General features: G+C 70.2%; 56 protein-coding genes and 1 tRNA gene (2 of these 57 running past the window's edge). 29 read left to right on the forward strand and 28 right to left on the reverse strand.

The window, feature by feature from the left end; genetic code table 11:
• On the forward strand, positions 1-433 hold the 3' portion of the coding sequence (locus tag DDV73_RS07700; RefSeq protein WP_109506668.1) for a class IV adenylate cyclase. It extends 104 nt beyond the left edge of the window; 433 of the gene's 537 nt are visible here — the last part of the coding sequence; the start codon falls outside the window, past its left edge; its stop codon occupies positions 431-433.
• Here the strand turns inward: DDV73_RS07700 and DDV73_RS07705 are convergent, their stop codons facing one another.
• Both DDV73_RS07705 and DDV73_RS07710 read right to left on the reverse strand, forming a co-directional pair.
• Positions 434-1,153 carry a peptidylprolyl isomerase gene (locus DDV73_RS07705; RefSeq protein ID WP_109506669.1) on the reverse strand — a complete coding sequence of 240 codons (720 nt, stop codon included), beginning with the start codon at positions 1,151-1,153 and terminating at the stop codon, positions 434-436. It abuts the gene before it with no gap.
• 12 nt (positions 1,154-1,165) lie between these two features.
• Positions 1,166-1,624: a MarR family winged helix-turn-helix transcriptional regulator gene (locus DDV73_RS07710; RefSeq protein WP_109506670.1), complete on the reverse strand. Its 459-nt coding sequence runs from the start codon at positions 1,622-1,624 to the stop codon at positions 1,166-1,168.
• A 94-nt stretch (positions 1,625-1,718) separates the two neighbouring features.
• On the opposite strand from DDV73_RS07710, the gene DDV73_RS07715 reads away from it, so the two are divergent.
• Positions 1,719-2,126, forward strand: a complete 408-nt coding sequence (locus DDV73_RS07715; protein WP_109506671.1) for a nuclear transport factor 2 family protein — start codon at positions 1,719-1,721, stop codon at positions 2,124-2,126.
• A 4-nt stretch (positions 2,127-2,130) separates the two neighbouring features.
• Here DDV73_RS07715 and DDV73_RS07720 read toward each other — a convergent pair whose 3' ends face one another.
• Positions 2,131-3,642: a sulfatase family protein gene (locus DDV73_RS07720; RefSeq protein ID WP_109506672.1), complete on the reverse strand. Its 1,512-nt coding sequence runs from the start codon at positions 3,640-3,642 to the stop codon at positions 2,131-2,133.
• Positions 3,643-3,945: 303 nt separating this feature from the next.
• Between DDV73_RS07720 and DDV73_RS07725 the strand changes: the two genes are divergently transcribed.
• The 7 genes from DDV73_RS07725 to DDV73_RS27810 all read left to right on the forward strand — a co-directional run bounded on the left by DDV73_RS07725 (position 3,946) and on the right by DDV73_RS27810 (position 10,853).
• Complete coding sequence (locus DDV73_RS07725; RefSeq protein WP_109506673.1) at positions 3,946-6,753, forward strand: (Fe-S)-binding protein; 2,808 nt, start codon at positions 3,946-3,948, stop codon at positions 6,751-6,753.
• Positions 6,754-6,845: 92 nt separating this feature from the next.
• Positions 6,846-7,199 carry a hypothetical protein gene (locus DDV73_RS07730; protein WP_206050766.1) on the forward strand — a complete coding sequence of 118 codons (354 nt, stop codon included), beginning with the start codon at positions 6,846-6,848 and terminating at the stop codon, positions 7,197-7,199.
• A gap of 69 nt (positions 7,200-7,268) precedes the next feature.
• Complete coding sequence (locus DDV73_RS07735) at positions 7,269-7,757, forward strand: SigE family RNA polymerase sigma factor (RefSeq protein WP_109506674.1); 489 nt, start codon at positions 7,269-7,271, stop codon at positions 7,755-7,757.
• Positions 7,757-9,142, forward strand: coding sequence for a PASTA domain-containing protein (locus tag DDV73_RS07740; RefSeq protein WP_109506675.1), 1,386 nt, complete (start codon positions 7,757-7,759; stop codon positions 9,140-9,142). Before DDV73_RS07735 ends, DDV73_RS07740 begins: the two co-directional genes overlap by 1 nt.
• Positions 9,143-9,212: 70 nt before the next feature.
• Complete coding sequence (locus tag DDV73_RS07745; protein WP_109506676.1) at positions 9,213-9,776, forward strand: pilus assembly protein HicB; 564 nt, start codon at positions 9,213-9,215, stop codon at positions 9,774-9,776.
• Positions 9,777-9,850: 74 nt separating this feature from the next.
• Entirely contained in the window at positions 9,851-10,669 is an 819-nt protein-coding gene (locus DDV73_RS07750) for a DUF4097 family beta strand repeat-containing protein (RefSeq protein ID WP_109506677.1), read from the forward strand.
• A gap of 25 nt (positions 10,670-10,694) precedes the next feature.
• Positions 10,695-10,853, forward strand: a complete 159-nt coding sequence (locus tag DDV73_RS27810) for a hypothetical protein (protein WP_154402655.1) — start codon at positions 10,695-10,697, stop codon at positions 10,851-10,853.
• A 95-nt stretch (positions 10,854-10,948) separates the two neighbouring features.
• Here DDV73_RS27810 and DDV73_RS07755 read toward each other — a convergent pair whose 3' ends face one another.
• The 9 genes from DDV73_RS07755 to DDV73_RS28640 form a co-directional block, all read right to left on the reverse strand.
• Entirely contained in the window at positions 10,949-11,929 is a 981-nt protein-coding gene (locus DDV73_RS07755) for a siderophore-interacting protein (RefSeq protein WP_109506678.1), read from the reverse strand.
• The gene (locus DDV73_RS07760; RefSeq protein ID WP_109506679.1) at positions 11,926-12,798 is read right to left on the reverse strand and encodes an ABC transporter ATP-binding protein; all 873 of its coding nucleotides are present in this window, start codon (positions 12,796-12,798) and stop codon (positions 11,926-11,928) included. Before DDV73_RS07760 ends, DDV73_RS07755 begins: the two co-directional genes overlap by 4 nt.
• Positions 12,795-13,835: a FecCD family ABC transporter permease gene (locus DDV73_RS07765; protein WP_240617177.1), complete on the reverse strand. Its 1,041-nt coding sequence runs from the start codon at positions 13,833-13,835 to the stop codon at positions 12,795-12,797. The genes DDV73_RS07760 and DDV73_RS07765 overlap by 4 nt, the downstream gene beginning before the upstream one ends.
• Positions 13,832-14,833, reverse strand: coding sequence for a FecCD family ABC transporter permease (locus tag DDV73_RS07770; protein WP_240617178.1), 1,002 nt, complete (start codon positions 14,831-14,833; stop codon positions 13,832-13,834). Before DDV73_RS07770 ends, DDV73_RS07765 begins: the two co-directional genes overlap by 4 nt.
• A gap of 17 nt (positions 14,834-14,850) precedes the next feature.
• A complete protein-coding gene (locus DDV73_RS07775; RefSeq protein ID WP_109506680.1) occupies positions 14,851-15,897 on the reverse strand; it encodes an iron-siderophore ABC transporter substrate-binding protein in 1,047 nt (348 codons plus the stop codon).
• Positions 15,898-15,949: 52 nt separating this feature from the next.
• The gene (locus DDV73_RS07780) at positions 15,950-17,005 is read right to left on the reverse strand and encodes an iron-siderophore ABC transporter substrate-binding protein (protein WP_109506681.1); all 1,056 of its coding nucleotides are present in this window, start codon (positions 17,003-17,005) and stop codon (positions 15,950-15,952) included.
• Positions 17,006-17,245: 240 nt separating this feature from the next.
• Positions 17,246-17,821 (reverse strand): dCTP deaminase, encoded by a 576-nt coding sequence (dcd, locus tag DDV73_RS07785; protein WP_109506682.1) that lies wholly within the window; start codon positions 17,819-17,821, stop codon positions 17,246-17,248.
• A 35-nt stretch (positions 17,822-17,856) separates the two neighbouring features.
• The gene (locus tag DDV73_RS07790; RefSeq protein ID WP_109506683.1) at positions 17,857-18,105 is read right to left on the reverse strand and encodes a type II toxin-antitoxin system RelE family toxin; all 249 of its coding nucleotides are present in this window, start codon (positions 18,103-18,105) and stop codon (positions 17,857-17,859) included.
• On the reverse strand, positions 18,102-18,353 hold the full coding sequence (locus DDV73_RS28640; protein WP_154402656.1) for a ribbon-helix-helix protein, CopG family: 252 nt from the start codon (positions 18,351-18,353) through the stop codon (positions 18,102-18,104). Before DDV73_RS28640 ends, DDV73_RS07790 begins: the two co-directional genes overlap by 4 nt.
• Positions 18,354-18,430: 77 nt before the next feature.
• Here DDV73_RS28640 and DDV73_RS07800 point away from each other — a divergent pair, with 77 nt between their 5' ends.
• Positions 18,431-19,198, forward strand: a complete 768-nt coding sequence (locus tag DDV73_RS07800) for an SGNH/GDSL hydrolase family protein (RefSeq protein ID WP_109506684.1) — start codon at positions 18,431-18,433, stop codon at positions 19,196-19,198.
• A gap of 21 nt (positions 19,199-19,219) precedes the next feature.
• On the opposite strand, the gene DDV73_RS27820 is transcribed toward DDV73_RS07800, so the two are convergent.
• A complete protein-coding gene (locus tag DDV73_RS27820; RefSeq protein ID WP_154402657.1) occupies positions 19,220-20,071 on the reverse strand; it encodes an SGNH/GDSL hydrolase family protein in 852 nt (283 codons plus the stop codon).
• A 111-nt stretch (positions 20,072-20,182) separates the two neighbouring features.
• Between DDV73_RS27820 and DDV73_RS27825 the strand changes: the two genes are divergently transcribed.
• From DDV73_RS27825 to DDV73_RS07825, 4 genes are all read left to right on the forward strand, one after another.
• Positions 20,183-21,406 carry a PucR family transcriptional regulator gene (locus tag DDV73_RS27825; protein ID WP_154402658.1) on the forward strand — a complete coding sequence of 408 codons (1,224 nt, stop codon included), beginning with the start codon at positions 20,183-20,185 and terminating at the stop codon, positions 21,404-21,406.
• Positions 21,407-21,479: 73 nt separating this feature from the next.
• Positions 21,480-21,555 (forward strand) — tRNA-Gly (locus DDV73_RS07815).
• Positions 21,556-21,788: 233 nt separating this feature from the next.
• Positions 21,789-22,988, forward strand: coding sequence for a C39 family peptidase (locus DDV73_RS07820; RefSeq protein ID WP_109506687.1), 1,200 nt, complete (start codon positions 21,789-21,791; stop codon positions 22,986-22,988).
• Positions 22,985-24,082: a hypothetical protein gene (locus DDV73_RS07825; protein WP_154402659.1), complete on the forward strand. Its 1,098-nt coding sequence runs from the start codon at positions 22,985-22,987 to the stop codon at positions 24,080-24,082. Before DDV73_RS07820 ends, DDV73_RS07825 begins: the two co-directional genes overlap by 4 nt.
• Here DDV73_RS07825 and DDV73_RS07830 read toward each other — a convergent pair.
• Positions 24,063-24,902, reverse strand: coding sequence for an alpha/beta hydrolase (locus DDV73_RS07830; protein WP_109506689.1), 840 nt, complete (start codon positions 24,900-24,902; stop codon positions 24,063-24,065). The two genes, DDV73_RS07825 and DDV73_RS07830, sit on opposite strands and share 20 nt — an antisense overlap.
• Positions 24,903-24,961: 59 nt before the next feature.
• Here DDV73_RS07830 and DDV73_RS07835 point away from each other — a divergent pair, with 59 nt between their 5' ends.
• Both DDV73_RS07835 and DDV73_RS27830 read left to right on the forward strand, forming a co-directional pair.
• Positions 24,962-25,516 (forward strand): PadR family transcriptional regulator, encoded by a 555-nt coding sequence (locus DDV73_RS07835; protein WP_154402660.1) that lies wholly within the window; start codon positions 24,962-24,964, stop codon positions 25,514-25,516.
• Positions 25,517-25,520: 4 nt separating this feature from the next.
• The gene (locus DDV73_RS27830) at positions 25,521-26,153 is read left to right on the forward strand and encodes a DUF2461 domain-containing protein (RefSeq protein ID WP_276310100.1); all 633 of its coding nucleotides are present in this window, start codon (positions 25,521-25,523) and stop codon (positions 26,151-26,153) included.
• Positions 26,154-26,184: 31 nt separating this feature from the next.
• On the opposite strand, the gene DDV73_RS28645 is transcribed toward DDV73_RS27830, so the two are convergent.
• A complete protein-coding gene (locus DDV73_RS28645; protein ID WP_206050767.1) occupies positions 26,185-26,538 on the reverse strand; it encodes a hypothetical protein in 354 nt (117 codons plus the stop codon).
• Positions 26,539-27,317: 779 nt separating this feature from the next.
• Positions 27,318-27,770: a nuclear transport factor 2 family protein gene (locus tag DDV73_RS07850; protein ID WP_109506692.1), complete on the reverse strand. Its 453-nt coding sequence runs from the start codon at positions 27,768-27,770 to the stop codon at positions 27,318-27,320.
• A gap of 111 nt (positions 27,771-27,881) precedes the next feature.
• On the opposite strand from DDV73_RS07850, the gene DDV73_RS07855 reads away from it, so the two are divergent.
• Entirely contained in the window at positions 27,882-29,039 is a 1,158-nt protein-coding gene (locus DDV73_RS07855; protein ID WP_109506693.1) for a hypothetical protein, read from the forward strand.
• Here DDV73_RS07855 and DDV73_RS07860 read toward each other — a convergent pair.
• The gene (locus DDV73_RS07860) at positions 29,036-29,494 is read right to left on the reverse strand and encodes an RrF2 family transcriptional regulator (protein ID WP_109506694.1); all 459 of its coding nucleotides are present in this window, start codon (positions 29,492-29,494) and stop codon (positions 29,036-29,038) included. The genes DDV73_RS07855 and DDV73_RS07860 overlap by 4 nt on opposite strands.
• A gap of 461 nt (positions 29,495-29,955) precedes the next feature.
• On the opposite strand from DDV73_RS07860, the gene DDV73_RS07865 reads away from it, so the two are divergent.
• On the forward strand, positions 29,956-31,827 hold the full coding sequence (locus DDV73_RS07865; RefSeq protein WP_109506695.1) for an acyl-CoA dehydrogenase: 1,872 nt from the start codon (positions 29,956-29,958) through the stop codon (positions 31,825-31,827).
• A 326-nt stretch (positions 31,828-32,153) separates the two neighbouring features.
• Here DDV73_RS07865 and DDV73_RS07870 read toward each other — a convergent pair whose 3' ends face one another.
• Positions 32,154-32,459: a hypothetical protein gene (locus tag DDV73_RS07870; protein ID WP_206050768.1), complete on the reverse strand. Its 306-nt coding sequence runs from the start codon at positions 32,457-32,459 to the stop codon at positions 32,154-32,156.
• A 4-nt stretch (positions 32,460-32,463) separates the two neighbouring features.
• A complete protein-coding gene (locus tag DDV73_RS07875) occupies positions 32,464-32,727 on the reverse strand; it encodes a hypothetical protein (RefSeq protein ID WP_109506696.1) in 264 nt (87 codons plus the stop codon).
• Between the two features lie 172 nt (positions 32,728-32,899).
• On the opposite strand from DDV73_RS07875, the gene DDV73_RS07880 reads away from it, so the two are divergent.
• The 8 genes from DDV73_RS07880 (at position 32,900) to DDV73_RS07915 (ending at position 40,879) form a co-directional block, all read left to right on the forward strand.
• Complete coding sequence (locus tag DDV73_RS07880) at positions 32,900-34,165, forward strand: helix-turn-helix domain-containing protein (protein ID WP_206050769.1); 1,266 nt, start codon at positions 32,900-32,902, stop codon at positions 34,163-34,165.
• A 62-nt stretch (positions 34,166-34,227) separates the two neighbouring features.
• A complete protein-coding gene (locus DDV73_RS07885; RefSeq protein ID WP_109506698.1) occupies positions 34,228-35,538 on the forward strand; it encodes a hypothetical protein in 1,311 nt (436 codons plus the stop codon).
• Between the two features lie 52 nt (positions 35,539-35,590).
• Entirely contained in the window at positions 35,591-36,577 is a 987-nt protein-coding gene (locus DDV73_RS07890) for an endonuclease/exonuclease/phosphatase family protein (RefSeq protein WP_109506699.1), read from the forward strand.
• A 49-nt stretch (positions 36,578-36,626) separates the two neighbouring features.
• Positions 36,627-36,833: a hypothetical protein gene (locus tag DDV73_RS07895; RefSeq protein ID WP_109506700.1), complete on the forward strand. Its 207-nt coding sequence runs from the start codon at positions 36,627-36,629 to the stop codon at positions 36,831-36,833.
• Entirely contained in the window at positions 36,830-38,113 is a 1,284-nt protein-coding gene (locus DDV73_RS07900; RefSeq protein WP_109506701.1) for a hypothetical protein, read from the forward strand. The genes DDV73_RS07895 and DDV73_RS07900 overlap by 4 nt, the downstream gene beginning before the upstream one ends.
• A 54-nt stretch (positions 38,114-38,167) precedes the next feature.
• Positions 38,168-38,992 carry a maleylpyruvate isomerase family mycothiol-dependent enzyme gene (locus tag DDV73_RS07905; RefSeq protein ID WP_109506702.1) on the forward strand — a complete coding sequence of 275 codons (825 nt, stop codon included), beginning with the start codon at positions 38,168-38,170 and terminating at the stop codon, positions 38,990-38,992.
• Positions 38,989-39,957, forward strand: a complete 969-nt coding sequence (locus DDV73_RS07910) for an oxidoreductase (RefSeq protein WP_109506703.1) — start codon at positions 38,989-38,991, stop codon at positions 39,955-39,957. Before DDV73_RS07905 ends, DDV73_RS07910 begins: the two co-directional genes overlap by 4 nt.
• Before the next feature lie 82 nt (positions 39,958-40,039).
• Positions 40,040-40,879, forward strand: coding sequence for a hypothetical protein (locus DDV73_RS07915; RefSeq protein WP_154402661.1), 840 nt, complete (start codon positions 40,040-40,042; stop codon positions 40,877-40,879).
• Between the two features lie 57 nt (positions 40,880-40,936).
• Here DDV73_RS07915 and DDV73_RS07920 read toward each other — a convergent pair whose 3' ends face one another.
• The 6 genes from DDV73_RS07920 to DDV73_RS07945 form a co-directional block, all read right to left on the reverse strand.
• Positions 40,937-41,731, reverse strand: a complete 795-nt coding sequence (locus DDV73_RS07920; RefSeq protein WP_109506705.1) for a crotonase/enoyl-CoA hydratase family protein — start codon at positions 41,729-41,731, stop codon at positions 40,937-40,939.
• Positions 41,732-41,742: 11 nt separating this feature from the next.
• On the reverse strand, positions 41,743-43,191 hold the full coding sequence (locus tag DDV73_RS07925) for a flavin-containing monooxygenase (protein ID WP_109506706.1): 1,449 nt from the start codon (positions 43,189-43,191) through the stop codon (positions 41,743-41,745).
• Positions 43,192-43,329: 138 nt separating this feature from the next.
• Positions 43,330-44,832 (reverse strand): S8 family peptidase, encoded by a 1,503-nt coding sequence (locus tag DDV73_RS07930; RefSeq protein ID WP_109506707.1) that lies wholly within the window; start codon positions 44,830-44,832, stop codon positions 43,330-43,332.
• A gap of 163 nt (positions 44,833-44,995) precedes the next feature.
• On the reverse strand, positions 44,996-45,847 hold the full coding sequence (locus DDV73_RS07935) for a hypothetical protein (protein ID WP_109506708.1): 852 nt from the start codon (positions 45,845-45,847) through the stop codon (positions 44,996-44,998).
• Positions 45,844-46,473, reverse strand: a complete 630-nt coding sequence (locus DDV73_RS07940; RefSeq protein WP_240617179.1) for an RNA polymerase sigma factor — start codon at positions 46,471-46,473, stop codon at positions 45,844-45,846. Before DDV73_RS07940 ends, DDV73_RS07935 begins: the two co-directional genes overlap by 4 nt.
• 124 nt (positions 46,474-46,597) lie before the next feature.
• Entirely contained in the window at positions 46,598-47,788 is a 1,191-nt protein-coding gene (locus DDV73_RS07945) for an alginate lyase family protein (protein ID WP_109506710.1), read from the reverse strand.
• Between the two features lie 233 nt (positions 47,789-48,021).
• Here DDV73_RS07945 and DDV73_RS07950 point away from each other — a divergent pair, with 233 nt between their 5' ends.
• Positions 48,022-48,462, forward strand: coding sequence for a CHRD domain-containing protein (locus tag DDV73_RS07950; protein WP_109506711.1), 441 nt, complete (start codon positions 48,022-48,024; stop codon positions 48,460-48,462).
• An 88-nt stretch (positions 48,463-48,550) separates the two neighbouring features.
• Here the strand turns inward: DDV73_RS07950 and DDV73_RS07955 are convergent, their stop codons facing one another.
• Together DDV73_RS07955 and DDV73_RS07960 are read right to left on the reverse strand one after the other, a co-directional pair.
• Positions 48,551-49,780, reverse strand: a complete 1,230-nt coding sequence (locus DDV73_RS07955; RefSeq protein WP_109506712.1) for a fatty acid desaturase family protein — start codon at positions 49,778-49,780, stop codon at positions 48,551-48,553.
• 9 nt (positions 49,781-49,789) lie between these two features.
• A complete protein-coding gene (locus DDV73_RS07960) occupies positions 49,790-50,932 on the reverse strand; it encodes a ferredoxin reductase (RefSeq protein ID WP_109506713.1) in 1,143 nt (380 codons plus the stop codon).
• A gap of 93 nt (positions 50,933-51,025) precedes the next feature.
• Here DDV73_RS07960 and DDV73_RS07965 point away from each other — a divergent pair, with 93 nt between their 5' ends.
• Together DDV73_RS07965 and DDV73_RS07970 are read left to right on the forward strand one after the other, a co-directional pair.
• Entirely contained in the window at positions 51,026-52,243 is a 1,218-nt protein-coding gene (locus DDV73_RS07965) for a PucR family transcriptional regulator (protein ID WP_109506714.1), read from the forward strand.
• Positions 52,244-52,253: 10 nt separating this feature from the next.
• Complete coding sequence (locus tag DDV73_RS07970) at positions 52,254-54,005, forward strand: serine/threonine-protein kinase (protein ID WP_109506715.1); 1,752 nt, start codon at positions 52,254-52,256, stop codon at positions 54,003-54,005.
• On the opposite strand, the gene DDV73_RS07975 is transcribed toward DDV73_RS07970, so the two are convergent.
• Positions 54,002-55,474 carry the 3' portion of an amidohydrolase gene (locus DDV73_RS07975; protein ID WP_109506716.1) on the reverse strand. 18 nt of this gene lie beyond the right edge of the window, so 1,473 of the gene's 1,491 nt are visible here — the last part of the coding sequence; its start codon lies beyond the right edge, outside the window; the stop codon is at positions 54,002-54,004. The two genes, DDV73_RS07970 and DDV73_RS07975, sit on opposite strands and share 4 nt — an antisense overlap.

Genomic DNA, 55,474 nt, shown 5'->3' on the forward strand with positions numbered 1-55,474 from the left:
GCGCCGCTACGTCTACGACATCGTGCCCGGCGACGAGTCCAGGTGGATCCGGCTGCGCGACACCGGGCGCGAGGTGACGCTCGCGACCAAGGAGATCGCGCACGACGGGATCGACGGAACGCACGAGACCGAGGTTGTCGTCGGAGACTTCGAGACCGCCAACGAACTGCTTGGCCGCCTCGGCTTCGTGCCGAAGTCCTACCAGGAGAACCGCCGCACCAGCTTCACCCTCTACCGCGCGGAGCTGGCGATCGACGCGTGGCCGCTGATCCCGCCGTACCTCGAAATCGAAGGCCAGAGCCGCGACCATGTTGTCGAGGTCGCGGGCCGGCTCGGTATCGACCAAGCCGACCTCACTGGCGAGAACACGACCAAGGTCTACGCCCGCTACGGCATCGACCTCGCGGCGTACCCGGACCTCAGATTCCCGTGATCACAGCCCCGGACGGACCCGGTCCACCTCGACGTCGATCGCCGGCAGGCCGTCGAGCGGCGCGCCCGGGTCGGCCGGGTCCACCCCGCCGGCGGCGATCCGGTCGAGCACCCTCATGCCCTCGGGCGTGATCCGGCCGAAGACGTTGTAGTGCGGGCGGAGCCGGGAGTCCTTGTAGACCAGGAAGAACTGGCTGCCGTTGGTGTCCGGCCCGGCGTTGGCCATCGCGAGGGTGCCGCGCGGGTAGATCTTCCGCTCACCGGTCGGGTCGTCCGGCCACGGGTCCAGCCAGGTCGGCAGCTCGTCGTGGTAGCTGTAGCCGGGGTCGCCCCAGCCGGTGCCGAGCGGGTCGCCGCACTGCAGCACGCTGAGCGTCGGGTAGGTCGTCAGCCGGTGACAGATCGTGTCGTCGTAGAAGCTCTGCTTGGCCAGGTGCTGGAAGCTCTGCACCGTGCACGGCGCCATCGACCGCTCGAGCACCATCGGGATGTCACCCTGGCTGGTCTTGATCACGACCCGGACCTTGCCGCGGTCCGGCGTGTGGTGCGGGTCGCGCGGCAGCGGCACGATCTTGGAGTACGTCGTGTCCTCCAGCGGCGTGTACGCGCAGGGACCCTTCGTGGGCTCGGTCGGCGGGGTGGGCGGCGAGGCGGCGGTAGCGGCGCCGGCCACGACCAAGGTGACGGCGGTTGCAGCCAACATGAGTCTCAGCGATCGCATGTGCTCCTCCTGCTAATGCTTGCGGTGGTGGTGGTCGTTGAGCCGGGTGAGCAGGCGGACCAACTCGCGCCGTTCACCGGCGGTGAGCGGGGCGGTCAGGGTGCGCTGGACGCCGTCGAGGGCCTTCTCCAGCTTGCGCAGCTGACGGGTGCCGGAGCGGGTGATGGTGATGACGTTGCGGCGCCGGTCCTCGGGATCCGGCTCGCGCTGGACGTGGCCGAGCTGGGCCAGCTCGTTGATCTGCGCCACGACGTCGCTCGGGTCGATCCCGTTGCGGCGGCCGAGCACCGCCTGGCTGGCCGGGCCGAACTCCTCGAGGGTGGCCAGCAGCCGGTAGTGGTAGCCGCTGGAGTCCACCGCAGCGAACCCCTCCCGCAGCAGCCGGGTGCACAGCAGCGCGGCCTGGCCGAGCTGCCAGGAAGCTGTCTCGCGCACCCGAGTCGGCGGCTGCTCGTCGGGGCCCGAAATCATGGACGGAGTCTAACAACCGTTGGCACACCCCACGATTTCCGCTATCGTTGGCCGTACCTACATTGGTCCGACCAACGGTTACGAGGAGAGATTCATGCACAGTACGACGACCCAGTCACCCGCATTCAGCCACCTGGTCAGCAGGCTCGGCCACGCGCTCGACAGCGGCAGCTACGACAACTTCCGCGAGGTCTTCACCGCGGAGGCCTCGATCCGCACGCCCGGCGGCGAGCAGCAAGGGATCGAGCGGATCATTGGGCAGGCGGCGGCCAGCCACGACGACTACGACGTCACCCAGCACCTGTTCGGCGACGTACACACCGAGGTCGACGGCGACCGCGCGACGGTCACCGCGAACGCGATCGTGACGCTGGTCCCGGACGCCGAGCAGCCCGAGATGCACCGCATGCTCGGCGCCCGCTACGGCTTCGACGCGGTCCACACCGACGCCGGCTGGCGATTCGACCGGATGGCGATCACCCCGCTGTGGAGCCGCGAGTGATGGCCTAGCGCTTGAGCGGTGCCGGCGGCGGACCGAAGCGGCGGTTGCAGCCGGCACCGCGGCAGCTGCGAAGGAGCTGGGCTCGCCGCTCCAGCTCGCGGACCACCCGTGCGTACCGCCGCTGGTTGGCGACGTTACGGATCTCGTACCTGTCGAACTTGTGGTCGTAGAGCACCTTGGCGCCGGTCTGCATGTCCTTGGCGTAGACGTACCGCGCCGTGCGGACGCCGCGGAACGCCCAGCCCGGGTGCTTGCCACGGACCCGAGACGACCCGGTCTGGATCAGCTGGGTGTCGCGCCACCCGGTCGACCGCCCGGACTTGAGGACGCCGAGGAACGACCTGCCGTCCGCGGTCAGCTTGGGTCGGACGTTGGCGATGTCGGCGATGGTCACCGGAATGTCGACCAACGAGACCGGCACACTGCTCTTGGAGCCGTTGGGCACGCCCGGTCCGCTCACCACCAGCGGGACGCCGGTGATCTCCTCGTTGAGGAAGTTCTTGCCGAAGTAGCGGTGCTCGCCCAGCGCGTAGCCGTTGTCGGAGGTGAAGAAGATCCAGGTGTTGTCGAGCTCGCCGGCCCGGTCCAGGCTCCGCACCAGGGAGGCGACGGACTCGTCGACCGCCTGCAGCGAGCGGATCCGGGACCGGAACCAGGTCTTGACCTTGTTCTTCGGGCGCTTGCGCCGGTCGCGCATCTGCCGCGGCTGGTCGCTCATGTCAGCCTCGTTGAAGTTGGGCTTGGACAGCGACGGCGGCGTGGTCGTCGCGAACAGGCCGGCGTGCCGCTCGGCCGGCGCCGGGCGCTCGAACTGCATCTCGTCGCCGTTGTTGCGCTCGGCGCTCCTGGCGTGCGGAGCGACGTGGCTGGTCCAGATGAAGAACGGCGCCCGGCCGCGGGAGAACTTCCGCACGCTCGACTCGGTACGCCGGGCCAGCACGTCGGTCACGTAGGAGTCCTGGTACTTCGCGGCCCGCGCCATGTTGTTGTTATAGAGCGTGAAGTTCCGGTAGTTGTAGATGCCGCCCACCAGCGGGTCCCAGATCTCCCAGCCCGGCTGCCGGACGTCGCGGCCGCTGTACTGGTTGAGGTACTTGCCGTGGAAGGCGGTCCGGTAGCCGGAGGCCCACAGCCAGGTGGCCAGCGTGGACTGCTCCCGGAACCGCGGGTACCCGCCGTACTTGCCGATGTTGTGCTGGACCTTGTTGTTCTGGGCGTACTGCCCGGTCAGCAGCTCCGCGCGCGCCGGGCAGCACAGCGGGTGCGGTGAGATCGCTCGAGTGAAGGTGCGGCCGCTGCCGCCGAGCGCCTGGCGGGTGAGCGGCATCCAGCGGAGGTCGTACGTCGTCTGGTCGTCGGTGGTGATCAGCACGATGTTCGGCCGGTTGTCCACCTGTGGATCGGCGGCAACAGGGGTGGCGGACGTGGACGGGGTGCTGGCAGAGAAGTCGGCGCCGATGCCACCCAGGGTCAGGGTGAGTACGACGACGACGTGCAGCAGGCCAGGTCGCGGCATGCGGTTCCCTCCATATACGCGAAAGTCGAGTAACTTACTCTAAATAACCAAGCCTCGACCCACAAACGACAGCCCATATCTTGGGCGACGCGGGCAGTGGCGGTCACATCGCCTGGGGCCCCTGGGGCAGCCGAAGGCCCGACCCGCGCCGTACTCGTGAGTAGCTAGGACACTCCTCACACCGCCCAGAGCCTGACACGGCGTGTCAAGTCGCCGTAGGCTCGCCATCGTCCACATAAAGGCACGAGGTCGGCGCGCTCCTTCGGGCAAGCGGCGCCGGCAGGTTTGGGAAGTGAGCAACGGATGGCCCCCACGTTGATTCTGGGGCTGGGCATGACCGCGGTCACGCTGGTCCTCGCCGGCCAGCGAGTTCGGTTCTTGTTCCGGCTGATCTCCAGCGGACAGCCCGCACCCGACCGCATCGAGGGCGTCACCAAGCGCACCGGCACGGCCATCAAGAGCCAGCTGGTCGAGGTGCTCGGCCAGAAGAAGCTGCTCAACTGGTCCATCCCCGGCCTGGCGCACGCGTTCGTCATGTACGCCTTCCTGATCCTCGCCTCGGTGTACCTCGAGGCATACGGCGCGCTGTTCGACCCGAAGTTCGCGATCCCGCTGATCGGCCACTGGGCGATCGTCGGCTTCGCGCAGGACCTGATCGGCGTGCTGTGCCTGGTAGGCCTGATCACGTTCGCGATCATCCGGCTGAAGAACTCGCCGGCGAAGCTCGGCCGCCAGTCCCGGTTCAAGGGCTCGCACCTGGGCGGCGCCTGGCTGGTGCTGTTCATGATCACCAACGTCCTGTGGACGATGTTCCTGTTCCGCGCCGCCGCGTCGGCCGCCGGCAACCTGCCCTACAAGAGCGGTGCGTTCGTCTCGATCGGCATCGGCAAGCTGTTCGACGGCATGTCCCACGACACCCTCGAGCTGCTCGAGCACGTCGGCCTGCTGCTGCACATCGGCGTGATGCTGGTCTTCCTGATCCTGGTGCTGCACTCCAAGCACCTGCACATCTTCATCGCGCCGCTCAACATCATGTTCGGCCGGCGTCCGGTCGCGCTCGGTGAGGTCAAGCCGCTGATCTCGACCGGCAAGCCGGTCACCCTCGACGACATCGATGACCTCGATGAGGACGCCAAGCTCGGCGTCGGCTCTATCGAGGACTTCTCGTGGAAGGGCCTGCTCGACATGGCCAGCTGCACCGAGTGCGGCCGCTGCCAGTCCCAGTGCCCGGCCTGGAACACCGAGAAGCCGCTGTCGCCGAAGATGCTGATCATGAACCTCCGCGACCACGCGTTCGCGGCGGCGCCGTACAACCTGGCGGCCGAGGGCGCCCGCGGCGGGCTGTCCGACGAGGTGAAGGCCGAGGCGGCGCGGCCGCTGGTCGGCGAGACCGAGGGCGAGGCCTGGCACCCCACGGGCGGCGGCATCATCGACCCCGACGTCCTGTGGTCCTGCGTCACCTGCGGCGCGTGCGTGCAGCAGTGCCCGGTCGACATCGAGCACGTCGACCACATCGTCGACATGCGCCGCTACCAGGTGCTGGTCGAGTCGAACTTCCCGGCCGAGCTCAACCAGCTCTTCAAGGGCATGGAGAACAACGGCAACCCGTGGAACATGTCGCCTAAGGCGCGGATGGACTGGGCCAAGGACCTGCCGTTCGACGTACAGGTGGTTGGCGAGGACCTGGAGTCGCTGGAGTCGGTCGACTGGCTGTTCTGGGTCGGCTGCGCCGGCGCCTACGAGGACCGGGCGAAGAAGACCACACGGGCCGTGGCCGAACTGCTGAACATGGCCGGGGTGAGCTTCGGCGTACTCGGCAACGGCGAAACCTGCACCGGCGACTCCGCTCGCCGCGCCGGTAACGAGTTCGTGTTCCAGGGCCTGGCCCAGCAGAACATCGAGACGTTCAAGGAGTTCAAGGTCAAGAAGGTCGTCTCGACCTGTGCGCACTGCTTCAACACGCTCAAGAACGAGTACAAGGAGTTCGGGATCGAGCTCGAGGTCGTGCACCACACCCAGCTGCTGAACCGGCTGGTGCGCGAGGGCAAGCTGACCCCGGTGCGTGACGGCGCCGGCGCCGCGAAGCGGACGATCACCTACCACGACCCGTGCTACATCGGTCGCCACAACAAGGTCTACGAGCCGCCGCGCGAGCTGCTGCAGGTGCTCCCCGGCGCCGAGTTCGTGGAGATGGAGCGCAACTCCGAGCGGTCCTTCTGCTGTGGCGCCGGCGGCGCCCGGATGTGGATGGAAGAGACCATCGGCTCGCGCATCAACAGCAACCGGACCAAGGAGGCCGTCGGCACCGGCGCCGACCAGATCGCCGTCGGCTGCCCGTTCTGCCGGGTGATGCTGGCCGACGGTCTGCTGGAGGAGCAGGCGTCCGGCGCCGCACGCGAGGAGGTCGAGGTCCTCGACGTCGCCCAGATGCTGCTGGCCTCGGTCAAGGGCGAGGTCGCCACCCGCACCCGGCCGGCCGCCAAGGCCGGTGCCGCTGCTGCCGGCGGCGAGGCTGCTGGTGCCGCTGGTGGTACGGCGACCGCCACGATCGAAGCACCCGAGGAGCCGGCCGCGCCCGAGGCCAAGTCCGGCGGCTCGCTCTTCGACACCCCCGCACCGGAGACCCCTGCCGCACCGGCGCCAACCGGTGGGTCGCTCTTCGACACTCCGGCTCCGACTCCGGCTCCGGCCGAGCCGGCCGCGTCGGGCGGCTCGCTCTTCGACACCCCGGCTCCCGAGGCCCCGGCCGCGCCTGCGTCCTCCAGCGGCTCGCTGTTCGACGTCGCACCGACCGAGGAGCCCGTCGCCGAGAAGCCGAGCAGCGGTGGGTCACTGTTCGACATTGCGACGCCAGCAGAGCCCGAGCCTGAGGCCGCGGCGCCGACGGTCGACCTCAGCACCAGTAGCTCGCTGTTCGACATCGCGGCACCCCCCGAGCCCGAGGCCGCGGCCCCGACCGAGCCGGAGACGGAGGATCCGGAGACGATCTTCGACGAGGACGAGGCAGCCGAGGACGAGGCGCCGGAGGCGGCCCCCGCGGCCGAGTCCGAGAACAGCGAGCCTCGGACCGACGTCGACATCAACAAACCGGGGTCACTCTTCGACCTCTGATCCGCCGTACCGAAGAGTAGGACGGTTCTGCGACCCAGCAGCCGTCCTACTCTTCGGTATCGCGGCGCCCCGGCTCCTCTAGGGTCGAGCTCATGCGAACCGACATCAGCGAAGGTGGCGCAGGGGCGCCGGAGTCCAGCAACGTGACGGCGCCGCCGGGCGGTGTGATGACCAACGACGTCGGCGTCATTAGCGGCGAGCTGACGATCGAGACCAGCCTGACCGGTGACGGGACCCAGGTGATCGCGACGTACGTCGGGTCGACCGATCGCTACACCGTCGCCGGCTCGCCGGTCGCCAGCCAGCTGGCCCACGAAGAGGTCGTCGCGCACCTGACCAAGGACCGCGGCAAGGGCGCTGACGGCAACCCGCAGTTCACCGACCTCACCGACCTGCCCGGCGCCTCGGCACCCGTCGACCCGGGCGACGAAGGCACCCTCGGCTAGCAAGATCCACAGCCAGGGAACCGATCCTCGTGCCTTGCCGGTCATACCGTTGAGGCACGAGGAGGCCGAGTGGAATTCACGGAGTACGTCGCTGCTCGGCGCGCGGCGCTAGTGCGCTCCGCCGTACTTCTGGGCTGCCCGCAGCCCGACGCCGAGGACATCGTCCAGTCCACGCTGACCAAGGCGTACCGATCCTGGCGGCGCGTGCAGCGAGCCGACCAACCGGACGCGTATGTCTACCGGATCCTGGTCAACACCCTGCGCGATGCCCGCGCCCGGAAGTGGCGGCGCGAGGTCCCGACCCACGACCTTCCTGAGCTCGCCGAGCCCGACCGCGACCTCGCCGCCGGTCTCGCGGTACGCCACGCCCTTGCCGCCCTGCGACCCGATCACCGCGAGGTGCTCGTGCTTCGCTTCTTCGCCGACCTGAGCGAGCAGCAGACCGCCGACACGCTCAAGATTCCGGCCGGCACCGTTAAGAGCCGCACCGCCCGCGCCCTCGCCACGCTCTCGGAACAGGCGGACATCGCTGCACTGACCACTGAGAGGGGACGTTGATGCTGTCCGAGACCGATGCCCGCCGCCTGCTACACCTCGCCGCCGAATCCGTTCCGGTCGCGGCCGCAACAGCGCAGCCGCCTCGGCCTCAGCGCCGGCAACGCCACCTGATCGCACTCGGCACCGCGCTCGCCGTCGCCGCCACAGTCGCTGTCGTCTTCCTACTGCCCGGCGGCGACCGCCGTCCGGAGCCCACTTCGCCGTCGTCGCCCGAGCCGCCGGGTGTGACCCTCGATGCCAACCAGATCCCCTCAGTCTTCGCGATGACCGGCGATCAGGCGCGACAGCTAGTGGCCGACAGGGGGCTGTCCGCGACCGTGCGTCAGGAGCCGACCTGCGCGGAGGTCGCTGGCCGCGCACTGCGGACCGTACCGGCGACCGGCACCCGGTTCCGCCCCGGCGACCGAGTCACCGTTCTGGTCGCGAGCACTCCTGCCGCCGCTGCGTGCAAGTCACTCAAGGATCGGGCACTGGCGTGGCAGCTCCTGGACTGGGCGAACGGGCGCGGGCAACCACCGGCGTTCGCCGACCGCGTCTCAAGCTTCACCAACGGCGAGGACCCGGTCGCGTTCGACCCCACCGAGGCCGCCGATCCCGCCGCCTGGGGGTCGGACGCGGCACCGGCCGCACTGGCCCGCCGGAGCGGGGAGATCATGACGCTGACAAGCAACCGCCGTACCGAGTACCGCACGCCAGCCCTTGGCGTCGTCACTGACGACGGGCGCGACTTCGTCTGCGGCGGCTGGGATCTCCCCGGCTCCCTCGACCACAGGCGTTCGATCATGGTGAGCGTCGGGGTTCCTACCGACGGGTTCGCCGATGACTGCACCATGGTCAACCTGTTCGTCACCGACGGACAGATCGACACCGTGGTGCTGCGTCAGTCGGAACCAGCCGACGTCGGCCGGCCGAACGGCCAATCGGCCGAGCCCGAGTCAGTCGAGGTCCGCGAGGAAGCCGAGCAGGTCGGCGAGGCCTTCGTATCCTTCGCTCGCGACAACGGCGCGAGTGACGACCTCTTCGCTGCCGAGGTGGACCTCTGGCTCGGGAACAGACCGATCGCCACGATCGACGCCGCGTCGGCGACCACCGAGAGCGCGTGGAACATCTGTCCGCCGGAGGGAGACGGGTACGCCGAGGCCGTGTGCCCGTTCTCGGCGCTGGAGGCGGTCCGCGAAAGCAAGTGGCCCCTGATCTATCTAACGCAGCATCCACTCCTGGGGGCCTGCGCCGCCGGCTCCAGCGACACGGAACTGCCTGGCGGGCCGTTCGTCGTCCTGGGCGTGGCCGAGCCAGATGCGTGCATGAACAACTGGAACGTCGAGCTTTACTACGGCGCCGACCGCCGGATCACTGCGGTCAATCTTCTCCTCGGAGCCCCGTGACGTCACAGGCCCGCCAAGGTGACGTCACAAATGATTGATATGACGTCATCGTGATGTCATAGTGGTGTGCATGGACATCACGCCGTACGTCGACAGCCTCCGCCGCGACCTCGTCGCCGCCGCCGAGGCTGGCGACGAGCAGACCCGCGCCGCCGCCGAGCGGCTCACCCTGGCCCTCGGCCCGGCCGTCCGGCTGGCGCTGATGGAGGCCATTTCGCAGGCTGCGGCCGAGATCACCACCGAGATGCGGGCGGGCTCGGTCGACGTACGCCTCGACGGCCGTGACCTCGACTTCGTCGTCGACTCCCCCGCCGAGCTGCCCGACCAGCCGACCACGCCGGCCACGCCGGCTGCGGCCGCCGCAGCCACGGCTGCCGACGAGCCCGACGATGACGACGGCGCGATCGCCCGGGTCACGCTCCGGCTGCCGGAGGCGGTCAAGGCCAGGGCCGAGGAGTTCGCGGCCCGGACCGGCCACTCGCTGAACACCTGGCTGGTCGGCGTCGTCCGCGACGCCACCCGCGAGAGCGCCGTCCGCGTCGACGTCGACCTGTCGAGCATCCCGTTCGCCGGCGGCTTCGACCCGTTCGGCCCACCCCACAAGACCACCCGCCGCATGACCGGCTGGGTCTAACCACAACCACCCGCACCGCATCCACGGACCAGCCGTCGGCTGGTACGGCGGTCGAACACACCCTGGAGACACCCATGAATGAGCGCACCGAACAGTTCAAGACACCCGAGCCGATCACCGTGCACGTCGAGATCGGCAAGGGCACGGTCACAGTCACCGCTACCGAGACCACCGAGACCACCGTCCTGGTCAGCGGCAAGCACGCCGACCAGGTCCGCGTGGACCAGACCGGCCGCGGGGTCAGCGTGGTCGAGCCGCGCCGGCTCGGCTTCGGCGACGACGTACACGTCACCGCGACCGTCCCGACCGGCAGCACGCTGTCGCTGATCACCGGCAGCGCCGACATCGAGGCGACGGGCATCTTCGCCGGCGGCTCGGTGAAGAGCGGCTCCGGTGATGTCCGGCTCGACCACCTGACCGAGTCCGCCGTACTCGAGACCGGCTCCGGCGACATCACGGTGTCGGCCACCGACGCCGACCTGAAGGTCAAGAGCGGCTCGGGCGACCTCCGCGTCGGCCGGGTCGGCGGCGCGATCACGGTCTCGACCGGCTCCGGCGACATCGAGATCGGCGAGAGCGTCGGCGAGGCCAGCGCCAAGACCGGCTCCGGCGACCTGCGGATCGGGCGAGCCGGCGACAGCGTCTCGCTGATGACCGGCAGCGGCGACCTGAGCGTGGACTCGATGAGCCGCGGCCGGCTGTCGATGAAGAGCTCGTCAGGCGACGTCCGGGTCGGCATCCCGTCCGGTACGCCGGTGTGGACCGATGTCTCGTCGCTGACCGGCCGGATCAGCTCCAACCTGGCCGGCGTCGGCGCGCCCGAAGAGGGAGCCGACTACGTCGAGCTGCGAGCCAAGACCGTCACCGGCGACGTCGTCCTCACCCAGGTCTGACCGCCGCCCTCGTAAGGAGATCGCGATGAACCACCTGAACAGCCTCACCGACCGTCTCATCCTCGACCAGGAGGACTACCTCCGTGAGGCCCGCCAGCGGGCCCTGGTCCGCAAGGTGAAGGCGGGCCGCCAGTCGAAGGAGCAGAAGGTACGCCGCCACCGCGCCGGCACCCGCCTGATCTAAGCCGGCCACAACTCCCCACCCAGAACTGTCCCTCCCCGTGCGATGTATCGCGCGGGGAGGGACAGTTTCACTAGGTACCTAGTGAAACTGCCCGACTACGACCGCATCGCGACGCCCTCACGCCAGTAGCCCATGAAGGCGACCTGGCGGCGGTCGACGCCGAGCTCCTTGACCAGGTGCCGGCGCAGGCCGGTGACGACGCCGGACTCGCCGGCGATCCAGGCGTACAGGCCGTCGAGGTCGTGGCCGACGGCGACAGCAGCCTCGGCGATCTCCTCGCCGGAGGACGAGTAGGTCGGGGTCTCCCAGAGGTCCGGGTCGATCTCGTCGTCGGCGACGTCGAGCGCCGCGGTCGCCGAGCCGAGGTGGGCGAGTACGGCGGCGTGCACGCGCTCGCCGAGCGGGGCGCCATCGCGCGGCAGCCAGACCACTTCCATGCCGTCGGGGCAGCGGATGTCGAGGACGTCGGCGCTCGCCGGCACCTCGAGGAAGGCGGTGCCGGCGGTGCCGTCCGGAAGGTCCTCGAGGATGCTCGACACAGCGGGCACCGCGGTCTCGTCGCCGACCAGCAACAGCGTCTTCGCATCACCGGGTACGAACTCGATGCCGCCGAACGGTACGCCGCGGCGCGGGGCGAGCGTCACCAGCCGCTGGCCGGCCGCGGCCGACGAGGCCCAGCGCGAGCCGGGGCCTGAGTGGCCGCCGTCCTCGTGCAGCACGAAGTCGACGACGATTCGGGTGTCGGCGCCCGAGCCCTCGACGGCCCGCACGGTGTAGGTACGCATCGAGCCGCGCTCCTCCTCCGGGATCTCCATCCAGGACATGAACCAGGACTCGTCGGCGCCCTCGAACGTCGGCAGCACGCCGGCCGCATTCGGGAAGATCAGCTTGATCCGCTGGTCGTAGTAGAGGCCGTCCACGCCGAACTCGGCCAGCTCCGGCGCACCGAAGGTGACCCGGACGAACGACGGCGACAGCTGCTCGACGGCCAGGGCCTCGATCTCGGCCAGGACCAGCGGGGGTACGGCGGCCTCGGCAGCCTCGACGGACTCGGTCTCGGTGGTCTCGGTGGTCATACGGGGCTGCCTTTCGTGACATGCCGGCCGACGGGTACGACCAGCGGGGTGTGGGATACGGGGTCGGTGATCACGCGGCTCTCGAGGCCGAAGACGGCGTCGACGACCTCCTCGGTGACCACCTCGGCGGGGCTGCCCTCGGCGACGATCTCGCCGTCGCGCAGCGCGACCAGGTGGTCGGCGTACCGCGCGGACAGGTTGAGGTCGTGCAGCACCATCACGATCGTGGTGCCGCGGGAGTGGTTCAGGTCGGCGAGCAGGTCGAGCATCTCCACCTGGTGCGCGACGTCGAGGTACGTCGTGGGCTCGTCGAGCAGCAGCAGGTCGGTGCCCTGGGCGAGCGCCATCGCGATCCAGACCCGCTGTCGCTGACCACCGGAGAGCTCGTCGACGACACGGTCGGCCAGCTCGAGGGTGTCGGTCATCTCGAGCGCCTCGGCGACCGCGGCCTCGTCCGCCTTGGTCCAGCGCCGGAACGTGCCCTGGTGCGGGTGCCGGCCGCGGCCGACCAGGTCGACGACGGTGACGCCCTCGGGAGCGATCGGGTTCTGCGGCAGCAGTCCGAGCGTGCGCGCCACTTGTTTAGTCGGCAGCTTGTGGATCGCCGTCCCGTCGAGGAGTACGGCGCCGCCCTGGGGCCGCAGCAGCCGAGCCATCCCGCGCAGCAGCGTGGACTTGCCGCAGGCATTGGCGCCGACGATCACGGTGACCGCGCTGTCCGGGACGCTGACCGACAGGTCGGTGACGATCCGCCGCTCGCCGTACCCGAGCGAGACGGAGTCGGCGACCAGGCGCGCGGTGTGGTCTCGACGACGCTCGCTAGGGCTCGCTGCTCGACCACCCGAACTGACCTTCTCGAGCGCGATCATGCGCTTCTCCTTCCGGTGCGGCCGCTCGCGAGCAGCCAGAGCAGGAACGGCGCCCCGAGCGCGCCGGTGACGACGCCAACCGGGAAGTTGATGTCGAGGATGAGGTACTCGGCCGCGTAGTCCGCGGCCACCACGATCGCGGCGCCGACCAGGCCGGCGCCGAGCAGCGTGGTCCGGCCGGCGTTGAGGGCCCGCGAGATCGGTCCGGCCAGGAACGACACGAACGCGATCGGGCCCGAGGCCGCCACGCCGACCGCGACCAGCACCACGCCGACCAGCAGCAGCGCGTCGGTACGGCGCGTGGTCACGCCGAGCCCGGCGGCGGCGTCCTCGCCGAGCTCGGTGATCCGCAGCGACCGCGCCAGCCAGGCCACGATCGGCGTCAGCACGATGAGCAACACGACCAGGACCCGGATCGTCGGCCAGTCGGCCTGATGCAGGCTGCCGGTCAGCCAGCGCAGCGCGAGCTGGGCGTCGAAGATGTCGGCCCGGGTGAACAGGTACTGGATCACCGAGTTCAGGGCGGCGGCCATGCCGACCCCGATCAGCACCAGCCGGTAGCCGGCCACACCGCCGGACACCAGCCGCACGATCGCGGCCGTACCGAGCGCCCCGAGGATCGCAGCCAGCGAGAGCCACCGGTTGTCGGTGACGTCGACCAGGATCAGCACCGCGACTGCCGCGGCGCTGGCGCCGACGCTGATCCCGATCACGTCCGGCGAGGCCAGCGGGTTGCGCAGGATGGTCTGGAAGATCGCACCACCGACCCCGAACGCCACCCCGACGAGGACGCCGAGCAGCGCCCGCGGCAGCTTGCTCTCCAGCAGGATGAAGCTCGCGCCGGGGATCTCGGTCCCGGTGACGATCCGGAAGAAGTCGGGGATCGTGATCGTGTAGTCGCCGAGCAGCACTCGCGCCACGAACAGCAGGAACAGCAGCACGCTCAGCCCGCCGACGACCAGCCGGTGCCGGTTCAGCGGCCGCCGCCGCGCCCGGCGTACCACGTCGGTCGGAGTGGGTGCCTCGATGACGCTCACAGCGCCCCCAGCCGGCCGCGCCGGATCATCCAGAAGAAGATGGGTACGCCGATGACCGAGGTCATGATCCCGACCTGGACCTCGGCGGGCGGCAGCACCACCCGCCCGACCACGTCGGCAGCCAGGGTGAGGACCGCGCCGTACCCCATGCTGAACGGCAGGATCCGGGCGTAGTCGGAGCCGACCACGATCCGCACCAGGTGCGGCACGATCAGGCCGACGAACGCGACCGGTCCGGCCAGCGCCGTTGCGCCCCCGGACAGCAGCACGATCGCGAGGCCGACGATGAGCCGGTCCCGCGTCGTGTGCCGGCCCAGCCCGCGCGCCATGTCCTCGCCGAGGGTGAGCGTGTTGAGCACGCGCGCGCTCACCAGCGCCAGCGCGGCGCCGACCGCGAGCATCGGCGCCAGCGTGAGCAGCGGCGACCAGTAGCGGCCGCCGATGGTGCCGACCTGCCAGAGCCGGAACACCTCGAGCGTCTGCCGGTCGAGGAGGAGTACGGCGGAGGTCCAGCTGGTCAGTGCCGCGGTCATCGCCGCGCCGGCGATCGCGAGCTTGACCGGGGTGGCGCCGTCGCGGCCGAGCGAGGCGAGCATGTGCACGGCGACCGTGGCCACCGCAGCGCCGGCGAACGCGAACCAGAGGTACTGGTTCAGCTGCGAGGCGCCGAAGACGGTCAGCCCGACCACCATCGCGAACGCGGCGCCGGCGTTCACGCCGAGGATGCCGGGGTCGGCGAGCGGGTTGCGAGTCAGGCCCTGCATGCAGGCGCCGGCCAGGCCGAGCGCGGCGCCGAGGGTGAGCCCGACAGCCGTGCGCGGCACCCGCGCCTCGACGATGCCGCTCATCGCGTCCGACCCGCTGAACAGCTCGAACGGCGAGACCATCCGCGAGCCGACCAGTACCGAGGCCGCCGAGACGGCGACAACCGCCACGACCAAGGTCGCAGCGGCCGTCGCCGTCGAGGCCCGCCCAGAGAGCGGGAGTGACGCGGGCACTCGTTGTTCGGTGAGCGTCACGAGCCCGTCGCGGCCTTCACGACGTTGGGAAGGAAGTGCTCGATCAGGTAGGGGATCGACAGCGGCGACGGGTTGGTGATCGCCAGCCCGATGTGCTTGTCGGCCTCGCCGTACACGTTGCCCGACTTCAGGGCGGGGATCTGCCCGACCAGCTTGTCCTTCTTGAAGGTCTCCAGGTCGGTCGGCTGCTCGATGTAGGTGAGGAACACGTCGGACTCCAGCTCGCTGGACCGCTCGGCGGAGACCTGCGCGTAGTACGGGTCGGTGCCCTTGAGCTTCTCGGCGGCCGGCGCGGAGACCATCCCGAGCTCGGTCAGGATCCGGACCCGGTTGTCCTCGGCGAGGTAGATGCCGACCTGGGAGAGGTCCGCGGCGTTGAGGTAGGAGAAGAGCACCGACTTGCCCTGGATGTCAGGGTTGGCCGCCTTGGCCTCCTCGATCGCCTTGTTGGTGTCGGCCTCGACCTGGTCGGCCAGCTTGTTGCGGCCGAGCACCTGGCCGGCGATGTCCAGGCTGTCCTGCCACGAGGTCACCCAGATTGCACCCGGCGGAGCCACGGTCGGCGCGATCTTGGTGAGCTTGGCGTAGTCCTGCTTGGTGATGCCGGAGTTGGCCGCGATGATCACGTCCGGGCTGAGCTTGGCGATCGCGTCGACGTCGAGGGCCTGGTCGTAGTTGAACCGGGTCGGCTGCTCGGCGTCGAGCTCCTTCAGCTCGGCGTCGAACCAGTCGGTCGAGCCCGCTGCGTTGCCGCCCCAGGTCAGCTTGACCGCGCCGACGGGGACCACGCCGAGCGCGAGGACGGCGTCCTGGTCGGTCCAGCTGACCGTGACGACGCGCTTCGGCTCCTCGGCGACGGTGGTCTCGCCGTACGAGTGCTTGATGGTGACGGGGAAGGCACCCTCCTCGGCCTGGGCGACCTCCTTCTGCTCCGGAGCCTCCTTGGCCTCGGTCGACCCGGTGCTGCAGCCGGCCAGGCTGGTCGCGGCGAGTACGGCGACGACTGCGGGCGTGGCCCAACGTGCGATGAAGCGCGGCTTCATGGTTCCTCTTTCTGGTTTGTTCTTCGGGGAAGTAGGGCGGGAGCTGCCGGGTTCAGCCGGACTTCTTGGCGGCGGCCGCGATCTCCGGGATGACGTTGTCCATCGCCCAGGGCAGCGAGAGTGGGCTCGGCGCGGAGAGGGAGAGCATGGTGCGGGGGGCGCCGCCGGTCCACCAGGCGCCGCGGGTCACGGCCGGGATCTTGCTGATCAGCGCGTCGCCCTCGACCTGCTTGATGTACTCGGCCTCGGTCGGCTCCTCGTACGGCATCAGGATCGCCACGTCCGAGGCCAGGGTGTCGGCCCGCTCGGCCGACACCGACTCGTAGAACGCCGTACTGTCACCGGCCATCTTCTTCACCACCGGCGCGTTGACCAGGCCGACCTGCTCCAGCACCTTCATCCGGGTGTCGTGCGAGGTGAGGTAGTCGATCTTGGAGAGGTCCGCGGTGCTAATGCCGGCGAAGAGAACGGTGGTACCGACCAGCTCCGGGTGGTCCTGCTGCGCCTGCGCGAGCACGTCCTGGGTCTTGGCCAGCTTCTCGGCAGCCAGCTTCGGGCGGCCCAGCGCCTGACCGATCAGCTTGAGCGAGTCCTGCCAGTCGGTGGTCCACGGCGCACCCGGGTAGGCCACGACCGGGGCGATCTTGCTGAGCTTGGCGTACTCCGCCTTCGTCACGCCGGAGTTGGCGGCCAGGATCAGGTCCGGGTCGAGCTTGGCGATGTCGTCGACCGGCGCAGCCGTTGAGCCGTCGTACTGGACAGGCGCCTCGCCGCCGATCCGCTCCAGCTCCTGGTCGAACCAGTCGGTGGAGCCGTTCTCGTTGCCGCCCCAGATCACCTTGTTGACGGCGACCGGAACCACGCCGAGCGCGAGCACGAAGTCCTGGTCGGACCAGCCGAGGGTGACCACCCGCTTCGGCTCCGCCTCGATCGTGGTCTCGCCGAACACGTGCTTGACCGTGGTCGGCAACGCCCCCTCCTCGGCCTTGCTGCCGCGCTCCGGCGCCGGCTGCTCCTTGGCCTCGGTGGAGCCGGTGCTGCAGCTGGTCAGCGAGGCGGTGAGTACGACGGCCGCACCGGCTGCTGCGAGGAAACGTGGGCGCCACATGGCAGGGGCTCTTTTCGTGAGGGCAGGCTTACTAAGGGCAGCCTAACCTCACCTCACGCCAATTGCGCAAGCCAGGTGTGACCTAAATCCCTGGGCCAATGCGTTGCATCAGGTGCAGCTTGTCGTGGGGGTCGCTGACCCGGCTCTTGTTCGCATAGCTCGCTGCGCTCGTCGCAAACAACAGCCGGGTCAGCTCCCTTCCAGAACTTTCAGCACCCCGTGTAAGCGCGCGTTGCGCGCCTACACGCGGGTGCGGTGAAAGTTCTGGAATGACCGCGAGGGCGTGGGGCCGCGCTGGCCCTGGTAGCGGGAGCCATACTTCGCCGAGCCGTAGGGGTGCTCGGCCGGCGAGCTGAGCCGGAAAAAGCAGAGCTGGCCGATCTTCATGCCGGCCCAGAGCTTGATCGGCAGGTTCGCGACGTTGGCCAGCTCGAGGGTGACGTGCCCGGTGAAGCCCGGGTCGATGAAGCCGGCGGTGGAGTGGGTCAGCAGCCCGAGCCGGCCCAGCGACGACTTGCCCTCGAGCCGGGCCGCGATGTCGTCGGGCAGCCCGACCACCTCGTAGGTGGAGCCGAGCACGAACTCCCCCGGGTGCAGGATGAACGGCTCGTCGCCGTCCGGCTCCACCATCCGGGTCAGGTCGGGCTGGTCCTCGGCGGGGTCGATGTGGGGGTACTTGTGGTTCTCGAACACCCGGAAGAACCTGTCCAGCCGTACGTCGATCGACGACGGCTGCACCATCTCCTTGTCGAACGGGTCGAGCGTGACCCGCCCGTCGGAGATCTCGGCCAGGATGTCGCGGTCTGACAGCAGCACGTCCGCAGGCTACCTCGCCAACCCGGCCGCCCCCATCAGCCTGTCCGGCCGAGGTGCAGAACCTGGACCGTGACCGTCTGGTCGACGACCTCGTACAACACCCGGTAGCGACCTACGTGGATCCGGAATCGGTCGACTCCCCGGGCGAACGCTCCGGACGGGCGCGGGTCCTCCGCGAGCAGGTCGGTCTCGTCAAAGACCTGCGCGAGGCCCTCTCGGTCGTCGGCGAGATATCGATGCGCCGCGGCGAGCGCCTCGTCCGCCCAGACGACGTCGTAGCTCACGCCTTATCAAGGCCGAGCGCGCGACGGGCGTCAGCCTGTGACACGTAGCGGACCTCGCCGAGCTGCTTGCGTAGCTCGTATCGCGCGATGGCCAGCGCATCTTCAAGGTCCTCGATCCGACGTAGGTCATCGACGAGGTACAGGTGGATTGCCTCGCGCGCGATCTCCTGCTTGCTGCGCTTCTCGCTGCGGGCGCGCTCGCTCAAGAGATCGTCGTCGGCCTCGTCGAGTCGAAGGGTCATCGCCATGTCGCCGACGGTACCAGGCCGTGGTATCACGTGGTATCACTTTGGTGGGGCGCCGCGCCCGCCGCACAATGGAGCCCATGACATTCCACCGGTACGTCGCGCTCGGCGACTCCTTCACCGAGGGCGTGGGCGACCCGGACGCGGCGCGGCCGAACGGTCTGCGCGGCTGGGCGGACCGGGCCGCCGCCGTACTCGCGCAGCAGACCCCGGACTTCCGCTACGCCAACCTCGCGATCCGCGGCCGCAAGCTGGAGCCGATCCTCGACGAGCAGCTGGAGCCGGCGCTCGCCCAGCGGCCCGACCTGGTCACGATGTACGCCGGCGCCAACGACCTCATCCGGCCGTCGGTCGACATCGACCTGATCGTCGAGCGGTACGACGAGGCGGTCGGCCGGCTCATCGAGGCCGGGGCCACCGTGGTCCTGTTCACCGGGTTCGACCCGGGCGGCTCGGCAGTCTTCGGCAAGACCCGGGGCCGGTTCGCGATCTACAACGAGCTGGTCCGCGAGGTCGCCGACCGCCGTGGAGCGACGCTGCTCGACTTCTGGCGGATGCGGGAGTACCGCGACTGGCGGCTCTGGGACACCGACCGGATGCACATGAGCTCCGCGGGCCACCAGCAGATGGCGATCGCGGTCCTGGACACGCTCGGCGTACCCCACGACCTCAAGCCGCTGCCGGTGCCCGCCGCACCGCGGCCGAGCAAGCGTGAACAGCTGCGCGCCGACGCCAAGTGGGCCCGCGAGCACGCGCTGCCCTGGATGCACCGGCGGATCACCCGCCAGTCGTCGGGCGACACCGTCAGCCCACGCTGGCCGCAGCTGGCGCCGGTCCAGATCGACTGAGCCGGACCGGCGCCACGTCGGTCAGCCGACCAGACCGAGGAGCGCGGCTGCGGTGCCGTCGTGACCCGCGCGGTTGGCGTGGTACGGCGCCGCGATCGTGGTCGGCACCAGTCCCTCCATCCAGCGCTGCGAGGCCGGTGCGCAGATGTCGTGGCCAGCGAACAGCGCCTCGGAGTCGACGTAATCGAGACCGCGCTCGGCGGCGAGGTCGCGCAGGGTTTCGTTGAGCCGGGTGAAGACGCTCTGGATGTAGTCGGCGTCCTCGGGCCAGACCGGGTCGGTCCAGTAGCAGCCGCCCTTGCGGTAGTACTTGCCGTAGCCGACCACGATGACCTCGGCGTCGGGCGACTTGGTCTCGATCGTGTCGAGCACGGTGGCCACGCTGGACCGCATCGTCGCGATCTTGGCGATGAACGGGTCCTTGCCGCCGGCGGCGGCGTACGCGACCGACTTGCAGGAGATGCCGAACGGCGGCGGGGTCCGCCAGCAGCCGGGCACGAACGTGCCGAGGCTGAGGTCGTTCGCGCCGATCGTGATCGTGACCAGGTCGGTGTCGGGCTTGAGTGCGTCGTACTGCGGCGCGTTGTAGCCGAACTGACGGCCGGCCATGTCGCCGGTGGTGGCGCCCGAGCAGCTGACGTCGGTGAGCCGGGCGCCGAGCGCGCGGGCTGTCACATTTGCCCAGTTGTTGGTCGAGCGCAGGCACGGCAGGTTGGGGTTCTGGTTCGGGATCAGTGGACCGGCCGCGGCCGAGTCACCGAGCGCGACGTAGTCGAGCGGGTCGGCGGCCTGGGCGGTGGCGGGCGAGACCACGAGGGCAGCGACGGCGGTAGCAGCGGCCGCTGCGGAGATGAGTAGTCGGGGCGTAGGCATCGTTTCGGGACCTCCCTCAAGGTTGCCGCTCAGCGTGCGCCGGGCACCGTCGGCAGATCCAGACACTCCGGACCACTTGGCGCAACTGGTGGGGACTGTTGGAATGGGCCTGTGACATCTCACAATGAGGAGCGCGACCTCGCCATCCGGACCGTGGTCCGGCTCCTGGACCGATCGCGGGACGAGGTGATCGCCCAGATGCAGGCGACGATCCTCGCTGAGGTGCCGGTCTATACGACGCTCCCGGAGGAGCAGATGGCCGGGGAGATCCGGGAGATCACCGAGATCGGGCTGGCCGTGTTCGTGAAGTCGATCGCGGACCCGGACGTGGACCTGCGGGCGCTGCTCGCGCCGCTCGCCCCGTCGGCCGCCAAGCGGGCCGAGGAGGGCCTGCCGATGGCCGACGTACTCACGGCGTACTACGTCGGCGCGCGAGCGGCGCTGAACTTCCTCGCCGAACGCGCCGGGCCGGTAATCCTGCCCGCCGTCCTCGACCTGGCCGACAAGGTGATCAAGCTGCTCCAGACCGCGACCGCGATCGTCGCCGAAGGCTATGCGCACGAGCGGGAGCTGACCCTCGGCGAACAGCTCACCGCCCGGCTTCGACTCGGTACGGCGCTGGTCGAGGGGCACGCGCCGGAGCAGGTTCGAGAGGCGGCCAACCTGGCCGACGTGGCGCTGCCCCTCCAGTACGCCGTCGTCGCGGTCGCCATGGATGGCGCGAGCGGCGGCGCCGGCCGCACGCCTGATCCGCGGGTGCAGGCGGCCCGCCGGCTGCGCAACGTACGCAGCGCCCTGGTCTCCGGCATCTCCGGCGAGCTGCTGTGGGTGCCGACCCATCGCGCGGCACTGGTGCTGATCCCGCTGGCGGGACAGTGGTCGGCGCTGATCGAAGGCCTGCAGCGGCTGTTCGCCGGGCTCGACGAGCCCGTGGTCGCCGGGGCGGTCGTGGCAGGGCCGCTCCAGGTCTCCGAGGCGGTCGCCACCGCCCTCGACGTCCGCGAGCTCGCCCAGCGGCTCGGCCGGCCCGCAGGTTGCTACCAGCTCGGCGATGTCGCCTTCGAGTACCAGATCTCTCGTCCCGGCCCGGCCCGCGACGCACTGGCCGAGGTGCTCGCACCGCTAGCCGACGACGAGCGGCTGCGGGAGACCCTCGAGGCGTTCGTGGTCGAGGACCGGCACCGCCAGCGGACCGCCCGGCGCCTCGGCGTACACCCGAACACCGTGGACAACCGGCTGCGCCGGATCACCACCCTGACCAGCCTCGACCCGCTGCGCCCACAGGACCTCAGCAAGCTGGTCGCCGGCCTGGCCGCCACCGCGCTGAGCGGCTGAGCGGCTGAGCCGAAGCCGAAGCTGAAAACCGGGCGCTGGTCCGCCGTGGCCATGGGGTAATCTGTGCCCGCCTGCGGATGTAGCTCAGTTGGTAGAGCGCGACCTTCCCAAGGTCGATGTCGCGAGTTCGAGCCTCGTCATCCGCTCCAAACGAACGGCCCGGCAGCCTCCACTGCCGGGCCGTTCTGTCTGGTGGTGGCCCGGGCAGTTTCACTAGGTACCTAGTGAATTTGTCCCAGCCCGTCGGAAGTTTCCTGCGGGGAAGGCCGGTTTCACTAGGTACCTAGTGAAACCGGCCTACTTGTGGGGTTCTTGACGCTTTGTGTGACTCAAGGGACAGTAGTTAGCGATCACTAGTCGCCAATATGCGAGGACTTCCCCCATGCCCCGCCGTCGCACGATCGCCATCGGTGCTCTCGCCGCAGCGCTGGCCGTGAGCCCGTTCCTCCCCAACGCGAGTACGCCGCTGCCGAGCATCAGCGGCTCCGGAAGCACGCCCAAGCCCGACGCCCAGGCATTCTCCCTCGACGCGGCTACAGCCGGCGCGGGCGAGGTCACGCCGGCGATGCAGGCAGAGATCGACCGCGTAATCGCCGCCGGCTGGCGCAGCGCCCGCCCGGCCAAGGCGCTGCCGAGCGACCTGGCGACCAGCGCGGTCCGGTGCGCGACGTTCGAGGGCCAGCGGTACTGCCTGCACACCGGCTGGACGACCAGCTCGGAGGCCGAGGTCCAGCGGCGCACGGCCGTCGCCGCGCGGACGGCGGACCGGACCGCCGCGAGCACGACGGCCACCGGCGACCAGGACGCGCTGGCCACGCTGCGCCGGTACGCCGCGATGTCGCCGCTGGCGCGGGCGAAGGCCGAGCGGGCCGAGCTGACCGCGGCGGCCAAGTCGGTGGCGAAGGTCTGGCTGACCCGCCACCTCGACCAGGGCGTTGCCCTGCCGACCGGCTTCCTGGCCCGGCACCCGGAGGTCCGGGTTCCGACCGCCCGCGAGGCGCGGGCCGCGACGACGTACCCGGAGAAGACCACCATCCTCGACCCGGAGCAGGTCGCCGAGCAGACCCGCACCTACTACTGCGGCCCGACCTCGATGCAGATGATCGAGTGGGGCTGGTCGGGCACCGAGAACTCCCAGGAGTACTGGGCCAAGCGGCTCGGCACCACCACCAGCGGCTCCTCGATCTACGAGATGGTCCGGGTCACCAACGAGGCGACCGGGTACGACAACGAGGACCGGGCGGGCACCTACATCACCCTCGACATCGGCGACTACACCTGGCCCAAGTGGTGGCAGCTGCAGGTCCGCCACATCGCCGGCTACCGGGCGCCGGTGATCCTGCACCCGATCCTGCTCAAGCGCTTCTACCCCTACCTCGACGAGGACGCCTCCGGCCACTACCAGGTCGGCCGCGGCTACAACGCGAACGGCGACGACGTGAACCTGATCAGCTTCTTCGAGCCGTGGAACCAGGCCCGCTTCGACCCCTCGGAGCCGTCCATCGCGCGGGTGCAGTGGCGGCAGGCGTACAAGAGCTACCGGGCCAACCTCGCCCACCCGGCCCACAACATCGGGGTGTGAGGGTGCGAACTTGGTACGCCGCGACGGCGGCGCTGCTGACCCTGCTCGTCGCCGGCTGCTCGTCGTCCGACGACGACCCCCAGCGCGTCGCCGACCCGGACGGCACCGGTAGCAGCAAGCCGGACGGCGGCACCGCCGCCAAGCCGGCAGTCGCCGACGCGAAGCAGGTGCTGCTGGACTGGCAGCCGGCCGGCGACGGCGTCGAGCCGGCGGTCACCCGGTCCGGCGAGTGGGCGCTCAGTGTCGCGACCGACGGCGCCACCGCCACCCTCGACGGACCGACGCCGCGCACGATCAAGGCCGGTCCCGGGCGCCGGGTCAGCGACGTACAGCTCACCGACGCCTGGGCGCTGGTCGTTGCCCAGGACGAGCAGGAGGTCCGACCGGCGACCGCGACCCTGGTCGAGCTGGCCACCGGCAAAGAGTCGGTCGTCGACGGCGAGTCGGACCCGCCGACGACCACCGGCGGCGACTGGTCGCTCGGCGCGGCAGCCGTGCTGCGGCCGACGATGGACGAGAAGGGCGGCTACTGCCTGGTGTCCACCGACCCGGCGACCTCGGAGTCGGCGCTGCCGTACTGCGCAGAGCCGGGCACCGGCTTCCGCGACGTCCGCGCCAGCCCGTACGGCGTCACCATCACCGCCTTCGACGACGCCCAGCCGATCAGCTGCCGCACGCCGACCCGGGTCGACGCCGACCAGCCGCGGCCGCTCCCCGACATCCCCGAGTGCAAGGGCGCCGAGTCGGTGCTCACCGAGCAGGGCGCGGTCTGGGCGGTGGTCGAGAAGGAGCAGCGCTACGAGGCGGCCCATTACTTCGCGTCGTACGACGGCGCCTTCTTCGACCTCGGCGCCGGCACCACCGGCTCGCTGATCTGGTGCGGCGACTCGGCGTGGTTCGTGCGCGACACGCAGAAGGACAAGGACAAGGCGCGGCTGATGCGGTGGGCGCCCGGCGGCACGCTCGAGGTGGCCTACGAGTCGCCGGGCGTCGGCGCCGGATTCCTGGAGGCGCCGCGCTGCGGCGGCGACTCGATCACCCTCACCGCCCTCGGCGAGGGCGGTGACGAGCAGGTCACCGCGCGACTGAGCTGAGGAACCGCAGGAAGTCCTTGCGGTACTGCGGCTCCACCTCCTGGCTACCGAACATCGACGCGCCGTGGTCGGCGCCGTCGTAGGCGACGTACTCGGCCTTGGCGGTGGCCTTGGCGAACCCTCGGTACTCGGCCTGATCGGTGTCGCCCTGGGTCGACAGGTAGAGCACCGGCACCTTGATCCGGCCAACCAGCCCGGCTAACGGGGCCGGGTCGGGTCCGCTGTAGAGACCGTCGAACCACACGCCGCTGACCGGTACGACGGCGTCGCCGTTGAAGTCCGGGCGCGCGGCCGCCGCAAGGACGACCGCCCCGCCGCGTGACTCACCGACCGCAGTCACGGTCGTCGCGCCGCGCTCTCGCAGCTCGGCGACAGCAGCCACGACGTCGACGTCCAGCGCGAACTCGTTGTCGAGGTTGCAGCCGCTGTCGCCCTGGCAGCGGCTGTCGATCGCGAGCACGTGGAAGCCGTCTTTGGCCAGCGCGGCCGCGACCATCGCCCAGTTGCACAGCCCGTCGCTTGACGTGCCCGGGACGAGTACGACGCCCTTCGGGCCGCTGCCAAGCTCCGCGCCGTACAGCTCCACACCGTCCTCGGTCTTGAATGTCACCGCTGTCGGCTCGGCCGGCGCAAAGTCCGGCGCCAGCGTCGCCGGGCAGCGCTCGGCCACCGGCTCCCGTGGTTGAGCCGTGGTGGGATCGGTCGGCGCAGTCGTCGGCGAGGACGGGTCCGCGGCCGAGCCGTTCGGATCATCGGCGTCCCCGCCACAAGCGGCGACGAGCAGCAATGCTCCGGCAGCGAAGACGAGTCTGAGGTTCATGAGACGGGATGCTATGTCAAAACTGACATAGTTGGGCCGGGCTATGCGAACCTGTGACCATGCGGCTGCGCCACGTGCTGCTCGTGCTGATCGCGGAGCGGCCCCACACCGGGTACGACGTCACCCAGCGGATGCAGAAGACGATGTCGATGATCTGGAGCGCCCACCACAGCCAGATCTACCCCGAGCTCGCGGCCATGGAAGCCGACGGCCTGCTCACCTGCGAGGCCGGCGCCGGTCCCGGCCCGCGTGAGAAGAAGACCTACACCGTCACCGAGGCCGGCCGCCATGAGCTGCGCATCTGGCTCGGCTCGCCGTACCAGCCGAGGGCGCCGAAGGACGAGCTGGTGCTTCGCGCCTTCGCGGCGGCCTCGGCCGACCCCGCCGAGCTGGCCGCGGTCTACGAGGAGGAGACCAGGCAGATCGAGGGCCGGCTGGCGAGGTACGCGACGATCCGTGCCGAGGTCGAGGAGTCGGGCCACACCGACGACCCGACCCGCCCCGAGTTCGGCCACCTGCTCTCACTGCTGCACGGCATCGCGGTCGCCGAGGCCCGGCTCGTGTGGTGCCGCGACACCGTCCGCCGGCTGCGCGCCGCCGACCTCGTACGCTGACGCGGTGAGTGACTTCGCCGGTTTCCCTGTCGCCGCCCTGGACTTCTACGACGACCTGGAGATGGACAACACCAAGTCGTACTGGACCAAGCACAAGGCGGTGTACGACGAGGCGGTCAAGGCGCCGATGGTCGCCCTCTGTGCTGCGCTGGAGCCGGAGTTCGGGGCCGCCAAGATCTTCCGCCCGTACCGCGACGTGCGCTTCGCCAAGGACAAGACGCCGTACAAGACCAGCCAAGGCGCGTACGTCGCGATCGCGCCGGCGACAGGATGGTACGTCCAGATCTCGGCGCAGGGTGTCCGCACCGGCGCCGGCTTCTACGAGGCCAGCGGCGAGCGGCTGGCCGCGTTCCGCGACGCCATCGCCGACGACCGCACCGGCCCGGTCCTCGAGAGGATCGTCCGCAAGATCGAGAGGGCCGGCTTCGAGATCGGTGGCGACCGGCTCAAGACCTCGCCGCGCGGGTACGACGGCGACCATCCCCGGATCGAGCTGCTCCGCCACAAGCAGCTGTTCGCCGGCCACACCATCGGCTTCGAGCCGGTGATCCACACCGCCGACCTGCTCGACGAGGTACGCCGCGACTGGCAGCAGCTCCGCCCGCTCGTCGACTGGCTCACCCGGCTCAGCGAGTGACCGCCAGCTCAGGAAGCACCCCGCTCCACGCCTAAGCCACGGTGTGGAAGGCCTGCTTGCGCTCCCAGTGCCAGTCGCCAGGCAGGTCCGGCCGCTCCCAGATCGCCTTGACCAGACCGTAGCTGGCGATGTCCATGTCGTAGCGCCGGTCGGGCCGGTGCGGCGAGTCGGGCGAGACGAACTGGTAGATCATCGTCGAGTGCAGGTCCATCGAGCCGAAGACCTCGAGGACCTCGGCGAAGTACCGCGCCTGCGTCGCCTCGCTGCGCACGACGCCGGGCTTCACCTCCGGCAGCGGCTTGGAGTAGTCGACGACGTACCAGCCCATGCCGCCGCGCTTCGGCGCGTCCACGAACGTGCACGAGCCGCACTCCGTGATCGCCACCGGCTTGCCCCAGCGGCGGTAGGCCGCGAGGTCCTTGGCGTACGCCGCCCGGTCGCGGCCGTGGTACGCGTAGTAGTCGACGCTGACGATGTCGAACAGGTCCCAGTCGACCTCATCGCCGTCGGCCGCGCCGTACGAGATGTTGCCGTCGAAGACCGAGCGGGCCGTCTTCGCGGACCGGGCGATGAAGCTGTCGAGGCCCGCTGCATCTTCTGCGGGTCAAAGCGGCCGCTGGTGAGGTTCTCGATCCGCTCCAGGGTGTGGGCACCGGGGACGATGCCGGGCGTGAAGAGGTAGAACTCGCAGCCGACGCTCAGATCGATCTCGGCGCCCTGGCGCCGCGGCGGCCAGCCGGCCCACTCCACTGCCGAAGACAGTGACCGAGGTGGCATGCAGCTCGTCCTTGATCACCCTGAGGTCCGCGCGCATCCGGTCGGCGTTCCAGCTCGTCCCGTGGTACTCCCCGTCGATGACCTCGTAGTTCACGCCTCGATACCTCGGCCCGCGCGGCTTCTCCGACCTGCGCACGCTCGGCCCGCCATCGCCGCCGTCGTCCTGGCAGCCCGTCAGTAGCGCGCCGGAGGCGACCGCCACCCCTGCGGCGCCCACCCCGGACAGGAACTGCCCCCGACTGATCTCGTTGGTTCCCATGCCCTTCACCCTGGCCGCGGACCGGCCGGCGAGGCATCGGCCGATCGGCTGGGCAGCGGCGACTCACGTCGGCGCCGACCGCGACTTTCGTCGTACCGGGGTCCGGCACCGTCGGGCCGAGCAGGCAGCTACTCCTTGCGAGCCGTGGCCATCGCCCGCTCCGGCTCCCAGAACGCGCGCATCGTGGCCACCCGGCCGTCGTCGCGGACCTGGTAGACCATCACCAGGTCGGTGTCGACCACGGTGCCGTCGGCGAACCGGGTGGTAATGGTGCCGGTGTTCGCGCAGTGCACGCCGTTGGCGTGCGAGTCGTGGATGGTGAAGGTGAACTCGTCGACCGGCGAGATCGCCAGCTCCCAGAACGCGCGGATCGCGTCGTGGCCCCGGTGACCCTTGCCCTCCGGGTCGAACATCGACGGCCCCACCGGGTCCTCGATCACCGCGTCCTCGGCGTACACCTTGAGCCACGACTCCAGGTCGCCGTTGGCCACCGCGGTGTACGACGCCTGCGACGCCCGGCGAGCCGGGTGGTCGTGGTTGGGCGCGTTCCAGATGATGTGCTTGTCGAGCTCCTCAGCCATGCCGGCCAGCCTAGAACTGAAACGTGTTCTATGACAAAGGCCACCGTCTCATTTCGCCGTACGACGCGCCCCGTTCACCCTGAATCCGCTGTGCCGTGCGACGGTGCGCGCATGGCACGACGCAAGGCCTTCGTCCACATCGGACTCAACGGCACCGGCACCGCGTTCCTCGACGGCGCGCTCGCCACGCACGCCGAGTCGCTCCGTGAGAGCGGGCTGGCGCTGGCCGCCGGCTCCGCCGAGGAGATGTTCCTCGCCGCTGTCGAGATCACCCGCGACCACCGGGCCTGGGACCTGCACCGGGCCGACGTCGAGGGCGCCTGGGCCCGGATCTGCCGGCGCGGCGTCAAGGCCAGGTCGGACTTCCTGGTCACCCAGGACCTGCTCGCCGGCGCTACCAAGGACCAGGCGGCCCTGCTGCTCGACGGCCTCGCGGGCCTGGAGGCGCACCTGATCGTCACCGTCCGCGACCCGGCGAGCACCCTGCTCGGCGAGTGGGAGGAGGCGACGAAGGCCGGCCAGTCGGTGTCGTTCCGCCGCTTCCAGGAACGCGTGATGGACCCGGCACGCGCCCACGACGACGCCGCCAGCTTTTGGTTGGCCCAGGAGCTTTCCGAGGTGCTCGACCGCTGGGCGGCCCGGCTCAACCCGCAGCGGGTGCACATCGTCGTGGTCCCGCGCGACGGCGATATCCGCGGCGCGATCTGGACCGCGCTCGGCATCATCACCGGCTTCGACGCGGAGGCGCTGGCCCTGCCGGGTGTCGACGCGGCACCGGCCGGCCTGGGCCGCCGCGAGCTGTCGGTGCTGCGCAGCGTCAACAAGTCGATCGACGGCCGGATCAGCGGCCAGCTGCGGCGTACCGTCCTCAAGCGCTTCTTTGCCGAACGGGTCCTGACAAGCGGGCCTGACCGGTCGACCACAAGGGGTCTAACTCGCGCGGGCCTCGTACCCCCTGACCTGTACGACGACCTGCTGGTGCTCTCCGAGCGCTGGAACAAGAAGATCCTCGACGCCGGGTACGACGTCCACGGCAACCTCGACAACCTGCTCCCCGCCGTGCCGGACAAGCGGGCCCTACTCCCCGACGACGTCCCCGCGAAGGACCAGCTGCAGACCACCACCGACGCCCTTGCCGACGTCCTGGTCGAAGTCGCCCGGCTGCGCGAGCACAACGAGCGCCTCGAGGTGCGCAACGCCAAGCTGGAGAAGAAGCGGAAGAAGCTCAAGCGCAAGCTCAAGCTCGCCGCGACCGATCCCGGGCCTTAGTGGGGCTGCCAGGCGTCCTCGTCGGAGGTGCGGGACTGGACGGCGTCGGGCAGCTTGCGGTCGGCGAGGGCGCGGATGGAGACCATCTCGAACACCTCGCGCAGCGAGTGGCGGGCGGCGATCCAGACGCGCTGGAGCTCGGATGCGGTCTCGTTGTAGGTGACCGCCTCGGGCCGCAGGCCGTAGACCGACACCAGCGGGCCGTCGACGGCACGAATCACGTCGGCGACGCTGACCTGGTCGGGCTCACGGTTGAGCCGCCAGCCGCCGGACTGGCCCCGCTGGGAGACCACGATCCCGGCTCGGCGCAGGTCGGCCAGGATGGCCTGGAGGAACCCGTGCGGGATCTCCTGAAGGCGACCGAGCTCCTCGGCGCTCACCGGGGCGCCGTCGGAGCGGCCGGCCATCTCGATCAGCGCACGCAGGGCGTAGTCGGACTTGGCGGAGACTCGCATGCTCTCAGTCTCTCAGACTTGTCGACCAGATCAGTTGAACTACCCGCACTAGGCGAGTAACCCCGGGGCTGGGTCTGGCGCGCTCACGCCTGGACTGACGAGCAAAGCGAGCGCAGCGAGCGAGCGAGGAGGGAAGGCGCGAGCTAGAAGCGCCAGACCCCGGCGAAGCGGAGCGAGCCAGTTAGATACAGCGCGGCCCGGTGGGGGTGCATCCACCGGGCCGCGGTCCGAGAGCCGCTCGCGCGACATGATGTTTCTCTAGTAACTTACTACATAAATTGATGAATACGAACACCGCCCCCCCCGTGATCTGCGACCCAGACTCGGCGAACGCCTTGCGATCGCCCCCGCTACCAGGCACAATTAAGTTACCGATGAGTAGCATCAGTCGGGGCCTCTCAGGAGGGGACAGCTTCCCGGGCCGGATTCGACCGGCCCACCGAGTTGGAGAAAGCGGACCAGTGAGCCACTACAAGACCAATCTGCGCGACGTCGAGTTCAACCTGTTCGAGGTGCTGAAGGTTCAGGATTACCTGGGCACATCCGCGTTCGAGGAGATCGACGAGGACACAGCGCGGTCGGTGCTTGGCGAGGTCGAGCGGATGGCGCGCGAGGAGCTTGCCGCGTCGTACGTCGACGGCGACCGCAACCCGCCCGTCTTCGACCCCAAGACGAACACCGCACCCGTGCCGGCCTCGTTCAAGAAGAGCTACGACGCCTGGATGGACGCCGAGTTCTGGCGCCTCGGCACTCTGAAGGAGATCGGCGGCACCCCCGCGCCGTCAACGGTGCAGTGGGGCATGGGCGAGTTCGTGCTCGGCTCCAACGCCCCGATCTGGATGTACGGCGCGGGACCGATGTTCGCCGGCGTCGTCTACTCCAACGGCAACGAGCGCGACCACAAGATCGCCCAGCACGTCGTCGACCGGCGCTGGATCACCACGATGGTGCTGACCGAGCCGGACGCCGGCTCCGACGTCGGCGCCGGCCGGGCCAAGGCCACGCTCAACGAGGACGGCACCTGGAACGTCCAGGGCGTCAAGCGGTTCATCACCTCCGCCGTACACGACCTCTCCGAGAACACGCTGCACATGGTGCTGGCCCGCCCCGAGGGCGTGGACGGCGCCGGCGGCCCGGGCACCAAGGGTCTGAGCCTGTTCCTGGTGCCGGAGTTCTACTTCGATCCCGAGACCGGCGAGCTGACCGGCGAGCGCAACGGCGCCTACGTCACCAACGTCGAGCACAAGATGGGCCTGAAGGTCTCCAACACGTGTGAGGTCACCTTCGGCGACCCGGGTGTCGGCGGCGGCGAGCCGGCCCGTGGCTGGCTGCTCGGCGAGGTACACAACGGCATCGCGCAGATGTTCGACGTCATCGAGAACGCCCGGATGATGGTCGGCACCAAGGCCATCGCCACGCTGTCCACCGGCTACCTCAACGCTCTCGACTACGCGAAGGAGCGGATCCAGGGCGCGGACCTGACCCAGGCCGCCGACAAGACCGCTCCGCGGGTCACGATCACCCACCACCCCGACGTACGCCGCTCGCTGATGACCCAGAAGTCGTACGCCGAGGCGATGCGCGCGCTGGTGCTGTTCACCGCGTCGTGGCAGGACAAGGTGATGCTCGCCAAGGCCGGCGGCGAGCGCGACGAGCTCGCGGAGAAGGTCAACGACCTGCTGCTGCCGATCGTGAAGGGCTACGGCTCGGAGAAGTCGTGGGTGCTGCTCGGCACCGAGTCGTTGCAGACCCTCGGTGGCTCCGGCTTCCTGCAGGAGTACCCGATCGAGCAGTACGTCCGCGACGCCAAGATCGACACCCTCTACGAGGGCACCACCGCGATCCAGGGCCAGGACTTCTTCTTCCGCAAGATCGTCAAGGACCAGGCGCAGGCGCTCGGCCACCTGGCCGGCGAGATCGCCACCTTCGTCCAGGACAAGGACGGCCATGCCGAGCTGAAGGGTGAGCGCGAGCTGCTCGCGAAGGCCCTCGAGGAAGGCCAGGCGCTGGTCAGCGAGCTGATCAACCAGCTCATGAGCGCGGACGCCAGCTCCGGCGGCGACGTACGCAACATCTACAAGGTCGGCCTGAACACCACTCGCCTGCTGATGGTGCTCGGCGACATCGTCTGCTCGTGGCTGCTGCTTCGCCAGGGCGAGGTGGCGCTGGCCGCGCTGGCCGGTGAGCCCGGCAAGGACCAGGCGTTCTACCAGGGCAAGGTCGCGGCGGCGCAGTTCTTCGCGCGCGAGGTGCTGCCGAAGATCGCCGCTGAGCGGGCGATCGCCGAGGCGACCGACCTGTCGCTGATGGACCTTCCGGAGGACGCCTTCTAAGCCCGGATCCGCCGATAGGCGCCGTAGCGAGCGTCGCCAGGCGGGTGTGATGGCAAGGCGGCGGAGCGAAGGCGGGCCGGAGGCCCGTCGAGTCTTCGCCAACGCCGCCAGCGCGCCCGCATGGGGGCGCTCGGTAAGCGGCTGTCGGTGGGCTCCGGGCTAAGGTCAACCCGGCGTCGTCGTACGACGTCACGAAGGGCCCCCGAGCGCAACGGGGGCCCTTCGCTTTTTCCTCCTCCCCCGCCATTGGGGTCGGAGCGACGGAACGGACGCGGACTCAGGGATGTTCGGCACGCCCGCTCCGCCGGCTCGGGGAGCGATCCTGTCTAGCGCCGTCGGACCGCGGGCTGCGGGCACTCCTGGCTCCGGTCACCGAGGTAGAGCACCTCGGTGGCCCCGCCGTGGCCGTGCACGGCCTCGATCGCCGGGATGCCCGCCTGCCAGAAGGTGGTCGACGGATGGTCGCCCTTCCAGCGCAGCGAGACGGTGCCGTCGGACCACTCGACACCCTCGGCGACCGGTCCGATGCCGCTGACGCCGCTCACGTCGAGATGTCGCTGCAGGATGAACAGGCGCGGCGCGACCGCGAGCTGGTCGGCGGTCATCGCGGCGGCTGCCGGGTCCAGGCGCACGGCATCAGCCGGGCTGCGGCCCGGGCATCAGCACCGCACCCGCGCCGGTCCGCTCCGCCTCGACCATCAGCGCCTCGAAGGCCGCCGGCACTCGCTCGGTCCGCTCGACGAAGACCCTGCCGAGCGCATAGCCGGCCTGCGCGGCGTACCCCGCGAGGTCCGCGGTGGCCAGCCCGATCTCGCGCTCGGTGGTCAGCGCATCGGCTCGGATGTATCCCAGCAACAGCGGTCGGTCCGGCCCGCCGATGGTCGTCTTTGTGGCGATCACGTTAGCCCCCATTCGTCCGGTTGATGACAGGTGGAGAACGTAGTCGCATGGGTTCTGCGAGTCAAGGAGTACGTGTCTGAGACGGCAGCCTGGATTCGGAATGTGCCATCCTGGGCCGGCACGGTGGACTCAGGGAAGGGCACGCCAGTGGCTCAGGGCTATGCATTTGCATGTGGTTTCACGACCGGCAGCGGGCGGCGTCGTGGTTGACGCCATCGAGAACGACCCACGAACCTTCGGCGAGCGGGTCGCCTCGGCCAGGCGGCGCGGCGGCATGTCGCAGGCCGACCTGGCCACGGCGCTCGGCAAGTCCGAGAGCTGGGTGTCGCAGGTCGAACGCGACATCCTCGCCGTCGAGCGGATCTCGGTGCTGCACGCACTCGCGGACGCGCTCGGCGCCTCGATCCTCGAGCTCAAGCCGGAGGCCGGCCTGGACGCGGCGCCGGCGCCCGAGCGGTTCGCCGAGCTCGAGCTGCTCCGGCTGACCCTGACCGGGCACCCGGCTCCCGACGTACTCGGGGACGGCGGTGCCGGGCCGTCGCTCAGCGCCGACGAGGTCCGCGGCCGGGTCGACGCGGTCTGGGGGCTGGCCGACGCCTCGATGGTCGCCGACGCCAGCGAGGCGCTCGCGGGGCTGCTGCCCGACCTGGAACGTGCCGTCCGCACCACCACCGGGCACCAGCAGAAGGAGCTGCTGCATCTGCTCGGCCGCACCTACGAGGCGGCCGCCACCTGCCTGGCCCGGTACGGCGAGGCCGACGCGGCGTGGCTGGCCGCGGACCGGGCGCTCGCCGCGGCCGAACGGTCCCGGCAGCCGCTCGGCGTCTTCGCCGCCCAGCTTCGGATGGCCCACGCCTTCGTCGCCCTGGACCAGCTCGAGCAGGCCGAGCACGTGGTCGCCGCATCCGTGACGGCACTCTCGCCGCTCGCATCCGGCGACGCCGCGACGCCCGAGTCGCAGTCGCTCCTCGGCGCGACGTACCTCGCGCAGGCGGTCATCGGCGCGCGATCCGGCGACCGGTCCACCGCCCGCGGCGCGGTCAAGCAGGCTAGGTCGCTGGCCGCGCGCGTCGGCGACGACCGCAACGACTTCAACACCGAGTTCGGTCCGACCACCGTCGAGCTGCAGGCCATCTCGACGGCCGTCGACCTCGGTGACGCAGGCGAGGCACTCGAGCTCGCCGACGCGCTCGACGTCGGATCGCTCTCACCCGAGCGCCGGTCGCGGCTGCACATCGACCTCGCGCGCGCCCACGCCCAGCGGCGCCGTACCGCCGATGCGCTCACCGCGCTGCTCGCGGCCGAGGACGAGGCGCCCGAGTACGTCGCGGGCAGCGAGGCGGCCCGGGCCACGGTCCGCGACCTGCTCAGCCTCGCCGGGCGGCGTCCGCCCAATGCGCTGGCCGGACTCGCTCGCCGGATCGGTGTCGCGAACTAGTCGGCCGGAACCTGCATCTAACCGGGTGATACGTGCACGCTCACTCGTCACCAGGAGACCAGATGCGGCGACTCACCATCGCGACCGGAGCGGCGGCCATCGCCGCTGCACTCGCCGGCACCACCCTTCCGGCGGCCGCCGACCCGCTCGACCCACCGGCACACGGTCGCCTGCTCAGCGGCTCCGGTCACGCTCAGAGCGCTATCGACGGTGAGGGCGGCGTCCACACCGTCCGGCTCGGCACCGTGAGCGAGTGGGCCGGCGGCGCGGCGCTGACGACGGCGTACCGGCCGGCGAGCGGCGCCTTCACGAGGACCGGGACCCACGACGACGAGTACGCCGACGTCGGCGACATCGGCACCGGCTACGGCTCGTACGCGGTGATGGCCTGGAAGCACAACCCGGGTGGCGGACCGATCGCCGAGGTGCGGGCAAAGGTCAAGGGCTCCGGCGGCTGGGGCGAGACGGTGACGATCGGCACCGGGAAGACCGCCAAGATCTGGGTCGACACCAACCCCCGGGGCGACGCCGTGGTGACGTGGCTGCTGTCCGGCGGCGTACTCCAGTCCGCGGTGCGACCGCGCGGCGGAACCTGGACCAGCCACGCCACACCGGCGTCGATCGGGGCCGGCGGCCTGGTCGCCGAGCCGGTCATGGCCGACGACGGCACCGCGTTTGTGACCTGGTACGACGCCGACACCCCGGCCGGCGGCACGGTGCGCCGCTCGCGCTACCTCCCCGGTAGCGGCTGGAACGGCAGTTGGGACCTGGTCAACAACCCACCCGGCACACCCAAGACGCTGGCGACCGCGTTCGACAGCAACCGTCGGCAGACGATCGCGGTCGGTCCACACGTCTACCGGCAGGCCGGGGCCACCGGAAAGTTCGCCAAGGCATTCACTATCGCCCACGCCGTACGCGTGGCCGTCGACGCCACGGGGCAGCGGACCGCGGTCGCCTGGATCGCCGACGACCGCGGTCGGCTCAACGTCGGCACCCGCAGGTGGCGGGACGGCTGGCGCCCGGCCACCCGGGTCTGGACCAAGGACATGAGCAAGCTGCCCGCCTGCGCGCGCCACCAGCTGTCGGTGGACACCGCGATCTCGCAGCAGGGGCGCCGCTACGTCGCCTGGTCGACCGGCTTCGACGGACCCTGCGCCAAGAAGCCCCAGCTGACCGACGTCGCCGCCGTGGACGGCGTGGGCAAGGTGCTCGCCCGGCGCCACCTGCAGACCACGGAGGCGGCACTTCAGGACCGGCTCACCGTCGATGTGGGCACCAAAGGCCCGGTCGCGGTCACGGTGTCCGGCTGGGACGACAGCGTCTCGCACGACGACGGTCACTACCACGTGGTGTACGCGCTGACACGCTGACCGAGCCGGCCGTCCACCGGTCCGTCACCACACCGCTGGAAGAATGGCTCCCATGCCGGCCGCCCCGTCCACTCCTGCGCGCCCCGCCGAGGGTGCCCGCGACCGGTGGGCATGGGTGAGCTGGCGCAGCGGCTGGGTGCTCGCCGGGATCGCGGTGCTGACCGCCGCGCTGATGGCGCTGCACCGCAAAGTTCCGAACTCGCCGGGCAACCTGGGCAGCCTGCTGGAGACGTTCCTGCCGTGGCTCGGGGTGATGATCCCGGTGCTCGCGATCGGCGCGGTGGTACGCCGGTCGGCGCCGGCCGCACTGGCGCTGGTGCTGCCGCTGGTGGTGTGGGTCGGCATGTTCGGGAACGCGGTGCTGCCGGGCAAGGGCGGCGGGTCGCATGACCTGAGGGTGGTCAGCCACAACGTGGACGCCGGCAACGCCGACCACGACGGAACGGTGCAGGAACTACTGGCCGCCGACGCGGACGTGGTCGCGCTGGAGGAGCTCGACGAGGACGCGAAGTCGGCGTACCAAGGCGGGCTCGACGAGGACTTCGAGCACAACGTCACCCGCGGCACGGTCGGGCTATGGTCGCGGTTCCCAATCAGCGACGCCGAGGACATCGACGTCGGGTTCGGCTGGACCCGGGCGATGCGGGCCAAGGTGAAGACGCCGGAGGGCGAGGTCGCGGTGTACGTCGCCCACCTCGCGTCGGTGCGGGTCGGGTCGGAGGGCTTCACGGCCGACCAGCGCAACCGCACCATCAAGCTGCTCGGCGCCCAGATCGCCGCCGACCCGGTCAAGCGCGTCGTACTCCTCGGCGACCTCAACGGCACCGTCAACGACCGCAGCCTGGCCCCGATCACCGCCGGCATGCGCTCCGCGCAGGGCGCGGCCGGCCATGGCTTCGGGTTCTCCTGGCCGGCGCGCTTCCCGATGGCGCGGATCGACCACATCCTGGTGCGCGGCGTCGAGCCCGCGGACGCGTGGGTGCTCCCCCGGACCGGCAGCGACCACCGTCCGGTCGCGGCGGATCTGCGACTCGACTGACACTGTCGGCGGTCCGTGGCAGGCTGGCGACCATCGAAACGGGGTGCTTATGGGACTGGGATTCGCGACGCTGGTGACGCTGCTCGGTGTGACGCTGGCGTTGGCGCCGCTCGGCCTGCCCGAGGAGTCCACCGGCCTCGGCTGGCTGCTGGTCGCCCTCGGCCTGCTCGGCATGGTCGCCGCCATCGCTCTGCACGTCCGCCGCCACGGACGCGAGCACGCCCCCGCCGCACCACCGCGAAGGGGGGCCTCATGAGACGACCGCTCGCCACCATCACCGCCGCACTCGCACTCGTCGCACTGCCCGCAGCCACGGCGTACGCCGATCCGACCGACCCGGCGCCAGGCTGGTCGTCGATGTCGACCGACGGCACGATCCGCGCAGCCGTCGGCGGCGATGGTGGCGCCCACGTCGCGGCCGACGAGAGCTTCGACCAACCCGCGACCCTCTTCTGGCTTGGTCCGGACGGGCAGCGCAGGTCGGCGACCGAGACCGACTACCACGGGCCGCACCTGGCGACCGGAGTTGGCGACTCCGCGGTCGTCGTGGCTGACCGCGGCACCAAGGTCGTCGCGCAGCGCCACTCCGAACGGGGCTGGAGCGGCGAGCACGTGGTCGCCGATGGCCTGAACGGTGTGCGGCGACTCGCCCTGGACACGAACTTGTACGGCGACCCCGTCGTCACGTGGGCGGACAACGACGGACAGTTCCATGCTGCTACCGGTGGCGGCGGCTGGAGTGTCACCACACCGCCTGTGGTGAACACGGACCCGGCCGGCGTGCATCGGTTCCGGGTATCCAAGCCGGTGATCAACGACGCTGGGAAGTCGAGCCTGGTGTGGTTCCAGCCAGCCGCCAAGGGTGGCGGCCAGCTGATGCGCAGCATCCTGGAGTCCGGCGGCCGTCGGTGGTCGACGGCCCGGCCGATCGCCACCCTCGCCAGCGACCCAGCCCACCTCGCGCTGACCACCGACACCTGGGGCCGTGAGACGGTCGCGGCCGGCTCGCTGGTCTGGCGGCAGGTCCACCCCAACGCCGGGTTCCGATTCCAGTTCCAGGCGACTGGGGCAACCTCGGTCGACCTCGCCGCCAGCGGCCCGCGTACCCGGGTCGCGTGGATGACCAGGAGCGGGCACACCTTCAGCGTGAAGACCCGGCTGATCGTCGACGCCGAGCTGCGACCGACCAGGACGGTGTGGACCAAGTCGATGTCGAAGAAGTGGCGGGCCGGATGCTTCGCGAAGGCCGGCACGCTGGTCGCGGTCGCGCCGCAGGGTCGCTCCTATCTCGCCTGGGCGGTCGACTCGCCGTACGGACTCGCGGGCTGCCCGGAGTTCGGTGGCGGCGTGGTCGCCCGGGTAGCGGCAGTCAACGGCGCCGACCGGGAAGTCGGGGCGCACAACGTGTCCTACCTCCGCGGTCACCTCTCCTCACTGTCGGTGACCGGCAGGGGCCCGGTCGCCCTCACCTACGTCAGCGACTACAACGACAACGGATGGGGCACGACCGCGCGAAGCGTCTTCCTCAGCCGCTGAGACGAGCGGGGTCCCGGGGTAGGCCGCGAGCCAGCCGTCGATAGGGTTTCCGCCATGGGAGAGCAGGGGTCGGACGCGGCGCGTCTGAGCGGGTACGTCGAGGTGTGGTGGCAGGCGGTCAACGACTTCGCCGACCTGCTCGAGACCATCCCCGCGGAGCAGTGGTCGACGCCGACCGACCTGCCCGGCTGGGACGTGCACGCGGTGGCCGCGCACACCGCCCACCTCGAGGCGGTGCTGGCCGGTGGGCCGGAGGAGACCGTCGACGTGGGCCAGCCGGACCACGTGACCGGCCTGATGGGCCTCTACACCGAGCAGGGCGTGGTGGCCCGGCGAGACCGGACCCCTGACGAGCTGATCAACGAGATCCGCGAGTCGACGACGGCCCGGCACACCGCGCTGCTCGCCGACCCGCCGACCGACCCGGCCGAGCGGCCGGCGCCGATCTTCGGCGGCGTGCCGTGGGACTGGGAGCGGCTACTGCGCAACCGGCCGCTCGACGTGTGGATGCACGAGCAGGACGTACGCCGCGCGGTCGGCCAGCCGGGCGGGCTGGACTCCTCCGCCGCCAAGCACACCGCCGACTACCTGACCGAGTCGCTGCCGATCGTGGTCGCGAAGCGGGTCGGCGCACCCGCCGGGACGACCGTCGTACTCGAGGTCGCGGGCAGCCCGGTCGTCGCGACCGAGGTCGGTGAGGACGGTCGCGGTCGGCGGGTGGAGCCGCCGGCGGCGCCGACGGTGACGCTGAGGACCGACCGCGAGGCGTTCATCCTGATCGCCGGCGGCCGCCGCTGGCCCGGCGAGGGCGCCGTACGGATTGAGGGTGACGTGGAGCTGGGTCGCAAGATCCTCGACACCATGGCCGTCACTCCATGACCCACCCGCTCGACAGCGGCCCGCGCAAGATTCACGAGGGCCCGAAGGCGGAGTGGATCCTGGCCGACCTCGGCGACCAGTCCGAACGCACCTTCCTGGTCACCGGCGTCACCAGCGGGATCGGCTTCGAGATCGCCCGCGAGCTCGCGCGCGCCGGCGGCCGGGTGATCCTCGCGGCGCGCTCCCGCGACAAGCTCGCGCTCGCACAGAGCGTGCTGATAAAGGAACTCCCCGAGGCCAAGCTCGAGCAGCTGATCATCGACCTCGCCGACCAGGCACGGGTCCGGCATGCCGCCGACCGGGCCCGGTCGTTCGGCCCGATCCACACGCTGGTCAACAACGCCGGCATCATGGCCACGCCGTACGGGCGAACCGCCGACGGCCTGGAGCTGCAGATGGCGACCAACCACTTCGGGCCGTTCGCCCTCACCGGGCTGCTGCTGCCGCAGCTGGTCGAGTCCGGCGACGGCAAGGTGGTCACGGTGGCGTCGGTCGCGCACACCTGGCCGCGGACGCCGCCCACCGACGAGCCGCGGATGCTGAAGACCCGCTACTCGCGCTGGCAGACCTACGGGCACACCAAGCTCGCCAACCTGATGTTCACCTTCGAGCTGGACCGCCGGCTGACCGCGGCGAAGCTGCCGGTCAAGGCGGTCGCCGCGCATCCCGGGTACGCCGCCACCCACCTGCTCGCCGGCAGTGCGGGCGGTGCGCGTAGCGGTTCGGCGTCGATCCTGAACAGCGTCATGTCCGCGACCGCGCAGTCGGCCGCGAAGGGCGCGCTGCCGATCCTGATGGCGGCGACCAAGGACCTGCCCGGCAGCACCTACTGCGGCCCGAGCGGCTGGCGACAGCTGCGCGGCCTGCCGAGGGTCGTCGGCACCAGCAAGCTGGCCAAGGACGAGGCGGCGCAGAAGCGGCTCTGGGAGATCAGCGAGCACGTCACCGGGATCCACTACCCGTAGTCGGTGACGGCCCGACTTTGGTTGGGGCGCGGTCGACTCCGGACCAATGCGGGTCGGAGTCGGCGCTGACTACCGTCGACGGGTGAGCTCGAAGCAACCCCAGCGCTGGGACCTCGACGTCGCCGGCCATCATCACCGGGTCGAGGTGGTCGACCACGCCTTGTCCCGCTCGATCTCCTGGTACGTCGACGACGAGCTGGTCGCGCAGAAGAAGTCCGGCGACGAGAACGTCGAGCTGGAGCCCGAGGACGAGCTGGACGAGGTCGACGCAGTGGAGGCGGTGGAGGCGCCGGACCCGCGGGGCGCGCTCGGGCTGAAGTTCACCACGCTCGGCCGGCCGCGCCGGGTGACCTGGCACGAGCCGGACGACGATCTCGGCGCCTCCGCCCGCGCTGCCCTCGGCACCGGGGGCATCGACCTGGTGCCGGAGCCGGGGTCGAAGGCCGCGATCTACGAGCAGAAGATGCGCGACCATCCGCGCCGGTACGCCGTACAGCGGGTTGCGGTGGCCGTCGTCGGCGTCGTACTCCCGATCCTGCTGGGCCTGCTCGCGGTGCGGTTCGCGGTGTCGATCCCGTGGCCGGACATCAACCTGCCGTCGATCCCAGTGCCGGACCTCCCGAACATCCCGTGGCCGGAGATCCCTTGGCCCGACATCAACCTGCCGTCGATCCCCTTCCCTGACCTGCCGGACTGGCAGCTACCCGCCTGGCTGAGCTGGCTCCTCGACCACCTGAAGTACATCTGGCCGATCGGCCTCGCCCTGCTGCTCGCCCTCGGTGAGATCGACCGGCGGAAGAAGCAGGACAAGCTGCGCGCGGACCGTGCGACCGCTGCTGAGCCGACCCGGCCCGTGTTGACGAACAAGAACGTCGACCCGGCTCGTGTTGACGACGAGGAGCGTCGACCCGGCCCGTCTTGACGAAGGTCGTGTGAAGACAGGCCGGGTCGGTGCGCTCAGGCGTGAAGACCGGCCGGGTCAGCGGGAGCGGGGACGGAAGTCGGCGACGCTCTTGCCGAACGCGGCTGCGCGGGCCACCGCTGTGTTCGGCAGCCGCAGTAGTCGGACCTGCTCGGCGCGCTCGCGCCGGAAGGTACGGCGCGGCGACGCGCCCCAGGTGTCCAGCGCCAGCCGCTTGGCCGCAGCGAGCGCGTCGGGTGACCGCTCCTGCAGCCGGGCGACCAGCTCGTCGGCGTCCTTGAAGGGCTGGTCGGAGACGCCGGTGGCGAGTCCGAGCGCTTCCGCCTCGGTCCCGGAGACGGTCTCACCGGTCATCATCAGCCGCTTGACCACGTCCAGCCGGACCTGTTCGGAGAGGGTCTGCAGGCCGCTCATGTCCGGGATCAGACCCCACTTGCTCTCCATGACCGACCACTGCGCGTCCGGCGTCGTGAACCGGAAGTCGGCGGCCATCGCGAGCTGCAGCCCACCACCGAAGCAGTGGCCATGGACGACCGCGATCACCGGTACCGGGACTCGCCGCCACGCCCAGCATGCCTCCTGGAAGCCGTTGGTGCCGCGGCCGGGAACCGGCGTGAAGGTGCGCAGGATGCCGGCCGGCTGCTTCAGCACCGAGCCGAAGTCCAGCCCGGCGCAGAACGAGTCGCCCTCGCCGGCCAGCACCACCGCACGCAGCGAGCGGTCCTTCGACAGCGAGTGCGCCGTACGGGCCAGGTCGCGCAGCACCTCGAGGGTGAGCGCGTTGAGCTTGTCCGGCCGGTCCAGGCGGACCTGGGCAACGCCGTTCTCGACGGCGCATGTCACGTGAGTCATGGCTGGGTCTCTCATGAGAACGCGAGGGCGCCGTCGTCGATGGCTCCCTTGCGGATCGTGCGGACGTCGACCAGATAGTTCTGCTTGAGCGCCCACGGCGCTCGGGAGCCCTGCTTGGGCAGCTCGTCGATGCTGCGCAGCACGTAGCCGGGCGTGAAGTCCATGAACGGCCGCTCCTCGACGTCGGCCTCGCGGACCGGCACCACCGCTTCGTAGCCATGCTCGTCCATGTGCGCGAGCAGCCGGCAGACGTACTCGGAGACCAGGTCGGCCTTGAGCGTCCAGGAGGCGTTGGTGTAGCCGATGGTGAACGCGTAGTTGGGGACGCCGCTCAGCATCAGCGCCTTGTAGGTCATGATCTCCGGCAGCTTGACCTCGGCACCGTCGACGTCGAGCTCCATCCCGGAGAACGCCTTCAGGTTGAGCCCGGTCGCGGTGACGATGATGTCGGCCTCCAGCTCCTTGCCGGACGCGAGCAGCAGGCCGCGCTCGGTGAAGGTCTCGATCGTGTCGGTGACGATCTCGGCCTTGCCCTTCTTGATCGCGCGGAACAGGTCGGCGTCCGGCACCAGGCAGAGCCGCTCGTCCCACGGGTCGTAGCGCGGCTTGAAGTGGGTGTCGATGTCGTAGCCCTCGGGCAGCAGCCGCTGGTTCATCGAGCGGATAAGGCGTCGTACGGCGCCCGGCTGGCTGCGCGCCAGCTTGTAGAGGGCGATCTGCTGCAGCACGTTCTTCCACCGGGTCGCGCGGTAGGCAGCCTTGGTCGGCAGCAGCTTCCGCAGGCCGAGGGCGATCGGGTCGCGGGCCGGCAGCGACATGATGTACGTCGGTGAGCGCTGCAGCATCGTGATGTGGGCGGTGTCGTCGGCCATCGCCGGCACCAGGGTCACCGCGGTCGCTCCCGAGCCGATCACCACGACCCGCTTGCCGGCGTAGTCGAGGTCCTCGGGCCAGTGCTGCGGGTGGATGATCTGGCCCTGGAAGCGATCGGTGCCGGCGAACTCCGGGGTGTAGCCCTGGTCGTAGTCGTAGTAGCCGCCGCAGGAGAGCAGGAAGCCGCAGGTCAGCTCGGTGGTCTCACCGTCGTGCTCGACCCGCACCGTCCACCGGGCGTCCTCGGTCGACCAGCTGGCGCCGACCACGCTGTGGCCGTAGCGGATGCGCTTGTCGACGCCGTACTCGCGGGCGGTCTCCTCGACGTACTGCAGGATCGAGTCGCCGTCGGCCAGCGCCTTGTCGCCGAGCCACGGCTTGAACCGGTAGCCGAGGGTGTACATGTCGGAGTCCGAGCGGACGCCCGGGTAGCGGAACAGGCTCCAGGTCCCGCCGAGGTGGTCGCGCCGCTCGAGGATCGCGTAGCTCTTGCCCTTGAGCCTGGACTCCAGATGACACGCCGCGCCGATGCCGGACAGACCAGCACCGATGATGAGTACGTCGAGGTGCTCGGGTTTGCTGCTCACCCATCCAGTGTTACTGAATTCCGTTCAATTGGCCAGGGTGTCTCGTCCGGAACGCGGGCCACTCCCCGCACAAAACTGTCCCTCCCCACGCGATGTTTCGCGCGGGGAGGGACAAATTCACTAGGTACCTAGGCCTCGCTACTGCAGCGCCGCCAGGGCGTTCACCTCGCCGGAGCCGTAGAAGGAGTTGTGGCCGGTTCCGCCGGTGCAGGTCTGCGGCGCGTCGTTGTTCGCCGACGGGAAGTTGGCGTAGATCGGCTGGGTGGTGTCGGGGCAGGCGCGTGGCGTCGCCGTCTGCTGCATCAGCGCCTCGACTGCGCCGGGCGACATTCCCGGGTTCTCGCTGAGGATCAGCGCGGCCAGGCCGGCGACGTGTGGCGCAGCCATCGAGGTCCCCTGCGCCCAGCAGTACTTCGCGCCGTTATCGAAGACCGTCTGCGACGCGGCACAGCCGGCCGCCAGCGGCCACGACGAGAGCACTCGGCCGTTGCCGGTGGTGGCCGGGATCTGGAACCGCCGGTCACCGCCGGGGGCCGCGACGTCGGCGGTCGAAATGCCGTACGACGAGTAGTAGGCCTTCAGCCCGTCGGCACCGGTGGAGGTCACCCCCACCACGCCCGGGACCTCGGTCGGCACGACCCGGCACTGGTTGCGGATCTCCCGCTCGACCGGGGTCGTGTTGTCCGGGCTAGTGATGTCACGCGTCGGGTGCGACAGGTCGTCGGAGAAGTTGCCCTGCGAGGCGACCACGACCGTGCCCTTCGACCGGGCGTAGTTGATCGCGCGCCGCTCGGCCTGCCAGATCAGCCGCTGCTCCGGGTCGTTGACGCAGTTGTAGAGCCACGGGTCTGCGAAGTAGCTGTTGTTGGTGACGTCGATGCCCTTCTCGGCCACCCACATGTAGGCGCAAACCACCATCTCCGGGAAGAAGAAGCCGTCGTCGTTGGACGACTTCACGCCCGCGATCTTGACGCCCGGGGCGACGCCGACGACGCCGGTGCCGTTGGCGGCCGCCGCGATGGTGCCGGCGGTGTGCGTGCCGTGCCCGTTCGCGTCGTTGCCCACGGCCAGCGGCTGAGCCGCACCGCTGGAGCAGTCGGCGCTCTTGCTGGCGTCGTAGTTCGGCGCCAGGTCGGGGTGGGTGAAGTCGAGGCCGGTGTCCAGGTCACCGACGACGACATCGGTCGTGCCGTCGTTGATCCCGTGCGCCTCGGGCACGTTGATCTGGGTCATGTCCCACTGCAGCCCGGACAGGCTGTCACCCCAAGCCGCCGCAACGGCAGGAGTAGCGTCACCGGCATCGGCGGCCTGGTCGGCCACGGCCGCACCGAGCTTGGCGGTCGAGGCGGCGCCGAGGACTCGACCGTCCCGCTCGACCGCGCTGGCGAAGGACGAGCTCGCCGACCGCGCCACGACCACGCCGATCTTCGAGTACGACGCGACAACGGTGCCGCCGGCAGCGCTGATCTGGGCGGCCGAGTCGGCCGGCGTGCTGCTGCCCTTGTAGACGACGAGGTAGGTCGACGACTCGCTGGCCGTCGTGGATGAGGCTGGACTCACGGCGACCGCGGTAGCGGCGGCGGTCATGAGTACGGCGGTGCTGGCAAGGGCGAGGCCGGCCTTGCGTGAGCGGTGGCGCATGGGTTCCTCCCTGGATCACGGGCCGGCTCGGGTGACGGCCCCGACAGACCCTAAGTCGGCTGCGAGCCGGCCCACAACGAATTGCAGATATCCAGGGGCAATACCGGCGAACTGCCGCGAACTGCCCGCCCGCCGGGAAAGATTGCCCGGCGGGCGGGTGGAGTCAGCAGCCGTGGTTGAGCTGGGCGCACATCTCGGCACCCAGGTAGCTGTAGGTGTCGGTGTGGCCGTCCCGCCAGGTCACAGCGACCTCGGCTCCGTCGATCGCATCGCTGCCGGGTGCGAAGAAGTTCATCGACCACATCTGGTCGGTGAACGTCGCTGCCTTCTGCTTGCCGTTGGCGAAGGTGTACTCGATGCGCTCGACACCCGGAATCCTCGGCCCTGCCGAGAACACCTGGAACTCGCCACCGTCCAAGGAGTAGTTCTGGCTCAGCCGGAAAGTGTCAGCACTCGGCGTGCCTGACCACGGCGCGTTGCCGATCAGCGTCGGCTTGCCGCCGCCGTTGGCCGCCGCCCAGTCGTCACAGACCACCCACCAGGCGTCGGTCCCCCATAGCGTCATTGCGCCGCCCTCGTACGGCGCGGTGGCGCGCTTCGTCGCGCCCGGAAGGCCCTGGTTCTGACCGAACTCCGCCACCTCGTCCTCGCAGCTGGTGGCCTCCGGCGGTGGCAGCGACTCGACGTCGGTCGTGTACGCACCTTCGCCGGGCATCGTCTTCGGGTCCGCAGGCTCGCTCGGCGGGTTGCTCGGGGTGGGACCGTTCACAGTGCCGCTGCCGGCCGGCGCGATCGGGCCGGGCGCCGACTGTTCCTCACCGCCGAGGAGCACCGCGCCGCCGACCGCAACTGCGGCGACCGCCACGGCGGCGACGCCGGCCGCCAACCAACCGGCCCGGCCGCGCAGCGGCGCGGACTCGTCCGGCACCGCGGTCTCGTTGATCAGGTCTCGCTTCATCTGCTGCTTCACCCCATCGGGAAGCCGCCGCTCGGGCGGCAGGTCGAATTCGCTCATGACTGGTCTCGCTTCTCGGTGATGGCCGCCAGGCGCTTGCGGGCTCGGGCAAGCCGGCTGCGCACCGTGCCGATCGGTACGTCGAGTGCCGCGGCCGCCTGTTCGTAGCTCAGCCCCGACCAGGCGACGAGCACGAGCACGTCCTGGTCGCGTTGCGGCAGCTCCCGGATCGCGGCAAGCAGCTCGGACATCCGTCGTTCGTCGTCGACGCGGGTGGCCACCCCGTCGGCATGGTCGGGTACGTCGCGCTCCCGCGGCAGCCGGCCGACGGCGTACAGGTGCCGCCGCTGCTTCCGGCTGAGGTTGCGGCACACGTTGGTCGCGATGCCGTACAGCCACGGCAGTGCCGACTCGTCGTACACCTGGGTGCGGTCGCGCGACTTCCACGCCTCGAGGAACGTCGCCGAGGTGGCATCCTCGGCCACGTCCCACGAGGCGGTGCGACGGAAGCAGTAGTTGTAGATGCGATCGGAGTACCGGTCGAACAAGATCCCGAGCGCCGCACTGCTCCCGTCTCGGAGGTCAGCGACAAGGTCCGAGTCGGTCGGCGATCGCGAAGCGTTCGCCGATCGACTGGGGCCTCCGGCGGCCGCCTCGGCCATGTCGATCCCTTCCAGTGACGTCATGTCCCGGTTATGTCCGCGGGCGATGGGTGAGTTCCCAGAATGTCGATAGTCCAGAACGAAAAGCATCACCTGGCGGCTCCAGGTGATGCTTTTCGTTCTGGACTATCGGGCCGTGCGGCCGGACTCAGTTGGGGTTGCGGGCGTGGGTCAGCGTCTCGAAGCCGACGAACAGGTTGTTGGAGCCTGCCGGGCGCTGCTGTTCGGTCAGGCGCTGGGTGTTGGTCATCGCGATGCCCATCCGGGTGTTCAGCGCGTTGAACCCGACCTCGGTGATCGGCCCCAGCCTGTCCTTGAGGCTGCCCTTGCACAGGCTGCCGGGCACCGGCTCGCCGAGCTGGTACTTGGCGTGCAGGCCGAGCGCGTGCCGCAGTCGGTCGGCGATCTCCGGGTAGAGGTCCTGGCCCTGGATGCGGGTGGTCTCGGCGAAGTGGGAGATCGCGGAGATGCCGTACCCCGTGTGGGTGAGGTCGCGGCAGGTCTCCTGCGAGAGGCCGTTCATGAAGGTCGTCTGGCCGTGCCAGTACTGGACGATCTCCTGATAGGTGTCCCGCCAGTCGCCGGGCGCGGTCCTCGGCAGCGAGCCGTCGGTGGTGAGGTAGAGGTACGCCGGGACCCGGCCGCGGAACTTGGCGACGGCCTTGTCGTAGGCGGCGCGGTCCTCCAGGAAGACCGCGATGCCGATCGCCGCCTCCATCATGCTCAGCTCCCAGTTGCCGTTGGAGTAGGAGCCGTTGATGACCTCGGGCAGGTACACGTTCCGCAGCATGGTGCCGAAGCGACCGGAGTTCGGCCAGGAGCTGTAGGTGTACTTGATGATCTCGGCCGCCCGCGGCCAGGAGGAGCCGGCCCAGCCGGTCTGCAGCGGCGCGTTGCTGTTGGTGTGGTCCTTGATCACCGCGGACCAGGCGTCCATGATCTGGATCGCCTTCTGGGCATAGCGGCTGTCCCCGCTGATATACCAGGCCAGGGAAAGGGCGTACACCGCGAGCGCGTCCTCGCGCTCGTCGGTGCAGCCGTAGTTGGGGTTGGAGTACGAGCCGCACTCGACGATCGCGCGCGGCTTGGGCGTCCGGCTGAGTGAGCCGTACTTGCTGCCGAGCAGCTGGTTGTACGCCGACGTCCAGGGCTGGGCGCCGGCGGCAACCCTCCCCTTGACGAAGTCGAGCTGGGGGCGGCTGACGAGGACGCCGGGGTGGGTGAAGGTCGCGGGCGCGGCGACGACCGTGGTCTGTGCGGGGCCCTCTTTCGAGGCCGACGCCGGGGCGACCAGCGCAGCGACGAGGGCAGCAGTCAGTACGGCGGATCCGATACGCATGGGGTTGCCTTCCGAGTAAGGGTCACCCAACGAGTTCCGCTCTCGGGAGCCAGTGAGAGCGAACTGGGCAGGAATTCGGAAGTTAGGGGCATCCCAGCAGCGGGTCAATACTTCCGTCAGGTCATTAACAAAATCGGGAGTGGCCGGCGCCCTGGACGGCGGCCGCGCCGCTCTGCCACGCTCGACGGTGGGCTCGGGCACAACATCCGCACCGATCATCGGAGCTGGTTCACATGCACCGCAAGATCACCCTCGGCGCCGCGGCCCTCACCGGGCTCGCCGCGCTCAGCTTCTCGCTCGACATGGCCATCGCCAATCCCGGCGGTGTGCCTGCGGTCCCTCTCAACAACGAACAAGAGACGGCAGACGTCGCCACTGGCGCGAGTGGCTTCTTCTCCTGGCACGTCGACGGGCTGCAGTTCTGCTACACCCTCGAGTCGCGGAACCTGGCCGTCCCGGCAGTCGCCGCCCACGTGCACGTCGCCCCGCGCAACGTCAACGGCCCGGTCGTCATCGGCCTGGCGACCGGCAGCGGTACGTCCTGGACGGTCTCGGCGTGTACGACGCCGTCACTCGAGGTACTCGAAGCCATCAAGGCGAACCCGCGCGCGTACTACGTCAACGTCCACACCTCACTCCACCCCGGTGGCGAGATCCGTGGTCAGCTGAAATAGCCAGGTCCCAGATAGTCCAGAACGAAAATCACCTCCCGGAGGCTCCAGGAGGTGATTTTCGTTCTGGACTATCGAGCTATGCGGCCGGTTACGCGACGGCCTTGAGGCGGCGGGCCTCCTGGTTGAGGCGGGCCTGGGCGGCGCGGCGTACCTTCGGGCCGCCGGTGGCCATCTTGTAGAGCATCTTGAGCTTCTCGGGCGCGTTCTTGGCGTTGGTGGTCGCCAGCCAGCCGTTGGGCAGCGACAGCCGGAAGACCTTGTGCCAGGCCGAGTAGACCTGCTGCGGCAGCGGCGCGGTGTGGTAGTTCAGGCCGTACTTCTCGAACAGGTCCTTCACCTTGGGCGCGATCTGGGCGTACCGGTTGCTGGGCAGGTCCGGGAACAGGTGGTGCTCGATCTGGTGCGACAGGTTGCCGCTCATGATGTGCAGCGCCTTGGAGCCGGAGATGTTGGCCGAGCCGAGCATCTGCCGGACATACCACTCACCACGGGTCTCGCCGTCGATCGAGCGCTTCTCGAAGGTCTCCACGCCCTCGGGGAAGTGGCCGCACATGATGATCGAGTGCGACCACAGGTTGCGGACCACGTTGGCGGTGACGTTCGCGGCCAGTGTCGAGAAGAACGAGCCGGTCGGCAGCGACAGCAGCGGGTGTACGACGTAGTCCTTGGTGGCCTGCTTGCGGATCTTCGCCAGCACCTTGCTCGCCTGCGCCCGGAACTCCGGGTCCTTGGTCTTCTTGCGCTTGATCGTGGCGCCGAGGTCGAGGTCGTACGCCGCGATGCCGTACTCGAAGATGCAGGCGTTGATGAAGTTCCACAGCGGCTGGGCGAGGTACATCGGGTGCCACGGCTGGTCCTCGTCGACGCGCATGATGCCGTAGCCGAGGTCGTTGTCCTTGCCGATCACGTTCGTGTAGGTGTGGTGCAGCTCGTTGTGGGAGTGCTTCCACTGCGCGGCCGGCGTCGCGTTGTCCCACTCCCAGGTCGTGGAGTGGATCTTCGGGTCGCGCATCCAGTCCCACTGGCCGTGCAGGATGTTGTGGCCGATCTCCATGTTGTCGAGGATCTTCGAGATCGAGAGGCCGATGGTGCCGACGATCCACGCCGGTGGGAAGACGCTGGCCAGCAGCACCGCACGCGAGCCCAGCTCGATCTTGCGCTGGACGTCGATCACCTTGCGGATGTACGCCGCGTCGGAGGCGCCGCGGGCGTCCAGGAACTCCTGGCGGATCGCGTCGAGCTCGACGCCGAGCTGCTCGATGTCCTCGGGGGTGAGGTGGGCAATCGGGCTGACGGCTTGCTTCTGGATGACGGTCATATCGAGTCCTTAGTGGTCGAATTCGCAGGGGCCGGCGGCGGCGTTGATGCAGGTCTGGACCTTCACCCCGTCGCCAGGGGCGGCCTTGGTGATCTCGCCGTTGCGCAGGTCGCGGACGATGCCCTCGCGCAGCGGCAGCACGCAGCCGTAGCAGACGCCCATCCGGCAGCCGCTCGGCATCAGGACACCGGCACTCTCGGCGGCGTCGAGGATCGGGGTGGCGCCGTCGGCCTCGACCGCGGTGCCGTCGTTGAACGAGACCCCGTAGATCTGGTCGCCCTCGCCCGGCTCCACAAAGGTCGTCCGGAACTGCTCGACGAACAGCTCCATCCCGCGCTCGGTGTGGTGCGCCTCGAGCGCGTCCAGCAGTCCGGCCGGCCCGCAGGCGTACGTCGCCCGCTCGGCCAGGTCGGGCACCAGCTCGTCGAGCCGGTTGACGTCGAGCAGGCCGTGCACGTCGTCGTACCGCGGGATCAGGTTGATCGCCCGCGACGCGTGAAGCTCGCGCAGGTTGTCGATGAAGATCGAGTCCGGCTCGCTGGGGGCGACGTGAACGACGGTGATGTCGAGGTCCTCGCTGCGGCGCAGGTGAACCACGCCGGAGTCGGCGACCGGGAACAGGTTGCGCAGCATGCCGACCACCGGGGTGACACCCGAGCCTGCGGTGACGAACAGCAGCTTGCCGGGCATCTCCGGCAGCACGAAGTCGCCGGTCGCCTGCTCCAGGTGGACCAGGGTGCCGGGGCGGGTGTGGTGGACCAGGTGGTTGCTGACCTTGCCGTCCGGGACCGCCTTGACGGTGATCGAGATGTAGCCGTCGCGGCGCGGGCCGTGGGTCAGCGAGTAGGCGCGCCACTGGCGGACGCCGTCGACATCGATGCCGATCCGGACGTACTGACCAGGCACGTGGCCGGCCCAGTCGGCGCCCGGCTTGATCAGAAGGGTGGCGGCGTCACGGGTCTCGGGGTGTACGTCGACGATCCGGCCGCGCAGGTCCGCGCCCGCGCGCAGCGGGTTGAACATGTCGAGGTAGTCGGCCGGAACCAGCGGGGTCACCGCGAGCTCGGTCAGCCGCCGTACGCCGTCTCGCAGCTGCCGCAGGGTCTGTCCCTGCGGGCCTGCCGGGCCGCCGGCGTTCAAGGCGATGCTCATGACTTAAGCGTGCTACACCACGAGCGTAAGATCATGACCACTGCACGTGAATCAGCCGCATGGAATTGTTCTCTACGAACAAAAGGAGTGCCAATGCCTCGAGCCGTACGGCGCCAGGAGCCGGACCTGCGGCTCCCCCCGGAGGTCACCGCGGCGATGCGCGCCGAGCTGCCGCAGGTCGCCGAGAAGGTGGTGCGGGCGGTGATGAGTGAGGTGCCGAGCTACTCCGAGCCGTTCCAGGGCCGGATGGGCCGCACCATCCAGAGCGCGGTCGCGATCGCGCTCGGCGGCTTCCTCGACCTGGCGAGCGCGCCCCCCGGTGTCGGTATGGGCGCCCGGGTCGAGTCGGTCTTCGAGGCCGCCTACGCCCTCGGCCGCGGCGAGGCTCGCAGCGGCCGGACCATGGACGCCCTCGCCTCGGCGTACCGGGTGGGCGCCCGGACCGCCTGGCGGGACATGAGCGAGGCCGCGGTGAAGGCGGGGCTGCCGGCCGCGCAGATGGCCCGCTTCGCCGAGCTGGTCTTCGACTACATCGACCAGATCTCCGCGACCAGCGTCTCCGGGCACGCCGACGAGGACGCCAGCGAGGCCAGGGTCCGCCAGCGCAACGTCGAGCGGCTGGCGATCGTGCTGCTCGCGGGCGACCCGATGGAGTCGCTGCTGTCGGCCGCCGCGCGCGCCGAGTGGACGCCGCCGCAGACGCTGACTGCGGTGATCCTCCCGGAGTCGCGGGTCCGCGGCACCCGTTCCCAGCTCGACGAGCGGACGCTGCTCAGCGTCGAGGAGCTGCCCGAGCTCGAGGACGACGCCGCGCTGGCGGCGCTGCTGGTGCCCGACGCCGACGGACGGCGCCGCAACGCGCTGCTGCGCGCGGTGCACGACCGGGGCGCGGTGGTGGGTCCGCCGGTCCCCTGGCACGACGTGCGGGCGTCGTACCTCCGCGCGATCCGGACCCTGGCGCTCGACCTGCCCCGCCAGGCCGAGCTGGCCACGCTCGACAGCGAGGAGCATCTCGCCGAGCTGGTGCTGACGGCGGATGCCGCGGCGTACGCCGACCTGCGCGAGCGGGCGCTGGCGCCGCTGACCAAGGTCCGCGAGTCGACCGCGGAGAAGCTCACCGAGACGCTGCGCTCCTGGCTTCTCCACCACGGCCGCCGCGACGACATCGCGGCCGAGCTGTTCGTGCATCCGCAGACCGTGCGCTACCGGATGGGCCAGCTGCGCGAGCTGTACGGCGACCGCCTCGACGACCCGCGAACCGTCCTGGAGCTCACGCTCGCGCTGGGCGTCGGACGAGGGCCCGACAGGTAAAGTGCGCGCCATGCCTCGAATGCCCGCTCCCGGCGATCAGTTCGGGCGATACACGCTCGGCCGGGAGCTGGGCGAAGGCGGCATGGGGCGGGTGTTCGTCGCCACCGACACCCAGCTCGGCCGCGAGGTCGCGCTCAAGGTGATCCAGCCCGGGCTCGCCCGGGAGGCCGCCCACCGGGCGCGCTTCGAGCGCGAGGCCTCGATCCTGGCCCGGATGGACAGCCCGCACGTCGTGCAGGTGCACGACTACGGCCAGACCGCGGGCACCTTCTACCTGGTCACCCAGCTGGTCGGCGGCGGCGACCTTTTCGCGCGGGTCCGCCGTGACGGCGCGCTCCCGCCGGTCACCGCGATCCGGCTGCTCAGCCAGGTCGCGGACGGGTTGGAGCACGCACACAAGGCCGGCGTCACCCACCGCGACATCAAGCCCAGCAACGTCCTGCTGCGCGACGGCGAGCGCGGTCCCGAGGCGGTGCTGTGCGACTTCGGCATCGCGTCCGGCCCGGGCCTCGAGCTGACCCGGACCGGCATGATCAGCGGCAGCCTCCTCTACATGGCGCCGGAGCGGCATCGCGGCGAGCCGGGCTCGGTGGCCGGCGACATCTACTCCGCGGGCTGCCTGCTGTGGTTCACGCTCACCGGCAGCGCGCCGTACGCCGGCACCGAATTCGAGATCGCGCTCGGCCACCAGGACTCGCCGATCCCGCAGTTGCCGGGCAAGGGCGAGTTCGTCAAGCGGGTCAACCAGATCCTGCGTCGGTCGATGGCCAAGGCGCCACGGGACCGGTACCGGTCGATGCGGGCGATGCACGCCGACCTGGTTGCTGCCGAGCCGCTGTCCCCGGCCACGATCGCCGTGCCGGACCGGACGCAGCTGCGCAGGCCGACCCTGGCCCGGCGCCGCTACTCGTGGGCGCCGGCTGCCGCTGCCGCCTCGGTCGCCGTGATCGCGCTGGTGATCGCGCTGATCGCGGTCCTCGGCGGACGCGGCCCTGACACGCTCGACCCGGCAGCCCAGGACGAACCCACCGAGGCACCGACCTCCGGTACGCCGACCGCAGCGACCTCGACCTCGACCGATGACCCGTCGACCGCGCTGACCTCGCTGGCCAAGGCGCGCAACCGCGGGTCCACCAAGGCACCACCCGGTGGCGTACCGGGCGGCGTACCCGGTCAGCTCCCGAGTTCCTCGGGCGCGGACCCGACCCGCCAGCCGTCGTCGTCTCCCTCATCGTCATCGTCGCCGTCACAGGAGCCGTCCAGCTCGCCCAGCCAGTCCGGCGACCCGCTCTACCGGTGCTGGGACGGCGAGACCAGCTCGACGTACAAGGGCTGCAGCCGGCCGACCGGGTACGACGGGCTGCGGTGGATGTTCCCGTCGATCCGCTACCTGTCGGGCTGTCGCGGGCGGGACCCCGACAGCTACTCGCGGTACGTGCGGACGGTGCTGCAGTGCGACGACGGCAACCAGCACTTCCGCTTCATCCAGTACAAGTCGATGACCGACGCCTACAACTTCCAGACCGCCTACTTCGACGGCGGGTCGGCCAACCGGGAGTGGGCGTTCGGCAAGTCCTGGCGCTACGTCACGCCGGGGCAGCGCAACCCGGACGCCCGGGTCCGGCAGCACTCCAACGTCTACTCGCAGAAGCCGTGGGGCGCGCTGGTGTGGACCACCAAGGGGTGGACGCTGGTCGACCGGATGCTCAACCGGATCCGGTACCGCGAGCCGTCGATGTACAAGGGCTACCAGGTCCGCTAGCCGACTCGAACGCCGGCGACGTACGTCGCATGGACGGCCAGCCCGCGTAGGTGGGCACCGACCGCGGCGCTGTCCCCCACCTCGCCCACCTCGGCCAGCGGGTCGGCGTCGAGCAGCACCAGGTCGGCGGGGTGGCCGGCAGCGACCGTGCCCCGGCCGTCCGTCGAGGCCGCTAGTGCCTCTGACGCGGTGAGCGCCTGCTCGGGATGCCAGGGGGCGCGGTCATCGGCGGTGCGGTGACAGGCGGCGGCCATCGCCAGCCACGGGTCGAGCGGCGCCACCGGCGCATCCGACCCGAGCCGCAGCTCGACACCCGCGTCGACCAGCCAGCGCAGTGGGAAGCAGCGGCCGGTGCGGTCCGGCCAGAGCCGCTCGGTCGCGTCCCGGTCGTCGAGCAGATGCGCGGGCTGGACGCTCGCCGCGAGGCCGAGCTCGGCCATCTGCCGTACGTCGTCGAGCCGGACCAGCTGAGCGTGCTCGATGGTGCCGCGCGCGCCGGTCTCGGCGTACGCCGTCAGCGCGGCGGCCGCCGCGGCGTCGCCGATCGCGTGGGTGGCCACGGTGAGCCCGGCCGCGTGGGCGCGGCCGAGGAGGTCGCTGAGCTCGGCTGCGGTGAGGTTGGGCGCGCCGCTGCCGGCCGAGCCGTCGGCGTACGGCTCGCAGCACCAGGCGGTCTTCGTGTTGAGCGCGCCGTCGGAGATGATCTTGAGCGACCCCATCGTCGCGCGCGGGTCGCAGCCCGGCAGCGGGTCGCCGGTGCGCAGCCCGGCGGCGAGCACGGCGTCCAGCCCCTCGGCGTACGTCGCCATCCGGACCCGGACGAGGTTCGCCCCGGCCGCCCAGCGCTCGGCCCACTCGTCGGCGCCACCGCTGAACTCGAAGTCGGTGAGGCCCACGACGCCGCGAGCGGCCGCGGCCAGCATCGCCCGGCGGTACGCCGATGCCGAGGGCGTCTCCTGCTCGACGAGCTCGGGCAGCCGCCCGTACGCCGCGAACCACTCCGCCTCCGCCACGACACCGTCGCGGTGTGCGAGTCCGAGGCCGGCGAAGGCGGCGGAGTTGAGCCAGGCGTGGTGGCCGTCGCCGCTGATCAGTACGACCGGCGTCGTCGGCGCGATCCGGTCGAGGTCACTGGTGGCGGGAGGATGCGGCCAGGCGGTCGACCGGTGTCCCCAGCCCACCACCGGCTCCCCCGGCCGCTCGGCGAGCTGTGCCGCGACCGTCTTGACGGCTGCCTCGGCCGAGGTCGCGCCGGCCAGATCCAGGCGGGCGCTGGACACCGCCCACTGGCCGAGGTGGACGTGCTGGTCCCAGAGTCCGGGGATCAGCCAGCGCCCCTCGGCGTCGTACTCTTCGGTACCGCGAGGCCGCGCCAGCGACGGCCCGACCTCGGCCACCCGGCCGCCTTCGATCCGGACGTCGACGGGCTGGTCCGGCACCGCCGTACAGATCGGAACCGGGCGGGTCCG

The organism is Nocardioides speluncae, assembly GCF_003121585.1.
Classification (GTDB): Bacteria; Actinomycetota; Actinomycetes; order Propionibacteriales; family Nocardioidaceae; genus Nocardioides; species Nocardioides speluncae.

Bases quoted from the DNA above. Each gene is read 5' to 3' on its own strand.
- DDV73_RS07970 (WP_109506715.1), top strand. From the start codon at position 52,254: ATGCCTCGAATGCCCGCTCCCGGCGATCAGTTCGGGCGATACACGCTC.
- DDV73_RS07935 (WP_109506708.1), bottom strand. From the start codon at position 45,847: ATGAGCGAATTCGACCTGCCGCCCGAGCGGCGGCTTCCCGATGGGGTG.
- DDV73_RS07855 (WP_109506693.1), top strand. From the start codon at position 27,882: ATGGCACGACGCAAGGCCTTCGTCCACATCGGACTCAACGGCACCGGC.
- DDV73_RS07910 (WP_109506703.1), top strand. From the start codon at position 38,989: ATGACCCACCCGCTCGACAGCGGCCCGCGCAAGATTCACGAGGGCCCG.
- DDV73_RS07900 (WP_109506701.1), top strand. From the start codon at position 36,830: ATGAGACGACCGCTCGCCACCATCACCGCCGCACTCGCACTCGTCGCA.
- DDV73_RS07895 (WP_109506700.1), top strand. From the start codon at position 36,627: ATGGGACTGGGATTCGCGACGCTGGTGACGCTGCTCGGTGTGACGCTG.
- DDV73_RS07850 (WP_109506692.1), bottom strand. From the start codon at position 27,770: ATGGCTGAGGAGCTCGACAAGCACATCATCTGGAACGCGCCCAACCAC.
- DDV73_RS07720 (WP_109506672.1), bottom strand. From the start codon at position 3,642: ATGCCGCGACCTGGCCTGCTGCACGTCGTCGTCGTACTCACCCTGACC.
- DDV73_RS07780 (WP_109506681.1), bottom strand. From the start codon at position 17,005: ATGTGGCGCCCACGTTTCCTCGCAGCAGCCGGTGCGGCCGTCGTACTC.
- DDV73_RS07940 (WP_240617179.1), bottom strand. From the start codon at position 46,473: ATGACGTCACTGGAAGGGATCGACATGGCCGAGGCGGCCGCCGGAGGC.
- DDV73_RS07705 (WP_109506669.1), bottom strand. From the start codon at position 1,153: ATGCGATCGCTGAGACTCATGTTGGCTGCAACCGCCGTCACCTTGGTC.
- DDV73_RS07730 (WP_206050766.1), top strand. From the start codon at position 6,846: ATGCGAACCGACATCAGCGAAGGTGGCGCAGGGGCGCCGGAGTCCAGC.
- DDV73_RS07775 (WP_109506680.1), bottom strand. From the start codon at position 15,897: ATGAAGCCGCGCTTCATCGCACGTTGGGCCACGCCCGCAGTCGTCGCC.
- DDV73_RS07960 (WP_109506713.1), bottom strand. From the start codon at position 50,932: ATGAGCATCGCCTTGAACGCCGGCGGCCCGGCAGGCCCGCAGGGACAG.
- DDV73_RS07755 (WP_109506678.1), bottom strand. From the start codon at position 11,929: ATGACCACCGAGACCACCGAGACCGAGTCCGTCGAGGCTGCCGAGGCC.
- DDV73_RS07745 (WP_109506676.1), top strand. From the start codon at position 9,213: ATGGACATCACGCCGTACGTCGACAGCCTCCGCCGCGACCTCGTCGCC.
- DDV73_RS07740 (WP_109506675.1), top strand. From the start codon at position 7,757: ATGCTGTCCGAGACCGATGCCCGCCGCCTGCTACACCTCGCCGCCGAA.
- DDV73_RS07750 (WP_109506677.1), top strand. From the start codon at position 9,851: ATGAATGAGCGCACCGAACAGTTCAAGACACCCGAGCCGATCACCGTG.
- DDV73_RS07860 (WP_109506694.1), bottom strand. From the start codon at position 29,494: ATGCGAGTCTCCGCCAAGTCCGACTACGCCCTGCGTGCGCTGATCGAG.
- DDV73_RS07955 (WP_109506712.1), bottom strand. From the start codon at position 49,780: ATGACCGTCATCCAGAAGCAAGCCGTCAGCCCGATTGCCCACCTCACC.
- DDV73_RS07835 (WP_154402660.1), top strand. From the start codon at position 24,962: ATGCGGCTGCGCCACGTGCTGCTCGTGCTGATCGCGGAGCGGCCCCAC.
- DDV73_RS07905 (WP_109506702.1), top strand. From the start codon at position 38,168: ATGGGAGAGCAGGGGTCGGACGCGGCGCGTCTGAGCGGGTACGTCGAG.
- DDV73_RS07885 (WP_109506698.1), top strand. From the start codon at position 34,228: ATGCGGCGACTCACCATCGCGACCGGAGCGGCGGCCATCGCCGCTGCA.
- DDV73_RS27820 (WP_154402657.1), bottom strand. From the start codon at position 20,071: ATGCCTACGCCCCGACTACTCATCTCCGCAGCGGCCGCTGCTACCGCC.
- DDV73_RS07725 (WP_109506673.1), top strand. From the start codon at position 3,946: ATGGCCCCCACGTTGATTCTGGGGCTGGGCATGACCGCGGTCACGCTG.
- DDV73_RS07830 (WP_109506689.1), bottom strand. From the start codon at position 24,902: ATGAACCTCAGACTCGTCTTCGCTGCCGGAGCATTGCTGCTCGTCGCC.
- DDV73_RS07920 (WP_109506705.1), bottom strand. From the start codon at position 41,731: ATGACTCACGTGACATGCGCCGTCGAGAACGGCGTTGCCCAGGTCCGC.
- DDV73_RS07715 (WP_109506671.1), top strand. From the start codon at position 1,719: ATGCACAGTACGACGACCCAGTCACCCGCATTCAGCCACCTGGTCAGC.
- DDV73_RS07890 (WP_109506699.1), top strand. From the start codon at position 35,591: ATGCCGGCCGCCCCGTCCACTCCTGCGCGCCCCGCCGAGGGTGCCCGC.
- DDV73_RS07760 (WP_109506679.1), bottom strand. From the start codon at position 12,798: ATGATCGCGCTCGAGAAGGTCAGTTCGGGTGGTCGAGCAGCGAGCCCT.
- DDV73_RS07710 (WP_109506670.1), bottom strand. From the start codon at position 1,624: ATGATTTCGGGCCCCGACGAGCAGCCGCCGACTCGGGTGCGCGAGACA.
- DDV73_RS27810 (WP_154402655.1), top strand. From the start codon at position 10,695: ATGAACCACCTGAACAGCCTCACCGACCGTCTCATCCTCGACCAGGAG.
- DDV73_RS07930 (WP_109506707.1), bottom strand. From the start codon at position 44,832: ATGCGCCACCGCTCACGCAAGGCCGGCCTCGCCCTTGCCAGCACCGCC.
- DDV73_RS28640 (WP_154402656.1), bottom strand. From the start codon at position 18,353: ATGGCGATGACCCTTCGACTCGACGAGGCCGACGACGATCTCTTGAGC.
- DDV73_RS07950 (WP_109506711.1), top strand. From the start codon at position 48,022: ATGCACCGCAAGATCACCCTCGGCGCCGCGGCCCTCACCGGGCTCGCC.
- DDV73_RS07800 (WP_109506684.1), top strand. From the start codon at position 18,431: ATGACATTCCACCGGTACGTCGCGCTCGGCGACTCCTTCACCGAGGGC.
- DDV73_RS07820 (WP_109506687.1), top strand. From the start codon at position 21,789: ATGCCCCGCCGTCGCACGATCGCCATCGGTGCTCTCGCCGCAGCGCTG.
- DDV73_RS07965 (WP_109506714.1), top strand. From the start codon at position 51,026: ATGCCTCGAGCCGTACGGCGCCAGGAGCCGGACCTGCGGCTCCCCCCG.
- DDV73_RS07945 (WP_109506710.1), bottom strand. From the start codon at position 47,788: ATGCGTATCGGATCCGCCGTACTGACTGCTGCCCTCGTCGCTGCGCTG.